At 71.3% G+C, this 56,464-nt stretch carries 53 protein-coding genes (1 of these 53 running past the window's edge); 25 read left to right on the forward strand and 28 right to left on the reverse strand.

Annotated elements, in window-relative coordinates:
• The 3 genes from OG975_RS37880 to OG975_RS37890 form a co-directional block, all read right to left on the reverse strand.
• Positions 1-419 carry the 5' portion of a S1 family peptidase gene (locus tag OG975_RS37880; RefSeq protein WP_406333990.1) on the reverse strand. 373 nt of this gene lie to the left of the window's left edge, so the window shows 419 of its 792 coding nt (coding positions 1-419); it begins with the start codon at positions 417-419; the stop codon falls past the left edge of the window.
• 233 nt (positions 420-652) lie between these two features.
• Complete coding sequence (locus tag OG975_RS37885) at positions 653-3,463, reverse strand: AAA family ATPase (protein WP_406333991.1); 2,811 nt, start codon at positions 3,461-3,463, stop codon at positions 653-655.
• Positions 3,464-3,614: 151 nt separating this feature from the next.
• Complete coding sequence (locus OG975_RS37890) at positions 3,615-4,454, reverse strand: response regulator transcription factor (RefSeq protein ID WP_406333992.1); 840 nt, start codon at positions 4,452-4,454, stop codon at positions 3,615-3,617.
• A 102-nt stretch (positions 4,455-4,556) separates the two neighbouring features.
• Between OG975_RS37890 and OG975_RS37895 the strand changes: the two genes are divergently transcribed.
• Entirely contained in the window at positions 4,557-6,236 is a 1,680-nt protein-coding gene (locus OG975_RS37895) for an AMP-binding protein (RefSeq protein WP_406333993.1), read from the forward strand.
• Entirely contained in the window at positions 6,233-7,840 is a 1,608-nt protein-coding gene (locus OG975_RS37900) for an AMP-binding protein (RefSeq protein ID WP_406333994.1), read from the forward strand. Before OG975_RS37895 ends, OG975_RS37900 begins: the two co-directional genes overlap by 4 nt.
• A 27-nt stretch (positions 7,841-7,867) precedes the next feature.
• On the opposite strand, the gene OG975_RS37905 is transcribed toward OG975_RS37900, so the two are convergent.
• Positions 7,868-8,767 (reverse strand): hypothetical protein, encoded by a 900-nt coding sequence (locus OG975_RS37905; RefSeq protein ID WP_406333995.1) that lies wholly within the window; start codon positions 8,765-8,767, stop codon positions 7,868-7,870.
• 283 nt (positions 8,768-9,050) lie between these two features.
• On the opposite strand from OG975_RS37905, the gene gcl reads away from it, so the two are divergent.
• Positions 9,051-10,826 carry a glyoxylate carboligase gene (gene gcl / locus OG975_RS37910; protein ID WP_406336653.1) on the forward strand — a complete coding sequence of 592 codons (1,776 nt, stop codon included), beginning with the start codon at positions 9,051-9,053 and terminating at the stop codon, positions 10,824-10,826.
• 198 nt (positions 10,827-11,024) lie between these two features.
• The gene (locus tag OG975_RS37915; RefSeq protein WP_406333996.1) at positions 11,025-11,894 is read left to right on the forward strand and encodes an alpha/beta fold hydrolase; all 870 of its coding nucleotides are present in this window, start codon (positions 11,025-11,027) and stop codon (positions 11,892-11,894) included.
• Between the two features lie 317 nt (positions 11,895-12,211).
• On the opposite strand, the gene OG975_RS37920 is transcribed toward OG975_RS37915, so the two are convergent.
• The 4 genes from OG975_RS37920 to OG975_RS37935 form a co-directional block, all read right to left on the reverse strand.
• Positions 12,212-12,442, reverse strand: a complete 231-nt coding sequence (locus OG975_RS37920; RefSeq protein ID WP_330308268.1) for a hypothetical protein — start codon at positions 12,440-12,442, stop codon at positions 12,212-12,214.
• Between the two features lie 440 nt (positions 12,443-12,882).
• Positions 12,883-14,340 carry a catalase gene (locus OG975_RS37925; RefSeq protein ID WP_406333997.1) on the reverse strand — a complete coding sequence of 486 codons (1,458 nt, stop codon included), beginning with the start codon at positions 14,338-14,340 and terminating at the stop codon, positions 12,883-12,885.
• A 221-nt stretch (positions 14,341-14,561) separates the two neighbouring features.
• Entirely contained in the window at positions 14,562-15,455 is an 894-nt protein-coding gene (locus OG975_RS37930; RefSeq protein WP_406333998.1) for a 2-hydroxy-3-oxopropionate reductase, read from the reverse strand.
• Between the two features lie 44 nt (positions 15,456-15,499).
• Positions 15,500-16,339 carry a TIM barrel protein gene (locus tag OG975_RS37935; RefSeq protein WP_406333999.1) on the reverse strand — a complete coding sequence of 280 codons (840 nt, stop codon included), beginning with the start codon at positions 16,337-16,339 and terminating at the stop codon, positions 15,500-15,502.
• A 136-nt stretch (positions 16,340-16,475) separates the two neighbouring features.
• Between OG975_RS37935 and OG975_RS37940 the strand changes: the two genes are divergently transcribed.
• The 7 genes from OG975_RS37940 (at position 16,476) to OG975_RS37970 (ending at position 22,323) form a co-directional block, all read left to right on the forward strand.
• Positions 16,476-16,736, forward strand: a complete 261-nt coding sequence (locus tag OG975_RS37940) for a hypothetical protein (protein ID WP_406334000.1) — start codon at positions 16,476-16,478, stop codon at positions 16,734-16,736.
• A complete protein-coding gene (locus OG975_RS37945; RefSeq protein WP_406334001.1) occupies positions 16,733-17,110 on the forward strand; it encodes a helix-turn-helix domain-containing protein in 378 nt (125 codons plus the stop codon). Before OG975_RS37940 ends, OG975_RS37945 begins: the two co-directional genes overlap by 4 nt.
• A gap of 157 nt (positions 17,111-17,267) precedes the next feature.
• Positions 17,268-17,783: a 2-oxo-4-hydroxy-4-carboxy-5-ureidoimidazoline decarboxylase gene (uraD, locus tag OG975_RS37950; protein WP_406334002.1), complete on the forward strand. Its 516-nt coding sequence runs from the start codon at positions 17,268-17,270 to the stop codon at positions 17,781-17,783.
• A complete protein-coding gene (gene uraH, locus OG975_RS37955; protein WP_406334003.1) occupies positions 17,780-18,169 on the forward strand; it encodes a hydroxyisourate hydrolase in 390 nt (129 codons plus the stop codon). Before uraD ends, uraH begins: the two co-directional genes overlap by 4 nt.
• Before the next feature lie 5 nt (positions 18,170-18,174).
• Positions 18,175-19,098, forward strand: a complete 924-nt coding sequence (pucL, locus tag OG975_RS37960) for a factor-independent urate hydroxylase (protein WP_406334005.1) — start codon at positions 18,175-18,177, stop codon at positions 19,096-19,098.
• Positions 19,099-19,259: 161 nt separating this feature from the next.
• Positions 19,260-20,636, forward strand: coding sequence for an 8-oxoguanine deaminase (locus OG975_RS37965; RefSeq protein WP_406334006.1), 1,377 nt, complete (start codon positions 19,260-19,262; stop codon positions 20,634-20,636).
• A gap of 355 nt (positions 20,637-20,991) precedes the next feature.
• Complete coding sequence (locus OG975_RS37970) at positions 20,992-22,323, forward strand: nucleobase:cation symporter-2 family protein (RefSeq protein ID WP_406334007.1); 1,332 nt, start codon at positions 20,992-20,994, stop codon at positions 22,321-22,323.
• Positions 22,324-22,397: 74 nt separating this feature from the next.
• Here the strand turns inward: OG975_RS37970 and OG975_RS37975 are convergent, their stop codons facing one another.
• Positions 22,398-23,213, reverse strand: a complete 816-nt coding sequence (locus OG975_RS37975; RefSeq protein WP_406334009.1) for a chitosanase — start codon at positions 23,211-23,213, stop codon at positions 22,398-22,400.
• Positions 23,214-23,415: 202 nt separating this feature from the next.
• Here OG975_RS37975 and OG975_RS37980 point away from each other — a divergent pair, with 202 nt between their 5' ends.
• On the forward strand, positions 23,416-24,054 hold the full coding sequence (locus tag OG975_RS37980; protein WP_327432843.1) for a TMEM175 family protein: 639 nt from the start codon (positions 23,416-23,418) through the stop codon (positions 24,052-24,054).
• Here the strand turns inward: OG975_RS37980 and OG975_RS37985 are convergent.
• Positions 23,990-24,832 (reverse strand): helix-turn-helix domain-containing protein, encoded by an 843-nt coding sequence (locus OG975_RS37985; protein ID WP_406334010.1) that lies wholly within the window; start codon positions 24,830-24,832, stop codon positions 23,990-23,992. The two genes, OG975_RS37980 and OG975_RS37985, sit on opposite strands and share 65 nt — an antisense overlap.
• Before the next feature lie 96 nt (positions 24,833-24,928).
• Here OG975_RS37985 and OG975_RS37990 point away from each other — a divergent pair, with 96 nt between their 5' ends.
• Complete coding sequence (locus OG975_RS37990; protein ID WP_406334011.1) at positions 24,929-25,783, forward strand: NAD(P)H-binding protein; 855 nt, start codon at positions 24,929-24,931, stop codon at positions 25,781-25,783.
• Here the strand turns inward: OG975_RS37990 and OG975_RS37995 are convergent.
• Positions 25,756-27,312 (reverse strand): MFS transporter, encoded by a 1,557-nt coding sequence (locus OG975_RS37995; RefSeq protein WP_406334012.1) that lies wholly within the window; start codon positions 27,310-27,312, stop codon positions 25,756-25,758. The genes OG975_RS37990 and OG975_RS37995 overlap by 28 nt on opposite strands.
• 66 nt (positions 27,313-27,378) lie before the next feature.
• Here OG975_RS37995 and OG975_RS38000 point away from each other — a divergent pair, with 66 nt between their 5' ends.
• Positions 27,379-27,780 (forward strand): helix-turn-helix domain-containing protein, encoded by a 402-nt coding sequence (locus OG975_RS38000; RefSeq protein ID WP_330308280.1) that lies wholly within the window; start codon positions 27,379-27,381, stop codon positions 27,778-27,780.
• Positions 27,781-27,795: 15 nt separating this feature from the next.
• On the opposite strand, the gene OG975_RS38005 is transcribed toward OG975_RS38000, so the two are convergent.
• From OG975_RS38005 to OG975_RS38020, 4 genes are read right to left on the reverse strand one after another with little or no spacing between them, the layout of a single operon-like run.
• Positions 27,796-29,001 (reverse strand): ABC transporter permease, encoded by a 1,206-nt coding sequence (locus OG975_RS38005; protein WP_406334013.1) that lies wholly within the window; start codon positions 28,999-29,001, stop codon positions 27,796-27,798.
• Positions 28,998-29,726, reverse strand: coding sequence for an ABC transporter ATP-binding protein (locus OG975_RS38010; protein WP_406334014.1), 729 nt, complete (start codon positions 29,724-29,726; stop codon positions 28,998-29,000). The genes OG975_RS38005 and OG975_RS38010 overlap by 4 nt, the downstream gene beginning before the upstream one ends.
• Positions 29,723-30,874: an efflux RND transporter periplasmic adaptor subunit gene (locus tag OG975_RS38015; protein ID WP_406334015.1), complete on the reverse strand. Its 1,152-nt coding sequence runs from the start codon at positions 30,872-30,874 to the stop codon at positions 29,723-29,725. Before OG975_RS38015 ends, OG975_RS38010 begins: the two co-directional genes overlap by 4 nt.
• Complete coding sequence (locus OG975_RS38020) at positions 30,867-31,382, reverse strand: hypothetical protein (protein ID WP_406334016.1); 516 nt, start codon at positions 31,380-31,382, stop codon at positions 30,867-30,869. The genes OG975_RS38015 and OG975_RS38020 overlap by 8 nt, the downstream gene beginning before the upstream one ends.
• Before the next feature lie 222 nt (positions 31,383-31,604).
• Between OG975_RS38020 and OG975_RS38025 the strand changes: the two genes are divergently transcribed.
• Both OG975_RS38025 and OG975_RS38030 read left to right on the forward strand, forming a co-directional pair.
• Entirely contained in the window at positions 31,605-32,261 is a 657-nt protein-coding gene (locus tag OG975_RS38025; protein WP_330310336.1) for a response regulator transcription factor, read from the forward strand.
• A 347-nt stretch (positions 32,262-32,608) separates the two neighbouring features.
• Positions 32,609-33,889 (forward strand): sensor histidine kinase, encoded by a 1,281-nt coding sequence (locus tag OG975_RS38030; RefSeq protein WP_406334017.1) that lies wholly within the window; start codon positions 32,609-32,611, stop codon positions 33,887-33,889.
• On the opposite strand, the gene OG975_RS38035 is transcribed toward OG975_RS38030, so the two are convergent.
• The 5 genes from OG975_RS38035 to OG975_RS38055 form a co-directional block, all read right to left on the reverse strand.
• Entirely contained in the window at positions 33,849-34,271 is a 423-nt protein-coding gene (locus tag OG975_RS38035; RefSeq protein WP_406334019.1) for an acyl-CoA thioesterase, read from the reverse strand. The two genes, OG975_RS38030 and OG975_RS38035, sit on opposite strands and share 41 nt — an antisense overlap.
• A gap of 125 nt (positions 34,272-34,396) precedes the next feature.
• A complete protein-coding gene (locus OG975_RS38040; protein WP_406334020.1) occupies positions 34,397-35,026 on the reverse strand; it encodes a hypothetical protein in 630 nt (209 codons plus the stop codon).
• A 42-nt stretch (positions 35,027-35,068) separates the two neighbouring features.
• Complete coding sequence (locus tag OG975_RS38045) at positions 35,069-35,731, reverse strand: histidine phosphatase family protein (protein ID WP_406334021.1); 663 nt, start codon at positions 35,729-35,731, stop codon at positions 35,069-35,071.
• A gap of 41 nt (positions 35,732-35,772) precedes the next feature.
• Positions 35,773-36,927, reverse strand: coding sequence for a serine hydrolase domain-containing protein (locus OG975_RS38050; RefSeq protein WP_406334022.1), 1,155 nt, complete (start codon positions 36,925-36,927; stop codon positions 35,773-35,775).
• 65 nt (positions 36,928-36,992) lie between these two features.
• A complete protein-coding gene (locus tag OG975_RS38055; protein ID WP_406334023.1) occupies positions 36,993-38,201 on the reverse strand; it encodes a pyridoxal phosphate-dependent aminotransferase in 1,209 nt (402 codons plus the stop codon).
• Positions 38,202-38,286: 85 nt separating this feature from the next.
• On the opposite strand from OG975_RS38055, the gene OG975_RS38060 reads away from it, so the two are divergent.
• Positions 38,287-38,925, forward strand: coding sequence for a winged helix-turn-helix transcriptional regulator (locus tag OG975_RS38060; protein ID WP_406334024.1), 639 nt, complete (start codon positions 38,287-38,289; stop codon positions 38,923-38,925).
• Positions 38,926-39,190: 265 nt separating this feature from the next.
• On the opposite strand, the gene OG975_RS38065 is transcribed toward OG975_RS38060, so the two are convergent.
• The 3 genes from OG975_RS38065 to OG975_RS38075 are packed head-to-tail and all read right to left on the reverse strand — an operon-like array spanning position 39,191 to position 42,851.
• Positions 39,191-39,997: a hypothetical protein gene (locus OG975_RS38065; RefSeq protein ID WP_406336655.1), complete on the reverse strand. Its 807-nt coding sequence runs from the start codon at positions 39,995-39,997 to the stop codon at positions 39,191-39,193.
• Positions 39,998-40,050: 53 nt separating this feature from the next.
• Positions 40,051-41,313 (reverse strand): VWA domain-containing protein, encoded by a 1,263-nt coding sequence (locus OG975_RS38070; protein ID WP_406334025.1) that lies wholly within the window; start codon positions 41,311-41,313, stop codon positions 40,051-40,053.
• A gap of 32 nt (positions 41,314-41,345) precedes the next feature.
• Entirely contained in the window at positions 41,346-42,851 is a 1,506-nt protein-coding gene (locus OG975_RS38075; protein ID WP_406334027.1) for an IucA/IucC family protein, read from the reverse strand.
• 125 nt (positions 42,852-42,976) lie between these two features.
• On the opposite strand from OG975_RS38075, the gene OG975_RS38080 reads away from it, so the two are divergent.
• The 3 genes from OG975_RS38080 (at position 42,977) to OG975_RS38090 (ending at position 45,835) form a co-directional block, all read left to right on the forward strand.
• Positions 42,977-44,494: an IucA/IucC family protein gene (locus tag OG975_RS38080; RefSeq protein WP_406334029.1), complete on the forward strand. Its 1,518-nt coding sequence runs from the start codon at positions 42,977-42,979 to the stop codon at positions 44,492-44,494.
• A gap of 106 nt (positions 44,495-44,600) precedes the next feature.
• Complete coding sequence (locus OG975_RS38085) at positions 44,601-45,515, forward strand: HipA family kinase (RefSeq protein ID WP_406334030.1); 915 nt, start codon at positions 44,601-44,603, stop codon at positions 45,513-45,515.
• A 38-nt stretch (positions 45,516-45,553) separates the two neighbouring features.
• Positions 45,554-45,835, forward strand: coding sequence for a SelT/SelW/SelH family protein (locus OG975_RS38090; RefSeq protein ID WP_327432879.1), 282 nt, complete (start codon positions 45,554-45,556; stop codon positions 45,833-45,835).
• 12 nt (positions 45,836-45,847) lie between these two features.
• On the opposite strand, the gene aceB is transcribed toward OG975_RS38090, so the two are convergent.
• Both aceB and OG975_RS38100 read right to left on the reverse strand, forming a co-directional pair.
• On the reverse strand, positions 45,848-47,482 hold the full coding sequence (gene aceB / locus OG975_RS38095; protein WP_406334031.1) for a malate synthase A: 1,635 nt from the start codon (positions 47,480-47,482) through the stop codon (positions 45,848-45,850).
• A gap of 196 nt (positions 47,483-47,678) precedes the next feature.
• On the reverse strand, positions 47,679-48,278 hold the full coding sequence (locus OG975_RS38100; RefSeq protein WP_369263473.1) for an NTP transferase domain-containing protein: 600 nt from the start codon (positions 48,276-48,278) through the stop codon (positions 47,679-47,681).
• A gap of 209 nt (positions 48,279-48,487) precedes the next feature.
• Between OG975_RS38100 and OG975_RS38105 the strand changes: the two genes are divergently transcribed.
• The gene (locus OG975_RS38105) at positions 48,488-48,802 is read left to right on the forward strand and encodes a DUF5955 family protein (protein WP_330308300.1); all 315 of its coding nucleotides are present in this window, start codon (positions 48,488-48,490) and stop codon (positions 48,800-48,802) included.
• A gap of 12 nt (positions 48,803-48,814) precedes the next feature.
• Here the strand turns inward: OG975_RS38105 and OG975_RS38110 are convergent, their stop codons facing one another.
• Both OG975_RS38110 and OG975_RS38115 read right to left on the reverse strand, forming a co-directional pair.
• A complete protein-coding gene (locus OG975_RS38110) occupies positions 48,815-49,447 on the reverse strand; it encodes a response regulator (protein WP_406334032.1) in 633 nt (210 codons plus the stop codon).
• On the reverse strand, positions 49,444-50,775 hold the full coding sequence (locus OG975_RS38115) for a sensor histidine kinase (protein WP_406334033.1): 1,332 nt from the start codon (positions 50,773-50,775) through the stop codon (positions 49,444-49,446). The genes OG975_RS38110 and OG975_RS38115 overlap by 4 nt, the downstream gene beginning before the upstream one ends.
• 222 nt (positions 50,776-50,997) lie before the next feature.
• Between OG975_RS38115 and OG975_RS38120 the strand changes: the two genes are divergently transcribed.
• Together OG975_RS38120 and OG975_RS38125 are read left to right on the forward strand one after the other, a co-directional pair.
• Positions 50,998-52,035, forward strand: a complete 1,038-nt coding sequence (locus OG975_RS38120) for an ABC transporter permease (protein ID WP_406334034.1) — start codon at positions 50,998-51,000, stop codon at positions 52,033-52,035.
• 8 nt (positions 52,036-52,043) lie between these two features.
• The gene (locus tag OG975_RS38125) at positions 52,044-52,712 is read left to right on the forward strand and encodes an ABC transporter ATP-binding protein (protein WP_406336657.1); all 669 of its coding nucleotides are present in this window, start codon (positions 52,044-52,046) and stop codon (positions 52,710-52,712) included.
• Here the strand turns inward: OG975_RS38125 and OG975_RS38130 are convergent, their stop codons facing one another.
• Positions 52,713-53,516 (reverse strand): IclR family transcriptional regulator, encoded by an 804-nt coding sequence (locus tag OG975_RS38130; RefSeq protein ID WP_406334035.1) that lies wholly within the window; start codon positions 53,514-53,516, stop codon positions 52,713-52,715.
• Between the two features lie 299 nt (positions 53,517-53,815).
• On the opposite strand from OG975_RS38130, the gene allB reads away from it, so the two are divergent.
• Both allB and alc read left to right on the forward strand, forming a co-directional pair.
• Positions 53,816-55,141 carry an allantoinase AllB gene (gene allB / locus OG975_RS38135; protein ID WP_406336659.1) on the forward strand — a complete coding sequence of 442 codons (1,326 nt, stop codon included), beginning with the start codon at positions 53,816-53,818 and terminating at the stop codon, positions 55,139-55,141.
• A gap of 71 nt (positions 55,142-55,212) precedes the next feature.
• Positions 55,213-56,328, forward strand: coding sequence for an allantoicase (gene alc, locus OG975_RS38140; RefSeq protein ID WP_406334036.1), 1,116 nt, complete (start codon positions 55,213-55,215; stop codon positions 56,326-56,328).
• The last annotated feature ends 136 nt before the right edge of the window (positions 56,329-56,464 follow it).

A 56,464-nucleotide genomic window follows, 5' to 3' on the forward strand; every position in this document is an offset into this window, starting at 1 on the left:
GCCGTGGTGTACGACATCGACGTCGACAGGGTCAGTACGGCCACGTCGTCACCGTTGGTGGCGTCCGTGTAGTCGGGGTTGATCCAGATCTTGCTGACCTTGCTGACGGTGCCGTTCGTGCCGTTCAGGTACGTTCTGCCGCCGACGACGCGGATGCTGCTGGTGGTCTCGCCGACCATACAGTGGGCGGCCGTGACCACCTTGTTGGCGGCGACCAGGGTGCCACCGCAGAACTGGTTCTGGGAGGCGTCCGTGATCTGCATCATGAACGGGTACGCGGTCGTCGTGGTCGTCGTGCCACCGACGATCGGCTGGGGCGCGGCTACGGCGGAGGGGGCGCCGAGCAGTGCGGTCGCGGCGGCGGCAGCGGTCGCCGCACAGACGGCGGCGGTCTTCTTGGCGCGGTTGAGCCCGAACATGGGTCTCCTTGGAGTTTGCCGGTGGGGGGACGCGCGGGTGTGGGGGGTGAGCACGGTGCCTGTGGGTGGCACCGTGTGCCCGAGCGAGCGGCACGGGGTTCACGCTAGAAGCGGTGAGCTCCGCTTCCAAGCAGGGAAGCCCCTAGGGGAGTTGGAGGAGGGAAAACCCTTGGCTGAGGGAGCCGGGGTTTAGCGTCCTGTGTCACCCGGTTGGTCCCGACCTGGGGTCCGGCTCAGCCGGTCCTCCGCCCCGCCGCCAGCCTGACTATGTCCACCCGCGAGCGGATCCCCAACTTCCGGTACACCCGTGTGAGGGTCGCCTCGACCGTCTTCACGCTGATGAACAGGCGCGCGGCGATCTCGCGGTTGGTGGCGCCCTCCATGACGAGGGCGGCGACCTGGCGTTCGGTCGCGGCGAGGGTGTCGAGCGCGGCGGAGGCCAGGGGCGGCGCGGCCGGATGGGTGGTGGACGCGGACTCGGCCTGGCGGAGCCAGGGCAGGGCGCGGCAGCGGCGGAAGAGGCGGGCCGCCTCGTCGTACGAGGTGGGTCCGGGCCGGTGGGTGCGCAGGCCCGCGAGGGCGTACGCGGCGCGGGCTTCCTCCAGGCCGTAGCCCAGCTTGGCGAGACGGTCCTGAGCGGAGGTCAGCTGGCGTTCGGCGGGGCCCTGTTCGCCGCGTGCGGCGCGTACGAGCGCCTCGGCGCGGTCGAGGACGGCGAGGACGCTCTCGCGTTCGAGCCGCAGGGCCCGCTGCCGGGTGACGTCGATGACGTCCTGCGCCTCGACCAGCTCCCCGATCCGTACGAGCGCCTCGGCGAGGTCGCCGTGCCAGCGGCCGCGCGCGGGGTCGATGACGCCGAGTCCCTCCTCCAGCTCCCGCACCCGCCGCAGGGACTGGACCGCCGCAGCGGCGTCCCCGGCGACCAGCTGGGCGTGCCCGAGGGCACCCAGGGCGCGCGAGAGGTAGATCAGGTCGCCGTCCTCCTCGGCGCGGTCCACGGCCTCCCGGGCGAGGGCGAGCGCACGGTCCACGTCGCCGCCCGCGGCCTCGGCGAGCGAGGTGAACATGGCGGTGGCCGCCTCCCCGATCCCCGTGTCGCGGGCGAGCCGCAGACTCTCGCGGGCCAGGTCGAGGGCCCGGCCGCAGTGCCCGGAGCGCAACTCGGTCTCGGCGAGCCCGCGCAGGAAGTGCACCTCGCTCTCGACCATGCCGCGCCGCTGGACCTCGCGCAGCAGTGCGGTGATGGTCGTACGGGCCTCGGCGAGCTGGTCGCCCATGATCAGCCAGCGGAAGCGGGCGGCACCGGCGCCGTTGTGGTCGCACGCCACCCGGGGGTCCTGCGGCTCGCGCATCGCGCGCTGGATGGTCGCCGGGGCGTCCGGGTGCCCCATCAGGGTCTCCATCTGCGCCTGGAAGCCCAGCGCGAGGAGTTCGGTGGGCCGGTCCCCGGCGCGGGCCGCGAGCCGCGCGGCACTGGCGGCCTCCTCGCGGGCCTTGGCCATCTCGCCTTCCATGAGCAGGGCCCGCCAGGCCAGTTGGTAGCGGACGAGGGCGAGCAGCCGCGGGTCGTCGCCCGCGTCCGCGAGCGCGTGCGGGAAGACGGCGTCGATCTCGGACATGGCGTGCCCCGCGGCGTCGATGACGACCATCCAGGCACGCACCCGGTCCGCCGGTCCGGTGGCGTGGGCCAGCACCTGGCGCGCGATGTCCCGGGCGAGGTCCGTCTCTCCGGCCGTCAGCGCGTCCTCGGCGGCCTGCAGCCGCCGTTCGTCCGGACCGGGCACGGTGTCGGCCGGAGTGTGCCGGGCCGCGAGCAGGCCCAGTCCCGCGGCGACCGAGGGCGCGCCGCGGTCCCGGGCGGCGGCCGCGGCCTCGCCGAGCCGGGCGGCGACCCCCGGGTCCGTCCCGGTGGTGGCCAGGGCGAGGTGCCGGGCCCGCTCGATGGGATCGGAGGCCGCCGTGGACAGCGCGGTGTGCGCGGCGCGCCGTTCCTGGGCGCTCGCCTCCGCGTACAGGGCGGCGGAGACGAGGGGGTGCGCGAACCGGATGCCGGGCGTCTCGCGTTCCGTCGCGAGCAGTCCGAGCGCCGCGGCCGAGGCCGTCTCCGCCTCGGCGTTCTCGCGGCCGGCGGCGTGCAGCAGCGCCAGCGTGGGGCGGGCCCCCGCGCTCGCCACGAGCAGGGTGCGCCGGGCCTCGGCGGACAGCATGTCCAGGCGGCTCAGCACGAGCGCGCGCAGCGAGGTCGGCACGGGGAGCGGTTCGCCCGGGCTCGGCGGGGTCGGGGACTCGGCGAGGGCGCGGCCCAGTTCCAGCGCGAACAGGGGGTTGCCGCCGCTGGTGCGGTGGATGTCCCGCACGGTGGAGCGGGGCAGGCCGGTGTAGCCGCGGTGACTGAGGAGTTCGGCCATATGGGCGCGGGAGAGCGGGTTGATCCGCACGGCCAGGGTCTCCGGCGGAGACGCGCGTAGATAGCGGTCGTGCTCTTGGCCCTGGGGCTCCGTGTCGGTGCGCACCGCGCACAGCATCCGTACGGGCATGCCGCCGAGGCGGCGGGCGGCGAAGCCGAGCAGCTCGGCACTGGCCGGGTCCAGCCACTGCAGGTCGTCGGCGACGATCAGCACCGGGCCCTGGGCGGCCAGCGCCCGCAGCACCGACAGCACCGCGAGTCGCAGCGCCAGACCGTCGCGCTGGAGGGTGGATTCGCCGCGCCCGGTGAGCGCCGACTCCAGGGCGGTGCGCTGCGGGGCGGGCAGCCGGTCGGAGACCTCGTCCACGACCAGGCCGAGGAGGTCGGCCAGCGCCAGGAAGGGGAGATGGGATTCGGACTCGGTCGCCGAGCAGCGCAACACGGTCCGTGCCGATTCGGCGCATTCCACGGCCAACGCCCGCAGGACGGTCGACTTTCCTATTCCCGCGGGGCCGTGCACCAGCACACTGCCTCCGCCGGAGAGCTGCTCACGCGCCCCTGCGAAGAGTTCCGCCCGGCCGATGACCAGGTCGGGGCGGGGTCTCGCAGGTTCCTTGAAGTCCCCTCGCACGGTCACCGCTCCCCTCGTGTGTCGTGTCCGGGCCAATATTAGGCAATGTCTCTTTGAATTTCGGACCGTCGGGGTGGTGAGGGAAATAACAGGGGGTCCGCATAAGTCATTTCAAGGCGCCAAGGATTGAATGGAAAGCGCCAGGAAGCGGCCCGCCCTACGGCAGCAGCCCGGCCCGTCGCGCGGCGACCACCGCCTCCCACCGGGTGTGGGCCCCGAGCTTCCGCATGGCCGAGCGCAGATACCCCTTCACGGTCTCCGCGCGCAGCCCGAGCCGCTGTGCGGCGGCCGCGTTGGTCGCCCCCGACGCGACACAGGCGAGGACGTCCACCTCGCGGGGGGCGAGGCCGACGTGCCGCGAGGCGGGAGACGGTGACGCCGCGTCGGCCAGGCGCCCGCACACGGCGAGGAGTTCGGCGCGCAACGCCGGGTCGACGATCCGCGGCGCCAGCGCCCGCAGCACCCCGTGCGCCTCGCGCACCTCCTCCCACGCGGCGCCTCCCGCCGCCGGTCCCGGCTCCCGCGTGGCCGCCAGCAGGTCCCGCGCCTCGTCCCGCACGACCAGCGCCTGCTCCACGTCCCGGGCCGCCGCGACGGCCGCGCCGAGCGTGCGGTCACCCAGCGGCTGGGCTGTGCGCAGGGCGCCGTACAACACGCCCCGCACCCGGCGGCGCACGACGACGGGGACCGCGAGAACGGAGCACAGGCCCTCGGTGGCGACCGCCATGTCGTACTCGTGGCTGATCTGCCGCGAGGCCGAGTAGTCCGTCACCGCGCACGGCCGGGCGAGGGCCACCGCCTTGCCGCCCAGGCCGTTGCCCGAGGACACCGCGAGCGCGCTGAGCGCGGCCGTCGCCGTACCGCTGAGTTCGGTGATGCGCATCTGCTGGCGCCCGGGCTCGACCAGGCCGCCGAAGGCGACCGGCAGCCCCGTGGCGCGCCGCAGCCGTACCAGCGCACCCCGCATCTCCACCGCCTCGGCTGCGTCTTGTGCCACCTGATCGCCCCTTCGTCGCGGCGCACCCCCCGTTCGGGGGTGGTGAGACCTGCATCACGGAATACACGATGGTAGGCGGCTGTCCGGCAACGAGGAGGACACATGACGGCGACGACGAGCGCGACCGACGAGTTTCGCGCCGCGCGGGACTTCCTGCTGGCGCACCGCGAGGACTACGCGACGGCCTACGAGGGGTTCGGCTGGCCCCGGCCGCAGTACTTCAACTGGGCACTCGACTGGTTCGACGTCATCGCGCGCGGCAACGACCGCACCGCCCTGCACATCGTCGAGGAGGACGGCGAGCGCACCGAGGTCTCCTTCGCCGGGATGTCCGAGCGCTCGAACCAGGTGGCCAACTGGCTGCGCGCGCAGGGCGTGGGCGCCGAGGACCGCATCCTCGTCATGCTGGGCAACCAGGCCGAACTGTGGGAGACGGCCCTCGCCGCGATGAAGCTGCGCGCCGTCGTCATCCCGGCCACCCCGCTGCTCGGCGCCGCCGACCTGCGCGACCGCGTCGAGCGCGGCCGGGTCCGGCATGTCGTCGTCCGCGCCGAGGACGCCGGGAAGTTCGACGAGGTGCCCGGCGGCTACACCCGGATCACCGTCGGCGGGTCCCGTCCCGGCTGGCAGTCGTACGAGGAGACGTACGCCGCCGACCCGGCCTTCGCGCCCGACGGGCCCACCCGGTCGGACGACCCGCTGATGCTCTACTTCACCTCGGGCACCACCGCCCGCCCCAAACTCGTCGAGCACACGCATGTCTCGTACCCCATCGGCCATCTGGCGACCATGTACTGGGTCGGGCTCAAGCCCGGAGACGTGCACCTGAACATCTCCTCGCCCGGCTGGGCCAAGCACGCCTGGTCCAACCTCTTCGCGCCCTGGAACGCGGAGGCGACCGTCTTCATCCACAACTACACACGCTTCGACGCGGGCCGGCTGATGGCGGAGATGGACCGGGCGGGCGTGACGACGTTCTGCGCCCCGCCCACCGTCTGGCGCATGCTCATCCAGGCCGACCTGACGCAGCTGCGCACGCCGCCGCGCGAGGCCGTCGCCGCGGGCGAGCCGCTCAACCCCGAGGTCATCGAGCAGGTGCGGCGTGCCTGGGGCGTCACCATCCGGGACGGCTTCGGGCAGACCGAGACGGCCGTCCAGGTTTCCAACAGCCCGGGGCAGCAGCTCAAGACGGGCTCGATGGGACGGCCCAGCCCTGGCTTCCGCGTCGAGCTGCTCGACCCGGTGTCGGGTGCGCCCGGGGCACCGGAGGGGGAGATCGCGCTCGATCTGTCGGCGCGGCCCGTGGGTCTGATGACCGGCTACCACGGCGACGCCGACCGCACCGCCGAGGCCATGGCGGGCGGCTACTACCGCACCGGCGACATCGGCGCGCGCGACGCCGACGGCTACATCACCTACGTGGGCCGGGCGGACGACGTCTTCAAAGCCAGTGATTACAAGATCTCTCCCTTCGAGCTGGAGAGCGCGCTGCTGGAGCACGAGGCGGTCGCGGAGGCGGCCGTCGTACCGGCCCCCGACGAACTGCGGCTCGCCGTGCCGAAGGCGTACATCGTCCTCGCGGCGGGTTACGAGCCGGGCCCCGACACCGCCAAGGTGCTCTTCGAGCACTCGCGTACGGTCCTCGCACCGTACAAGCGCATCCGCCGCCTGGAGTTCGGCGCCCTCCCCAAGACCGTGTCCGGCAAGATCCGCCGGATCGAGCTCCGCGAGGCCACGGCCGCGGGCTCGGACGCCGAGTACCGCGAGGAGGACTTCCGGTGACCGAACCGTCGTACACGCACGGGACGAGCGGAACGTCCCTGCTCGGGGACACGATCGGGGCCAACCTGGACCGGGCGGTCGAGGCCTGGCCGAACCGGGAGGCGCTCGTCGACGTGCCGTCCGGGCGGCGCTGGACGTACGCCGAATTCGCCGCCGCCGTCGACCAGTTGGCGTACGCGCTGCTCGCCAGTGGAGTCGCCAAGGGCGACCGGGTGGGCATCTGGGCGGTCAACTGCCCCGAGTGGGTGCTCGTCCAGTACGCCACCGCCCGCATCGGCGCGATCATGGTGAACATCAACCCGGCCTACCGCACCCACGAGGTCGAGTACGTTCTCAACCAGGCCGGGATCTCGCTGCTCTTCGCCTCGCTCAGCCACAAGACGAGCGACTACCGGGCGATGGTCGAGCAAGTGCGGGGCAAGTGCCCGCAGTTGCGCGAGACCGTGTACATCGGCGACCCGGGCTGGGACGCGCTGATCAGGCGCGGAACCCCCGACCTGTACGAGGACTTCTGGACGCGCAGGAGCGAGCTGTCCTGCGACGACCCGATCAACATCCAGTACACCTCGGGGACGACGGGCTTCCCCAAAGGGGCCACCCTCTCCCACCACAACATTCTCAACAACGGTTATTTCGTGGGCGAGATGATCGCCTACACGGAGCAGGACCGGATCTGTATCCCCGTGCCGTTCTACCACTGCTTCGGCATGGTGATGGGCAATCTCGCCGCGACCTCGCACGGCGCGTGCATGGTCATTCCCGCGCCGTCCTTCGACCCGGCGGCGACGCTCCAGGCGGTCCAGGACGAACGCTGCACCTCGCTGTACGGCGTCCCGACCATGTTCATCGCGGAGTTGAACCTCCCCGGCTTCGCGACGTACGACCTCTCGTCGCTGCGTACCGGCATCATGGCGGGCTCGCCCTGCCCGGTCGAGGTGATGAAACGGGTGGTCGCCGAGATGCACATGGAAGAGGTGTCCATCTGCTACGGCATGACCGAGACCTCGCCGGTGTCCCTGCAGACGCGGCGGGACGACGACCTGGAGCACCGCACGGGCACCGTCGGCCGGGTCCTCCCGCACATCGAGGTGAAGGTCGTCGACCCGGTGGACGGCGTGACCCAGCCGCGCGGCACCGCCGGCGAGCTGTGCACCCGCGGCTACAGCGTGATGCTCGGCTACTGGAACGAGCCCGAGAAGACCGCCGAGGCCATCGACGCCGGCCGCTGGATGCACACCGGGGACCTGGCCGTGATGCGCGAGGACGGCTACGTCGAGATCGTCGGGCGCATCAAGGACATGATCATCAGGGGCGGCGAGAACATCTACCCGCGCGAGATCGAGGAGTTCCTCTACGCCCACCCGAAGATCGCCGACGTCCAGGTGGTCGGCGTACCTCATGAGCGGTACGGCGAGGAGGTGCTCGCCTGCGTCATCCCGCGCGACCCGGCCGACCCGCTCACCCTGGAGGAGCTGCGGTCCTTCTGCGAGGGGCGGCTGGCGCACTACAAGATCCCCAGCCGGCTGCGGATCCTGGTGGCCTTCCCGATGACGGTCTCGGGGAAGGTGCGGAAGATCGAGCTGCGGGAGATGTACGCCGACTAGGCCGACAGTGCCTGGCGCGCGTCGGGGTCAGCCCGTGGTGGCGATGAGTTCGTCGGCCGGGCTGTTCACCGGCTGCGGGGTTCCCGTGAGGTCCAGCACGAAGAGGGGGACGCCGAGGGTGTCGGCGCGGGCGCGGGCGTCGTCGGCGTAGCCCGCGAGGGAGAAGTACACACAGCCCGCCGACTCCGTCATGGCCGTCAGCCACAGGCACTCCACGTCGCGCAGTGAGGCCGGGCGCACGGTGGGGTCGACCTGGGCCAGGATGCCGCGGGCGGCGAGCCCGATGCCGGACGGCGGCCGCTGGTCCGCCCGCCGGATGTCGCGGTAGCCGAGCCAGCGCAGGTACCGCGCGGCCGCGGTGACGGCGTCCCGGGCGGTACGGATGGTGACCGGCTGGAAGGCCGGGCGGGGTGCGGACGAGGGGGCGTGCGGCCGGCGCCCGGTGTCGTGCGGTGACCCGGTTCTGTCCTGCGGGGTTCTCGCCACGCCGTCCCGAGAGTCGTCCCGCGCGCTGTCGGCCGTGTGCGGGCGGGCGTCCGCGGCGGTCCGTGCGCGGGATTCCCCTTTTCCGTCGGGGTGCGTGTCGGTGACGGTGCCCGGCGCGAGCTTCGCGCGCTGGGGTCGCCGTACCGCTCGTACCGGAATCCGCAGTGTCGTCCCGCAGGAGCAGCCCAGCTCGGGGTGGGGCCACTGGTCGGCGCGGCCGCAGGCCATGCAGCGGACCGTGACCCAGTCGTCGTCCCAGACGCGGTGTGCGACGGGCGACGGATCCGCGAGGCGGTCGAGCGGAGGTGTCACGGACGCGCCGCACACACACGGATACGACGTCGCCGCGTAGAGATGCTCGCGGCGGCAGGCCGGACACCGTACCGGCACGCTCTCGGCCATGGCCCACTCCAGGACGTCACGTCGGGACAGCGGCTCCATCGTCCTCCAGGGAGGGGGCCTGCGGCAGGGAAACGGTTCGACAACCTCCGCCGGATACCGGTAGGGGGCATCGCACCACACCTTTGGCGGATCCCGCCCCTGCCCACTCTTGACGCTCCTCACCGCTCCGCTTACATTGCTTCCAGATAGTAGAAGTTAGTTTCCGCAATACGGAATCCGGACAGGGGGCCGCTGCGGAACCGCAACGGAATCGCCAGCTCTCCGCGGGGCGCGACGAGAGCGCGAATCCGACAGCCGAAGCAGGAGTACTCCCATGGCTCGTATGACCGCTGCCCGCGCGGCAGTCGAGATCCTCAAGCGCGAGGGCGTCAGCAACGCGTTCGGCGTCCCGGGCGCGGCGATCAACCCCTTCTACGCGGCCCTCAAGGCGTCCGGCGGGATCGGCCACACCCTCGCCCGGCACGTCGAGGGCGCCTCCCACATGGCGGAGGGCTACACCCGGACCCACCCGGGCAACATCGGCGTCTGCATCGGCACCTCGGGTCCCGCCGGCACCGACATGATCACCGGGCTCTACTCCGCCATCGGCGACTCGATCCCGATCCTGTGCATCACGGGCCAGGCTCCGACCGCCGTGATCCACAAAGAGGACTTCCAGGCCGTCGACATCGCCTCGATCGCCAAACCGGTGACGAAGATGGCGGTCACCGTGCTGGAGCCCGCGCAGGTCCCCGGCGTCTTCCAGCAGGCCTTCCACCTCATGCGCTCAGGCCGTCCGGGCCCGGTCCTCATCGACCTGCCCATCGACGTCCAGCTCGCCGAGATCGAGTTCGACCCGGAGACGTACGAGCCGCTCCAGGCCTACAAGCCCGCCGCCACCCGCGCCCAGGTCGAGAAGGCGATCACCCTCCTCAACGAGTCCGAGCGCCCCCTCATCGTCGCCGGCGGCGGTGTCATCAACGCCGACGCCGCCGAACTCCTCGTCGAGTTCGCCGAGTTGACGGGCACTCCGGTCATCCCGACCCTCATGGGCTGGGGCATCCTCCCGGACGACCACGAGCTGAACGCCGGCATGGTCGGCCTCCAGACCTCGCACCGCTACGGCAACGCGACCTTCCTGGAGTCGGACTTCGTCCTCGGCATCGGCAACCGCTGGGCCAACCGCCACACCGGCAAGCTGGACGTCTACACGGCCGGACGGAAGTTCGTCCACGTCGACATCGAGCCCACCCAGATCGGCAAGATCTTCGCGCCCGACTACGGCATCGCCTCCGACGCCAAGGCCGCGCTGGAGCTCTTCGTCGAGGTGGCACGGGAGTTGAAGGCCGCGGGCAGGCTCCCCGACCGGTCGGAGTGGGCCGCGGACGCGCAGGAGCGGAAGGCGGCGCTCCAGCGGCGTACGCACTTCGACAACATCCCGATCAAGCCGCAGCGCGTCTACGAGGAGATGAACAAGGCCTTCGGCCCGGAGACCCGCTACGTCACCACCATCGGCCTCTCGCAGATCGCCGGCGCCCAGCTGCTGCACGTCTACCGGCCGCGCCACTGGATCAACTGCGGCCAGGCGGGCCCGCTCGGCTGGACGATCCCGGCCGCGCTCGGCGTCGCCAAGGCAGACCCGGACGCGCAGGTCGTCGCGCTCTCCGGCGACTACGACTTCCAGTTCATGCTGGAGGAACTGGCCGTCGGCGCCCAGCACAAGATCCCGTACGTCCATGTCCTGGTGAACAACGCCTACCTGGGCCTGATCCGGCAGGCGCAGATCGGCCTGGACATCAACTTCCAGGTCAACCTGGAGTTCGAGAACATCAACTCCCCGGAGCTGGGCGTCTACGGCGTCGACCACGTCAAGGTCGTCGAGGGCCTCGGCTGCAAGGCGATCCGGGTCACCGACCCGAGCGAGCTCGGCGCCGCCTTCGAGCAGGCCAAGAAGCTCGCCGCCGAGTTCCAGGTCCCGGTCGTCGTCGAGGCGATCCTGGAGCGCGTCACCAACATCGCCATGAGCAAGACGAACGACATCAGCAACGTCGTCGAGTTCGAGGAGATCGCGACCGAGCCGGGCCACGCGCCCACCTCGATCAAGACGCTGAAGGTCTGACACGACGCTGAGGGTCTGACACGAGGCTGAAGGTCTGACGCGACGCCGAGGGTCTGACGCGAGGCTGAAGGTCTGACGCGACGCCGAAGGTCTGTTGCGCGCTGCTCGACAGGGGCGGCTCATCCGGGGGGTGAGCCGCCCTTTCGCCGTGTCCGGGGCGGTCTTCACACGCCCCCGCCGACCCGGCATCCTCGCCCCATGCGAATGACCGTCCCCACGCCCCTGGGCGACATAGCCGTACGGTGCCACGGCGCGCCCGGCGCCCCCGCGCTGCTGCTTCTGCACGCCAACCCCGGGGACGGCCGCGACTACGACGCCGTCCTGCCCGCCCTCGCGGACCGCCACCGTACGTTCGTCGTCGACTGGCCCGGCTACGGGAAGTCCACGGCGCCCGACCCCCAACTGGTCACCCCTGAACGGCTGGTGGAGGCCGCGGAGCGGGTCCTCGACGCGCTCGCCGAGGAGCAGGGCGTCCGCGAGATCGCCGTGCTCGGCAACAGCGTCGGAGGTTACGTCGCCTGCCGTCTCGCCGAGGGGCGCCACGCGGGGTCGGTGACGGCGCTCGTCCTGGTCGACCCGGCGGGCTTCACCCGGCACACCGCCCTCACCCGCTGGTTCTGCCGCGAGGTGATGGGCCGCCCGGCCCGTGCCCGCCGGCTGGTCGTCCCGCTTGCCCGCGCGTACCTGGGCCGACTCGGCACGCCGAGCTCTCGGGCGACGTACGTGCGCGCCCGTCAACTACCGCGAGACGCCCGGCGGTTGGCGGTGCACTGCGCCATCTGGCGGGGCCTCGCGGATCCGGACTGCGCAGTGGCGGACCCGGCCGTCCTGGACGTGCCGATCCTGCTCCTGTGGGGGAGACGCGACCCGGTCGTCCCCGCGCTCCTGGACGGCCGCCGTGCCGTGCGGGCGCTCCCTGCGCACACAGTGCGTGTCCTGCTGCCGACCGCCCACGAGCCGTACAACGAACGTCCGGACCTCTTCCTGCGCCACACCCTGCCGTTCCTGAAGGATCCGCCGGCGGCCGGTCCGGGCCGCCTTCGTCCCAGCCGGCCCCGTCGTCGCTGAAGCCGATACGGGGCCCACCACGCAGCAGCGCGACGGTCCGAGGCTCAAGCCCGACCGCCGCGCTCCTGACCATGGTGCTCCCCCGTACCCCCGTACCCCCGTACCCCCGTACCCCCGTACCCCCGTTACGGGGCCCGCCGCCCCCGTGTCGGCGGGCCCCGTGTGCCGAGAATGTGCCCTCATCCGGGGTGAGTTGAAGCCCCTGGGGCAGTGTTCAGAGCTTGATTTGAGGGTTCCGTAGGACATCTACGCCCTCTTGCGTATGTCTGGAGTCTGTTTGTGCACGTTCGGGCCGGGCGGCAGCGGTCCCGCGGTCCTCACCCGGCCGGGTGCTCCGACAGGCCCGGCCAGTCGTCGGGGCCGCCGCCCTGCCAGTCGATGATGTCGCTCTCGTCGACCTCGATCTCGTCCAGGTCGACATCGGCCAGGCGCAGGATCTCGACGACGTCGTCGAGGTGATACGCGATGCCGAGCGTCTTGTCCCCCGCGGTGACCCTCCGGGACCCGTCCAGACCCGGGGTGTGCACGATGATGCTGGGATAGTCCATGCCTTCAGGCTGCTGCGCGGCGGCGGAATCCGCACCCTGAACGCGCCCGCGCACCCGGCCCGGAGCGCGGGCACACAGCAGAGCGCCGGGTACGGGACCGTCCGCACCCGGCGCTCTGGGCCGGTGAAGCTGTGAGGTTGTTGCCGTCCGACGGCGCGAGGCTGGGCGCGACAGGACGTTCGCGCCGCCGGACGGAGTCGGTGATCGTGCAGTGAGGCTGGGACCGCGGCGGATGCGACGGAACCGGGACTGTCCTTCCCTCAGGTCGAGAAGGGGGTCTCGGGACCTTCACCACCGCACTGGCTCGCACACCGCCGCGGTCCTTGCTTCGCCCGCCGTACCGAGGACCACCCCTCATCCGGGTCGCTCGGTCCTCGCGGGCTGCGCGTACGGCCCTGACCTCCCGTCAGGGACCGTACACGGGCTGGTGGCCGCCGGACTCAGTCCTCGCGCAGGGCGCGGACCGCCTCCTCCACACGCTTGCCGTACTCCGGGTCGGCGGCGTGGAAGTGGGCGAGGTTCTTCTCGATCACGTCGTCGCGGGAGACCTGCGAGAGGCCGCCGGCGATGTTCGCGACCAGCCGGGACCGCTCCTCGGCCGACATCAGGCGGTACAGCTCACCCGCCTGGAAGAAGTGGTCGTCCTTGGTGTGCAGCGGGGCCTCGTGGGTGCCCGTGTGGCCGTTCACCGCGAGCGGGGCCGACAGCGGGCGGCCGGTCTCGGCGGGGCCGTCGTACGAGTTGGGCTCGTAGTTCTTGGCGGCGCGGCCCTGCGCGTTGGACGCCATGAGGCCGTCGCGGCCGTAGTTGTCCGCCGTCGTCGCCTTCGGGGCGTTCACGGCCAGCTGGGTGTGGTTGACGCCCAGGCGGTAGCGGTGCGCGTCCGCGTAGGCGAACAGGCGGCCCTGGAGCATCTTGTCGGGGGAGGGGCCGATGCCCGGAACGAAGTTGTTCGGGGAGAACGCGGCCTGCTCGACCTCGGCGAAGACGTTGTCGGGGTTGCGGTCCAGGACCAGGCGGCCCACCCGCTGCAGCGGGTAGTCCTTGTGCGGCCACACCTTGGTGAGGTCGAAGGGGTTGAAGCGGTAGTCCGCCACTTCCGCCGCCGGCATGATCTGGACGTACAGCGTCCAGGACGGGTTCACGCCCCGCTCGATGGCCTGGAGCAGGTCCGTCTGGTGCGAGTTCGGGTCCTTGCCCGCGATCTCGGCGCCCTGCTCGCTCGACAGGCTGCGGATGCCCTGGTTCGTCTTGAAGTGGTACTTGACGAAGAAGGCCTCGCCCTCGGCGTTCGTCCACTGATAGGTGTGCGAGCCGTAGCCGTTCATGTGGCGGTACGAGGCCGGGATGCCGCGGTCGCCCATCAGCCAGGTGATCTGGTGCGTGGCCTCGGGGGCCTGCGCCCAGAAGTCCCAGACGTTGTCCGGCTCCTGCTTGCCCGTGAACGGGTCGCGCTTCTGGGAGTGGATGAAGTCGGGGAACTTGATCGGGTCCTTGATGAAGAAGACCGGCGTGTTGTTCCCGACGAGGTCGTAGTTGCCGTCCTCGGTGTAGAACTTCAGCGCGAAGCCGCGCGGGTCGCGGACCGCGTCCGCGCCACCGAGGTTGTCGGCCACGGTCGAGAAGCGCAGGAAGACCTCGGTGCGCTTGCCGACGGTGCTCAGGAAGTCGGCGTAGGTGAAGCCCGTGACGTCGTCGGTCACCTCGAAGTAGCCGTACGCACCGGATCCGCGGGCGTGCACCACGCGCTCCGGGATGCGCTCGCGGTTGAACCGGGCGAGCTTCTCCAGGAGGTGCTGGTCCTGGAGGAGGAGCGGGCCACCGACGCCGGCGGTGGCGGAGTTCTGGTTGTCGGCGACCGGGGCGCCGGACTCGGTCGTGAGCACGCGCTTCGACATCAGGGACCTTCCGTACGAGGGGGCAGCGGCGTCTGCGGAAATCTTCTTCCGCTTTATGGACCTTCCGCTTTGTGGAGCCTAGGTTCGGGGTGATCTGAACGTCAACAGTTTGTTGAAGGTCGGTTGTGGTGCAGATGAAGCAGATGAATCCGGGCCGCGGCGGCGCTTGGGCGCGACAGGACAGGTGTCAGCGCCGCCGCGGCCCGGAAGTCGGGGAGGGCTCAGATCTGCGCGCCGGAGAGGCGCTCGACCGCGCGCAGCAGCGCGGAGTGGTCCAGGCCGCCGTCGCCCTGCGCACGCAGCGAGGCGACGAGCTGGGCGACCACGGCACCGACCGGCAGCGCGGCACCGACATTGCGGGCGGCGTCCGTGACGATGCCCATGTCCTTGTGGTGCAGGTCGATGCGGAAGCCCGGCTTGAAGTCGCGGTTCAGGAAGTTGTCCTTCTTGCGCGTCAGCACGGTGGAGCCCGCCAGGCCGCCGTTGAGGACGTCGAGCGCGGCCTTCAGGTCCACGCCGGACTTCTCCAGGAAGACCACGGCCTCGGCGCACGCCTGGATGTTCACGGCGACGATCAGCTGGTTGGCCGCCTTCACGGTCTGACCCGAGCCGTGCGGACCGCACAGCACGATGGTCTTGCCGAGCGCCTCGAAGATCGGCTCGGCCTCGTCGAAGTCGGCCTGCTCGCCACCGATCATGATCGACAGCACGGCCTCGACGGCACCGGCCTCGCCGCCGGACACCGGGGCGTCCAGGACGCGGATGCCCTTGTCCTTCGCCGCCTTCGCGAGGTCCACGGAGGTCTGCGGCGTGATCGACGACATGTCGATCAGCAGCGCGCCGGACCTCGCGTTCTCCAGGATGCCGTCAGGACCGTACGAGATGGCCTCGACGTGCGGGGAGGCGGGCACCATCGTGATCACGACGTCGGCGTCACGCACGGCCTCGGCGATCGAACCGGCCGCCTTGCCGCCGGCGGCCGTCAGGCGCTCCAGCTTGTCCTGCTCCAGCGTGAAGCCGGTGACGTCGTACCCGGCCTTGATCAGGTTCTCCGACATGGGGGAGCCCATGATGCCGAGACCGATCCATGCCACGTTGGGAAGAGTGCTGCTCATGAGGGTGCCTCTCTAACTGCTGTGATACGTCGATGAGTTGCCGCTCAGCGGGCGGCTCGGGCCTCGGCGGGCAGCCAGTCGAAGGCCTCCGCGCTCGGGCGGTCGCCCGGCTTGTACTCCAGGCCGACCCAGCCCTCGTAACCGGCCTTGCCCAGCTGGTCGAGGAGGTCTTCCAGGGGGAGGGTGCCGGTGCCGGGGGCGCCGCGGCCGGGGTTGTCGGCGATCTGTACGTGGCCGGTCTTCGAGGCGTACTGCTCGATCACCGACGGCAGGTCCTCGCCGTTCATGGACAGGTGGTACAGGTCCATGAGGAACTTGGCGTTGCCGAGCCCGGTCGCCTCGTTGACCTTGTCGACGACGTCGACGCCGGCCGGGGCGGTCACCAGCGGGTAGTTGGGCGACTCGGGCTTGTTCAGGGTCTCGATCAGGAGGATCGCGCCGATCCGGTTCGCGGCCCGGGCCGCGAGCACCAGGTTCTCCAGTGCGAGCGCGTCCTGCTCGGCCGGGTCCACGCCCTCGACACGGTTGCCGTACAGGGCGTTGAGGGCCTTGCAGCCCAGCGACTGGGCGAAGTCCGCGGCCACGTCGATGTTGGCGCGGAACTTCTCGGACTCCGCGCCGGGGATCGACAGGGCGCCCCGGTCCGGGCCCGGCAGCTGCCCGGCGTAGAAGTTCAGGCCCGTCAGCTGGACGCCCGCGTCCTCGATCGCCTTCTTGAGGGCGTCGAGCTCGGACTGCTCGGGGGTGGCGGAGTCGACCCAGGGCCACCACAGCTCGACCGCGCCGAAGCCCGCCGCGGCGGCGGCCGCGGGGCGCTCCAGGAGCGGGAGTTCCGTGAAGAGGATCGACAGGTTGACGTTGAAGCGCTGGTCTGCGAATCCCATGGGGTCGGCGCTCCCTTCCGTTAGTGATTCCGTATTGCGGAAGTTCGTTTCTGCTTAATGGAAGATTGCCGTCGTGTGTCGCGGCTTGTCAAGAGGGGGCTGCCGGGAAATCCACGCCGCGCAGTAGGTTGAGCCCGTGCGATTGAGAGTGGAGTTCACGACCGAGCCCTTCGACCTCGACGAGGCGCCCCGGCATGCGCTGGTCGCCCGCGAGGTCATCGAGGCGGCCGAACTGGACGCCGTGGATGTCGGCCCGTTCGGCAACACCGCGGAGGGCGGCGCGGACGCGGTGCTCACCGCGGTCGACGCGCTGCTGCGCAAGGCCCTGGAGGCGGGCGCCACCAGGGTCTCGCTCCAGGTGAACGTCGTAGGCGCTGTCGGGGAGGGCGATAAGTGACCGGTATCGGGGACGACCCCTTCGTGACGGCGGTCAAGCCGCTGGTCGACGCCATGGGCGGCGAGATGCTGCCGCCCGACCAGGCCGGCGCCGACGACGTCGTGCTGTCCTGGGAGGGCGTGGACGTCGTCGCCGTACGCCTGCCCCAGCTGGCCGACTCCCTCGACCACATCCTGGCCGCCCTGGAGCGCAAGCAGGGCAAGCCCCTGGCCGACCTCGACCGCAAGGCCAAGCAGGAGGTCGTGCGCATACTGGAAGCGCGCGGAGCCTTCTCCGTGCGGCACGGCGTGGAGACCGTGGCGGGCGCGCTCGGAGTGAGCCGCTTCACCGTCTATAACTACCTGAACAGGGAAAACGCCGCGAAGGGTCAGTGACTCGCGCCTCGTGCGCGCGCCTGTGCGACCCGCCGCCGTCCGGACTTCCCGGGCGGCGGTTTTTGTTACCCCAAGTTTTCAACAAAGTGTTGACGTGGTGTTTCCGAGGGCGTTAGCTATCCGCAGCCCGTCCAGCACAAGGCCACGGAGGCTTCCCGTGACTTCGAGTACGACACCTGGCGGTCTCGCCGGATTCAACGCCCTGGAGGAGCGCGCGGCCCTCGCCGCCCTCCACGAGGCGTGCGCCTCATCGGCCTGGGGGAGCGCCCTGCTCGCCCACCGCCCCTACGCCACCGCCGACGACCTCTTCGCCGCGAGCGACGCCGCCATGGCCGAGCTGACCACCGCGGACCTGGAGGAGGCGATGGCCGGGCACCCGCCGATCGGGCGGCCGAAGCCCGGTGACCCGACCTCCTCCCGGGAGCAGCGCGGCATGGCCGGCGCCTCCGAGGAGCTCAAGGCTCAGATGCTCGAACTGAACCTGGCCTACCAGGAGAAGTTCGGCCACGTCTTCCTCATCTGCGCCACCGGCCGGACCGGCGAGCAGATGCGCGACGCGGTCAAGGAGCGGATCGGCAACTCGCCCGAGCAGGAGCGCGAGATCGTCCGCTCCGAGCTGGGCAAGATCAACCGCATCCGTCTGACCAATCTCGTACAGGAAGATGAGGCATGAGCACCGACACCACGGCCTCCGTGTCCACGCACATCCTGGACACCAGCGTCGGCAGGCCCGCCGAGGGCGTCGCCATCCAGCTCGCGGCCCGCTCCGGGCGTGGCGCGCACTGGCAGGCGCTCGGCGGGTCCGCGACCGACGCGGACGGCCGGTGCAAGGATCTTCCGGCGCTGCCGGAGGGGACGACCCATGTACGGCTCGACTTCGAGGTCGAGGCGTACTTCGAGAAAAAGCAAGCCGATGCGCAGCAGGACGCCCCCGCGAATCGGGACAGCGGCGCGTTTTTCCCCGAGGTGGCGATTACCTTCGCCGTCAATCCGGGCGAGCACTACCACGTACCGCTGCTGCTCAACCCGTTCGGCTACTCCGTTTACCGAGGGAGCTAGCAGACATGCCCACGATTCTGGGACAGAACCAGTACGGCAAGGCCGAGAACCGCGTCGTCAAGATCACCCGTGACGGCGACACGCACCACATCAAGGACCTGAACGTGTCGGTCGCGCTGAGCGGCGACATGCAGGAGGTCCACCTCTCGGGCTCCAACGCGAACGTCCTGCCGACGGACACCACCAAGAACACGGTGTACGCCTTCGCCAAGGAGTACGGCATCGAGTCCGCCGAGCAGTTCGGCATCCACCTGGCCCGGCACTTCGTGACGAGCCAGGAGCCGATCAAGACGGCGCGCATCCGTATCGAGGAGTACTCCTGGGAGCGTATCGAGACCTCGGACGCCAACTCGAAGTTCATCGGCGCCGACGAGGTCAAGCACTCCTTCGTACGCAAGGGTCAGGAGACCCGGGTCACCCAGATCACCTTCGACGGTGAGAAGTGGGAGGTCATCTCCGGCCTGAAGGACCTCGTCGTGATGAACTCGACGAACTCCGAGTTCTGGGGCTACGTCAAGGACAAGTACACGACGCTCCAGGAGGCGTACGACCGCATCCTGGCCACCCAGGTCTCCGCCCGCTGGCGCTTCAACTGGAGCGGCGACGAGCAGAAGATGCCCAACTGGGAGAAGTCCTACGACCAGGTCAGGAAGCACATGCTCCAGGCCTTCGCGGAGACGTACTCGCTGTCGCTCCAGCAGACCCTCTACCAAATGGGTTCGCGGATCATCAACAACCGCAGTGAGATCGACGAGGTCCGCTTCTCCCTCCCGAACAAGCACCACTTCCTGGTCGACCTCAAGCCGTTCGGGCTCGAGAACGACAACGAGGTCTACTTCGCGGCCGACCGTCCGTACGGCCTCATCGAGGCCACCATTCTGCGCGACGGCTGCGAGCCGCACATCCCGGTGGACCTCACCAACCTGTAGTACTGCGGCCAGCAGTATTGCTGCTCCACCCCCGACGCGTGCGCCGGCGTCAAGTCCCAGGGGAGAGCGGGGGCATCTGCGCAACAACAGCACCACGGACCCGGTCGTCACCCCGCTCGACCCCCGGGTCCGTCCGCCAATGGGAAGAACGAGGAACCACCGTGGCAGCTTCGCGCATCGTGATCGAGAACTGTTCCATCGCGACCGTGGACGCGGGTGACACCGAGTACACCTCGGGCCACATCGTCGTCGCCGACAACAAGATCGAGTCGGTGGGCGCGGGCAAGGCCCCCGAGAACCTGGAGAACGTGGTCCGCCGCATCGACGGCACCGGGCACCTGGCCACCCCCGGCCTGGTCAACACCCACCACCACTTCTACCAGTGGATCACCCGCGGCCTGGCCACGGACCACAACCTCTTCAACTGGCTCGTCGCGCTCTACCCGACCTGGGCGCGCATCGACGAGCAGATGGCGTACTCCGCCGCGCAGGGTTCCCTCGCCATGATGGCCCGCGGCGGCGTCACCACCGCCATGGACCACCACTACGTCTTCCCGAAGGGCTCCGGCGACCTGTCCGGCGCCATCATCCGGGCCGCCCGCGAGACGGGCGTCCGCTTCACCCTCGCCCGCGGCTCCATGGACCGCAGTGAGAAGGACGGCGGGCTGCCGCCGGACTTCGCCGTCGAGACCCTCGAAGGCGCCCTCGCCGCCACCGAGGCGACCGTAGACGAGCACCACGACGCGTCCTTCGACGCCATGACGCAGATCGCCGTCGCGCCCTGCTCGCCCTTCTCCGTCTCCACCGAACTCATGAAGCAGGGCGCCGAGCTGGCCCGCCGCAAGGGCGTACGGCTGCACACGCACGGCTCGGAGACCGTCGAGGAGGAGCAGTTCTGCAAGGAACTGTTCGGCATGGGCCCGACCGAGTACTTCGAGTCGACCGGCTGGCTCGGCGAGGACGTGTGGATGGCGCACTGCGTCCACATGAACGACTCCGACATCGCCGCCTTCGCCCGTACGAAGACCGGTGTGGCGCACTGCCCCTCCTCCAACGCCCGCCTGGCGGCCGGCATCGCCCGCGTCCCCGACATGCTGGCGGCCGGCGTCCCGGTCGGCCTCGGCGTCGACGGCACCGCCTCCAACGAGTCGGGCGAACTGCACACCGAGCTGCGCAACGCCCTCCTGATCAACCGCCTTGGCGCCCACCGTGAGGCCGCCCTGAACGCCCGTCAGGCGCTGCGCCTCGGGACGTACGGCGGCGCCCAGGTCCTGGGCCGCGCCTCGCAGATCGGCTCCCTGGAGCCGGGCAAGCTCGCCGACATCGTGCTGTGGAAGCTGGACACCCTGGCCCACGCCTCGATCGCCGACCCGGTGACCGCGCTGGTCTTCGGCGCGGCGGCCCCGGTCACCCTCTCGCTCGTCAACGGCAAGCCGGTCGTCGAGGACAGCCGCCTGCTGAACGTCGACGAGGACGCCATCGCCCGCTCCACGCGGGCCGAGGCGCAGCGCCTGGCGCAGATCACCGCGCAGGCCTGAACAGTTGAAGATCTCCGGCTGAGGGGGACGGCCCTCAGCCGGTAGCCGTGGACCCGAGCGGGGTCCATGGCGGCCGTCTCCGGGGAGCGTGCGTGGACGCGCCTGCTCCCCGGAACGGTCTCCGTGACAAAGATCCCTTTTGTCGCGGTCATCGTCCCGGTCCCGCACGACCGCGCATCACCTCCCTGAAACCCGCGTCAACGCCGACGTGCAACCGACCGGAGGAGCCGCCGTGGCCGACCAGCCCGAGCCAAGCACCGATGCAGAACCAGCAGAACCAACCGAAGCAGCTGGACCAACTGGATCAACTGTCCAGTCCAAGCACCCGGTTGACGAGAAACTGCCCGCCCTCAAGATGGCGACCAGCGGCCTCCAGCACGTGGCCGCCATGTACGCGGGAGTCGTCGCCCCGCCCCTGATCGTCGGCGCCGCCGTCGGTCTGTCCGCCACCGAACTGACCTTCCTCACCGGCGCCTGCCTGTTCACCGCGGGCCTCGCCACCTTCCTCCAGACCCTCGGCTTCTGGAAGATCGGTGCCAGGCTGCCGTTCGTCAACGGCGTCACCTTCGCCGGTGTCGCCCCCATGACCGCGGTCGTCGCCTCCACCAAGGACAAGAGCGATGCGCTGCCGATCATCTTCGGCGCGGTCATCGTCGCCGGCGTCCTCGGTTTCATAGCCGCCCCGTTCTTCAGCAAGGCGGTCCGCTTCTTCCCGCCCGTCGTCACCGGCAGCGTGATCACGCTCATCGGTGTCTCGCTGCTGCCGGTCGCCTTCGGATGGGCGCAGGGCCCCAACCCCGCGGCGGACGACTACGGTTCGACGACCTATCTGGGCCTGGCGGCGGCGACGCTCGTCATCGTGCTGCTGCTGCGCCGCTTCACCCGCGGCTTCGTCAAGCAGATCGCCGTGCTGCTCGGCCTCGTCATCGGCACGCTCGTCGCGATCCCCTTCGGTGTCACGGACTTCGGCCCGGTGGCCGACGCGGACGTCGTCGGCTTCCCGACGCCGTTCCACTTCGGCGCCCCGCAGTTCCAGGTCGCCGCGATCGTCTCGATGATCGTGGTCATGGTGGTCTCGATGACCGAATCGACCGCGGACATGCTGGCGTTGGGCGAGATCGTCGAGCGCCCCGCCGACGAGAAGACCATCGCGGCGGGCCTGCGCGCCGACACCCTCGGCTCGGCGCTCAGCCCGCTGTTCAACGGCTTCATGTGCAGCGCCTTCGCGCAGAACATCGGCCTGGTCGCGATGACGCGGATCCGCAGCCGGTACGTCGTCGCCACCGGCGGCGGTTTCCTGGTGCTGATGGGCCTGTGCCCGATGGCCGCCTCGCTCATCGCCGTCGTACCGCGTCCCGTCCTCGGCGGCGCCGGCGTCGTCCTCTTCGGCTCGGTCGCGGCGAGCGGCATCCAGACCCTCGTCAGGGCGGGCCTGGAGAAGGACAACAACGTCCTGATCGTCGCCGTGTCCCTCGCCGTGGGCATCATCCCGATCACCGCGCCGGAGTTCTACCACGCGTTCCCCGAGACGGCGAAGATCGTCCTGGACTCGGGCATCTCGACGGGCTGCATCGCGGCCGTGGCTCTCAACCTTGTCTTCAACCACCTCGGCAAGGGGCAGGACGCGGACGAGGTGACGCATCCCATGGAGGCGGGTGAGGACCTCAGGGCGGTCCCGGCCCACTGACATCCAGCGGCGAGCGGAGGGCGCGGCACCCCTGGGTGCCGCGCCCTCCGCCGTCCGTCCTCGGGGTCCCTCCGTCAGCCGATGTGGTAACTGTCGCCGTACACCTTCCAGTCCAGCGGCGGATCGAGGTTCAGGTTCCGCTTCCGCAGGAACACCCGCTGGGCGGTGTCCACCCGGCTGGTGTCCGAGTGGGCCTCCTCCTGCTTCATCGCCCACACACGGGCGTCGAGGAAGGCGTTCAGATACGTCACCTCGTCGCCGCCCTGGGCGGGCGGCTTGGCCTTGGCCAGCGCCCGCCTGCGGATGCTGCTGAAGCTGGTGCTGTCACCGCCGTCGCCGTGCATCACGATGGCGTCGTAGTACGTGAACTGGCCGAGTACGCCGAGGCCGTCGGTCTTGCCCTGCTTGACGGCCGGGTTGAAGTAGACGCGGTCCCGCTCGTCGTTCTGGGCCTGCTGGAACGCCGAGTCCTGGGCCGCCCTGCGCCAGTCGCCCTGGAAGCCGGGGTCCAGGCCCTCGTGGGAGTCGCTGCCGTTCACCTCGCGCAGCGCGGGCAGGTACTTGGCCAGGACGTTGCCGGGCTTGCGCCGCGTGTAGAGCTCGACGAGGTCGAGCATGTCGCCGGTGCCGGAACAGAAGCCGATGATCCCGGCGGTGTAGCCGCGCCCGTCGCCGATGTCCTCGATGTACTTGTACTGCGCCTTCCAGTCCAGCGAGGAGTTCTCCGCGCTGGAGACCAGCTTCATGGCGATCTCCTTCTTCGCCGGGTCGTCCAGACCGGCCGCCGCGGCGGTCGCGGACTGGGTCGCGATGACCGGGCCTGCCACCAGGGAAGCTCCGATCAGGGCGAGCAGGGTGCGACGCGAAGTGCGTATGTGGGGGGTGTGCACGGTACCTCCGATGAGGGGAGTGTGTCGTTGGGGCGTACTGTTAGGAAAGTTTCCTACCAGAGATTGGAGGTGGCGTACACCCGTCAGGGAAGGGCGAGTTGGCGATCCCGTGCCGACTGCCGGGCGGTGCTGGGCTACGGTCTGAGCGCACAGACGGCACATGAGTGATGCACAGACACGGTCACAACGGGGAGAGTCGGTCATGAACGAGTCAGGCCGTGTGGAGGCCTTCAGCGACGGCGTCTTCGCCATCGCCATCACGCTGCTGATCCTGGAGATCAAGGTCCCGGAGGTCGGTGAACACGGCGGACTGTGGCACGCACTCGGCGCGCAATGGCCCTCGTACGCCGCCTACGTCGTCAGCTTCCTGGTCATCGGCATCATGTGGATCAACCACCACCAGGTCTTCAGTTACGTCGCCCGGATCGACCGCACGCTGATGTTCCTGAACCTGCTCGTCCTGATGGTCGTGGCCGCCGTGCCCTGGCCGACGGCGATGCTCGCGGAGTATCTGCGCGAGGACAAGGCGTCCCATGTCGCGGCCGCCGTCTACAGCATGGTCATGGTCGCGATGGCCCTGTCCTTCCAGGCCCTGTGGTGGCACCTCACGCGCACGGGCCACCTCTTCGACAGCCGCGTCGACATCGAGGCCGCCCGCCGCACCCGCGTCCGCTTCGCCCTCGGCTCCCTCGCCTATCCCGCCACGGTCGCCCTTGCCTACGTCTCCGCCCCGCTGACCCTGGCCGCGCACGGCCTGATCGCGGTCTACTACGGCTTCAACCAGGTGCCGGTGCCGACCCGAACGCCTGACACGGCCGCGCCGCCGGAAGCCGCCCGGTGAAGAAGGACGTCGGCGGGACGCCCATCAGCGTGCGGAAGTCGGCGGTCATGTGCGACTGGTCGTAGTAGCCCGTGGCGGCGGCCAGTTGGGCCCAGGGAATGCCCGGGGACCGGCCGGCGTGCGTGAGGATGTGGCGTACGCGGGCGATGCGGGCGTAGTGCTTGGGGGAGACGCCGACACCGTCCGCGAAGAGGTTGCGCAGCTGCCGCTCGCTGACGGCGAGACGGTCGGCCAACGCCCTTACCCCTACAGGTACATGGCCTTCCTCCGTCGACATGGCCTCGACCGCGGCCCGCAGCAGCCCAGTACGCGAGGGGTCGGCAGGGGCGAGCCGCTCGGGCAGGGTCTCCGCCAGGTGGGGGACCACCTGCTCGTGATCCAACGGGAGCAGTTCCTCCGCCAGTTGGCGGGCAGGGGTGCCGGGAAAGTCGCCGAGCGGCGCGACCCGTCCCACGAGATCGACCGCCGGTACACCGAGCAACGGGCGTGCCGCGCCCGGGCCGAGACGCAGCTGGACGCAGGAGGCCAGCCGCTTGCTCGCGTGGTACGAGGCCCGGGTGCGCGGTCCCACCACCAGCACATCGCGACGGCCGTTCTCCTCGACCCGCACCACCATCTTCGTTGCCGCGTCCGGGACATGGGCGAAAGGCTCGCGCAGATCGCCGTCGACGGACGTGAACCCGGCGTCGACGAACCAGGGGAGCAGCTCCTCGGGCAGCGTCAGGCGCGCCTCGACGAGACCGTTCGCGCCGGGCTTCGTCTCCTGCGTGGTGGTCACCTCTCCACCGTAGACGTGCCCCGGCTTCGGCCGGGCCCGTGAACCGTGCCGGAATTTCCTAGAGCAGGGCGGCATCGGCTCGGCACGGTGAGAGACATGATCCTAGTGACCGGTGCCACGGGCACCATCGGCAGTGAACTCTTGCGACAGCTCGCCGCGCGCGGCGAGAAGGCCCGCGCGCTGACCCGGGACCCCGCCCGTGCGCGGGTGCCCGCCGGGGTCGAGGTGGTGCGCGGCGACTATCACGAGCCCGCTTCCGTCGAGGCCGCGATGTCCGGGGCGTCCGCCCTGTTCGCGGTGGGCGTCCTCGGGCCCGGCGACGCGGACGCCGACGCCGCGCTGGTCGCGGCGGCGCGTGCGGCAGGCGTACGCCGGGTGGTGAAACTCTCAGCCATCGGCACCGGCGACCCGGCCCTCGGCCCGGTGAGCAACTGGCACCTCGGGGGTGAACAGGCCGTCCAGGCAAGCGGGTTGGAGTGGACGGTCCTGCGCCCCTCGTCGTTCGCCTCCAACACCCTGAGCTGGGCGGCGGCGATCCACTCCGGCGACCCGGTGCCCAACATGACCGGGACCGGCACGCAGGGCGTCATCGACCCGCGCGATGTCTCCGAGGTCGCCGCCGAGGCGCTGCTCGCGCCGGGGCACACGGGCCGCCTCTACACCCTGACAGGACCCGAACTCCTCACCACCGCCGACCAGGCCGCCACCCTCGCCGAGATCCTCGGCCGCCCGGTCACCACTGTGGACGTACCCCCGGACGCCCTCCGCGCGCAGTTCCTCGAAGCCGGCATGTCCGAGACCTACGCCGAGGGCGTCCTGGCGGGCACGGCGTACGTCCGTCGGGGCGGCAACGCGGTGGTGACGGAGGACGTACGCCAGGTGCTGGGCCGGGCGCCGCGTACGTATGCCCAGTGGGCGCACCATCACGCGGAGGCGTTCGCGCGGGACTGACGGACGGCCTCGGCCCCGCGTGTCCCGGCCACCGCGACGGGTGCCTCCTCGGCGGCTGCGGGAGTCTCCTCCACCACGGGGGCGGAGGAGACACGTCCCGGGCGCAGGAGTACGGCCGCCAGTGCCAGAGCCGCCGTCGCGATGCCCGTGGCCACGGTGAACGCCAGCCGGTAGCCGTCCGCCGTCGCCGCCACGACCTGCTCGCCCCCGCCGATCAGGCTCTCCGTGCGGCTCGCCGCCAGCGTCGTGAGCACCGCGAGACCAAGTGAACCGCCCACCACCTGCGTGGTGTTGAAGAGGCCGGAAGCCAGTCCCGCGTCCTCCTCGCGGGCGCCCGACATGGCGAGCCCGGTCACCGCGGGCATCGCGGCCGCGAAACCGGCGGCGAGCAGAAGCAGCGGAGGCAGCACGTCGGCGACGTAGGTGCCGTCTGCCGGAGCCCGGCCGAGCAGGGCCAGGCCCGCGGTGATGAGGACGAGCCCGGCGAGCAGCACGCGGTACGGGCCGAAGCGGGCGATCGTGCGCGCCGACAGACCGAGCATCAGCGCCCCGATCGCGATCGGCGCGGGCAGGAACGCCGTGCCGGTGAGCAACTCGCTGTAGCCCAGGACGCGTTGGAGGTAGAGCGCGCCGATGTACTGGAAGCCGTACATCCCGGCGATCATCAGGATCTGGACGCCGTTCGCACTAGTCAGGGCACGGGAGCGGAAGAGCCGCAGCCGGAGCAGGGGCCGGGCGGTGCGCGCCTGGCGGAGGGTGAACGCCACGAAGAGGGCGAGTGAGACGGCCGCCAGGGTCAGGTTGCCGCCGAGCCCCCGGTCCCCGGCGCCCACGATCGCGTACACCGTCAGCATCAGCGCACTTGTGACCAGGGCCGCACCCGGGTAGTCGGCGCCCTTGCCGAGACCGACTCCCTGGTCCGGGGCGAGAATCCGCAGCGCGGCGACCCAGGCCACCACCCCGATCGGCAGGTTGATCAGGAAGATCCAGTGCCAGTTGAGGGCCTGCGTCAGCGCTCCGCCGAGGAACGTGCCGAGCGCCCCGCCCGCCGCGCCGACCGCGCTGAACACCGCGATGGCACGCGCCTGTTCGCGCGGCTCCGGGAAGAGCGCGACGAGCATGCCGAGGACCACGGCCGAGGTCATCGCCCCGCCGACCCCTTGCAGTGCGCGGGCCGCGACGAGCATGCCCTGACTGGTGGCGACCCCGCACAGCACGGACGCCGCGGTGAACACGGCGAGCCCGGCGGCGAACATCCGCTTGCGGCCCACCAGATCGCCGAGCCGCCCCACCAGGAGCAGCAGCCCGCCGAAGGGGATCAGATACGCGTTCACGACCCAGGCGAGTCCCGGGGCCGAGAAGCCGAGATCGCCCTGGATCGCGGGCATCGCGACCGTGACGATATTGCCGTCCAGGATCGTCATCAGCGTTCCGGCGCACAGGACGACGAGCGAGGCCCAGCGGGAGTACGTTCGTGGTGTCGGTGACTCGCTCCGCGACAGCATGGCGATGGCCTCTGCTTTCTCCATAGGTGCACGACTTGTAACGGGGTTCATCGTGGGTGACCATGGAGTCCGCCATAAGGAGGCACTTCGATGTCCCAGGGGAACACCGGTGTTACCTCGCAGGCAGTGCTCGCGCAGGCGTGCCCGGTCCGCGAAGTTCTTGACAGGGTCGCCGGAAAATGGAGCGTGCTGATCATCGTGGCCGCCGCGCACGGCCCGATCCGCTTCACCGAGCTGGAGCGGAGCGTGGAGGGCATCAGCCGCCGCATGCTGACCCTCACCCTGCGCAATCTGGAGCGCGACGGACTCCTCACCCGGACCGTGTATCCGACGGTCCCGCCGAAGGTCGAGTACGAACTCACCCCGGTGGCCCGCGAGTTGCACGCGACCCTGCTCTCCCTGACCGACTGGGCCGAGCGGCACCGCGTCACGATCGCCGAGTCGCGCGCGGCCTACGACGTCGAGCACCAGCCGGAGCTGGTCGACTCGTAGGCCGCGCACGGGACTTCAGGGCGTGGCGAGCGCCTCCGTCGGCGACAGCCGTGCCGCGCGGATCGCCGGGTACAGCCCCGCCAGGCCGCCGATCACCAAGGTGGCCGCGATGCCCCCGGCCGGCGCCCACGGCGGTACGACGGCCGGCCAGCCCTGGTAGAGGGCGTACCCGGTGGTGACGGCCAGGCCCAGCAGGGCGCCGGCCGCGCCGCCGAGGGCGGACAGGAGCAGTGACTCGGCGAGGAACTGCGTACGGATCTGTCCTCGCGTCGCGCCCAGCGAGCGGCGCAGCCCGATCTCGGCCCGGCGCTCAAGGACCGAGATGACCATCGTGTTGGCCACGCCCACACCGCCGACGAGCAGAGCCACCGCGCCCAGGCCGAGCAGCAGCCCGGTGAACGCCTCGCCCGCGGCCTGCTGGGCGGCGAGCGCGTCCGAGGGGCGGGAGACCTGGACCTCGCTCGGCGCCTCGGGGTTGGCGGTCGCGCCCAGCACGGAGCGGACCGAGGTGACGGCCGCGTCGGCGGAGCGCGTGTAGACCTTGGTGGCATGACCGTCGAAGCCCAGCTCCGACTCGGCCACGGGCCAGCCGACCAGCGTCGCCGTGTCCAACTCCGGTGTCAGCGGCACTGGTTGGAGGATGCCGACGACCGTGAACCAGCTGCCGCCGACCAGTACCTCGGTGTCCGGGCCCGCATGGCCGATCCCCAGCCGTGCGGCGGCCGTCGCACCGAGCACGGTCGCCGGGTAGCGGCCCGTGGCGCCGTTCAGCCAGGTGCCGCTCGCCAACTCGGCGCCGACCGTGGCCCGTAGCGAGGTACGGGCCGCGTACACCGCGATTCCGTTGGTCTGCGCCTCGGGGATCCGGTCGGTGCGATAGACCTTCGCGTCCGCCGTCCTGCCGACCGCCGACACCGACTGCACACCTTCGATGCGGGACACCATCTTCTCGGCGGTGGAGGGAAGTTGGGACTGGCCGCCGGTCAAGCTGCTCCCCGGTGACACCGTGAGCAGATTGGTGCCGAGGGCCGCGAGCGCGCGGTCCAGATCGGCGCGGGACGAGGACGAGATACCGACGACGGCGACCATCGCCGCGATGCCGATCGCGATGCCCAGCGCCGAGAGGAAGGCCCGCAGCGGCCGGGTGCGCAGACCGACGGCGCCGACTCTGACGACGTCGGCGGGGCCGAGCCGGGCGGGGCGCAGTACCTCCGTGGTCATCGGACCGCCTCCCGTGAACCCGCGGCCGAGGGGCCCGCTTCTCCTGCGGCCCCCACCGCCTCGCCGGCCGAGTCCTCGACCACCCGGCCGTCCCGCATCCGCACCCGCCGCGGCAGCGACGCCGCGATCTCCCGGTCGTGGGTGATGATCACGACCGTGGTCCCGGTGGCGTGCAGATCGCGCAGCAGCCTCATCACACCCAGGCCCGACGCGGAGTCCAGCGCGCCCGTCGGCTCGTCGGCCAGCAGCAGCGGAGGGTCCCCGGCCACCGCACGTGCCACGGCGACGCGCTGCCGCTCGCCGCCGGACAGCTCGTGCGGCTCGTGGTGCATACGGTGGTCCAGGCCCACCCGGCGCAGCGCCGCGGCCGCACGACGACGGCGCTCGGCCGGCCGCAGCCCCGAGTACAGCAGACCGTCGGCCACGTTCTCCAACGCCGTTGTCCCGCCCGCCAGATGGAACCGCTGGAAGACGAAGCCGATGCGCCGCGCCCTGAGCGCCGAGAGCCGGGCGTCCGACAGCGCGCCCGCGTCGAACCCCTCGACCCGGACACTGCCCGAGGTGGGCCGGTCGAGGGTGCCGAGCATATGGAGCATGGTCGACTTGCCGGAGCCCGACGGGCCCACGATCGCGACGAGTTCACCGCGCGCGACGGTCAGCGTCACCCCGGCCAGCGCGGTGACCTCGCCCGGGTAGACCTTGGTGACATCGGTCAGCGAGATCATGCGGGTGTCCCCACCTTCGTGCCCTCGGCGATCCCCTCGCCGGTGATCTCCACCCGCCCGTTCGCGAACAGCCCCGTCTCGACAGGGACGTACGCCGTGGTCGACCCCCGTACGACCTCGACGCCGAAACCGCCTTCCGGAAGCGCGACGAGCGCGGCGATCGGAACGGTGAGCACGCTCTTGCGCTCGCCCGCCGTGAAGAAGACATGCACCGCGGCCAGCACATAGGACGCGGCCGTCCGCTGCGCCTTGGCGCCGTCGAGCGCGACCGTCACCTTCACCTTGGTCGTCGCCTCCTCGTCTCCGCCGTCGCCGGGATCGACCACGGTGGAGACGTCCTGGACGCGCCCCTCCACGCGGGTGCCGTCCGGCAGCTCGACGGCGACCTTCGTGCCCTTCTTCGCCAACCGCTGGTCCGCGGTGTCGAGTTCGAGGCTGACGACCTGGGCGGTGCCGGTGTACGAGAGCACCTTCTGGCCGGGCCCCGTCGCCGCGCCCTCCTGGGCGTCCAGGGAGTCCACGCGGACGGCTCCCGGAGCGAACACCACGCGGCCGAGCTCCACGATGCCGGTCTCGTCCAGCCCGTGGTCCTCCTGCCACTGCCGTATCGCGTCGGCGGTGGCGTCGGTGTACTCGTCGTCGACCGTGAAGCCGGAGTAGCCCAGCGCCTTGAGATTCCGTTCCAACTGCCGGACGTCCGCCCCTTCGACGCCGGGCTTCAGGTCGCGGTACGCGGGAGTCGCGCCGTACATCAGGGTGACGGGCTTGTCGTCCACCTCGTACAGCGCCTCGCCCCGGCTGATCCTCTCGCCGGTGTCCGGGAGGCGGGTGAGGGTGCCGGGGACGCGGCCGGCCGCGGCGCTCGCCGTGCCGTAGCCGAGCTCGCCGTCCTCGGACTGGCTGTCCTTGAGGGTCTGGCGGGTCACGTCGGCGGTGGCCGGGGGGAGCCCGGCGGCGGAGCCGCCACCGGAGCCGTCGCGTCCGGCGAACCCGAGCCCCGCCGCGGCCGCCCCGCCGACCGCGGCGAGCACGCCCACCGCGATGACTGCCTTACGTCCGCGACGCCGGTGGCGACGGGGGCGGTCCGGCTCGGACGGGGGGAGAAGTTCTGCTGACGTGTCCTCGGGCACGACCGTCGCCTCACTCATCGCCGGCCTGGTCGTTGGAGGGGCCGCTGCCCGAAGGGGCGTACTTGTCGCACTTCTTCTGGGCCTTCGCGAAGTCGGGGTCGTCGGCGATGTCCTTCGTGATCTGGATGCCGCCGTTCTCGGGGTCGGGGAAGTCCTCGACGCCGTTGTCGCGCATGCACTGGGAGAACTTGCGTGCCTTCTGCTCCATCTCGGGGTCGGCACTGGCGTCCCCGTTCTGGATGGGGTCGTACTTGCGGCAGTCCTCCATGGCCTTGTCGATCTGGCTCTTTGGCAGATGGCCGGTGATCCGGATGCCCTTTCCGGGCTCCGGGTCCTCCACGTCCACGCCGTGTTCACGCAGGCACTGCGCGAACTTGACGCCCTGGTCCTCGCGTGAGCTCTTGCTCGCCGTCGCCGCCGCACCGGTCTTCACGGTGTCGTCGCCGGAGCCGCAACCCGAAAGCGCCAGCGCCAGGGCCAGCGCGGCGGGGAGGGCGGCCAGTGTGCCGCGGGTCAGCGTCCGCATCGCGTCGTCTCCTCGTGTCGGGGCCGGAGGAGCTCTCCGGCCGCACGCCAGGAGGCAACAGCAACGGGTGTTTCCCCAGCGTTTCCACGGCACTTGAGTGCTCGTACGGGGACTGTCGGCGAGCACTGGACGAGCACTGGACGATCACTAACGGAAAAGAAACACGGCTCCCGGCACTCTGGGCCCTGCTGAGCGCTCTCCCCGGAGAAAGGCGTGACCCGAATGCGGGTACTGGTGGTCGAGGACGAACCGATGCTCGCCGACGCGATCACGGAATGGCTGCGCGGTCACGCCCATGCGGTCGACACGGCGTACGACGGCGCGGCGGCACTGGAACGTGCGACGGTCGTCGACTACGACGTGGTCGTCCTCGACCGGGACCTGCCACGCGTGCACGGCGACGACGTGTGCCGCGAGCTGGTCGCCTCCGAATCGACCGCGCGGGTGCTGATGCTCACCGCGGCGGCCGAGGTCACCGACCGGGTCATCGGCCTCGGTCTCGGCGCCGACGACTACCTCGTCAAACCCTTCGCCTTCGCCGAACTCACCGCCCGTGTCCTGGCGTTGGGGAGGCGGTCGCGGCCGGCCGCACCTCCCGTGCTGCGCCGGGCGGGGCTCACCCTCGATCCAGCCAGGGGCGAGGTGTTCCGGGGCAGCCGATACGTCCCCCTGTCGAAGAAGGAGTTCGCCGTGCTGGCCGAGCTGCTGCGCGCAGAGGGGGCCCCGGTCTCCGCCGAGCAACTCCTGGAGAAGGCGTGGGACGAACACGCCGATCCCTTCACCGGCGCCGTCCGGCTCGCGGTGCTCAAGCTGCGCCGCAAGCTCGGAGACCCGCCCGTCGTGGAGACCGTGACGGGCGTCGGATACCGGATCCCGTGAGCGGGACCGAGCCACGCGCCGTGGCAGTTGTCCGACTGCGGCGGTCCCCGGAGGGATCCGGTCCGCCGCGGTCGGCGGAGCGGTGCGGGGTGTCGCCTGCGGCGGAGCGAGCAGGAAGGGCGTCTGTGGCGGAGGGGGCGGGGGTGTCGCGTGCGAGGAAATGGTTCGGAGGGTCGTCTGCGACGAAGCCACCCGAAGTGTCGCCTGCGGAGGAGCCGTCCGCATGTTCGCCTGCGGAGGGGCGATCCGGGCTGCCTCCCGCCGCGAAGCGACCGGAGTCGTCGCCCGCCTCGGCGCGGACCCGGCCGTCGCGCGGGCGCCGTCGGCTCCTTCCGCGCCGGACCACCTTGCGTGCCCGTCTCACCCTGGTCTACGGCGGCCTCTTCTTCGCGGGCGGCGTCGTGCTGCTCGGTGTCACCTACGCGCTGCTCACCCAGCAGCTCGACCACTCCGGGCAGAAGGTCATCTCCCAGACGCACGCGACGGGGAGCCCACAGTCCACCGCGCCGGCCGGCGCCGGGCAGGATTCACCCGCGCCGACCACCGAACCCCATGACGAGCGGACCCTCGTCTCCGCCGACGGCAGAACCCCTCCGCCCGGCGTCACCGACCTCGAGAAGTGGATGGACGCCGAGCGCGACAGGCTCCGGGAGGCCGCCACTTCCTCGCTGCTCACCCAGGGCGGCCTCGCGCTGCTCGTCGTCGGCGGCGCCGCGGCCGGGTTCGGCTGGCTGATCGCGGGCCGCGTCCTCGCCCCACTGCACCGGGTCACGGACACCGCGCACCGGATCGCCAGTGCCCCCGCAGCCGACCGCGGCCTGCACGAGCGCATCGCGCTGCGCGGCCCCGACGACGAGGTCAAGGATCTCGCCGACACCTTCGACACCATGGTCGAGCGGCTCCACCGCTCCTTCGACGGCCAGCGCCGCTTCGTCGCCAACGCCTCCCACGAACTGCGCACCCCGCTGACGCTGGGCCGCGCCCTGGTCGAGGTCGCCATGCACCGTGCGACGGCCTCCGAGGACGTCAGACAGCTCGGCGAGAACCTGCTGGAGATCAACACGCGGCACGAGCGCCTCATCACCGGCCTGCTGCTGCTCGCCCGCTCGGAGAACGAGATCGCCGAACGGCTGCCCGTGGACCTCGCCGACGTGGTGACCCATGTGACCGGCCAGATCCAGGGGGAGGCGGAGCGCGCCGGAGTCACCCTCCAGGAGAAGGCCGAGGAGGCGCCCACGCTCGGCGACGCACTGCTCCTCGAACGCCTCGTCCACAACCTGGTCGAGAACGGCATCCGACACAACACCGGGGACGGGGGATGGGTCGAGGTGGTCAGCCGTACGGGCGACGAGGGCCGGGTGGAGGTGGAGGTCACCAACTCCGGTCCCGCTGTGCCGCCGTACGAACTGCCAGCCCTCTTCGAACCCTTCCGCCGCCTCGGCGCCGACCGTGTGGTCACCTCGAAGGGCGCGGGCCTCGGCCTGTCCATCGTCCGCTCCATCGCCCGCGCCCACGGGGGTGAGGTCGTCGCGCACCCGCGCGAGGGTGGCGGGCTGACGGTGACGGTGTCGCTTCCGGCGGAGGAGCTCAGAGCCCGAACGCCACCGGATCGGAGGCCAGCGACTTGAAGACCGCCCGGGGGTCGGCGACAAGCCTGCGCTTCTCCAGGTTCAGCAGCCCGCCGACCGCCGTCACCTCGGCGGCCACCGTGCCGTCCGTCTTCCGTATCGTCTGCTCGATCCGGAACGACTTGCCCTCACCCCAGACGAACGCGCACGTCACCTCGACCTCTTCGCCGGCGCGCAGCTCCCGTATGTAGCGGATGGTGGTCTCCAGGGCCACTGGGCCCACGCCGCTGCCTATCAGCTCGGTCTGGCTGATCCCGGCCGCGTGCAGTAACGACCAGCGGGCGTGCTCCGCGTACTGCAAATAGACGCTCTGGTTCAGGTGCCCCTGCACATCGGTCTCGTACCCACGGACGGTCACTGCGACGGAAAACGGCTCTGCCACGACTTCCCCTTTTCCCCTTTGACGACGCTTCACATAACTCTTCGCATGAGTCTTCGTATGACGCTTCGACGGCGGTCAGGACTTGATCGATCCAACTCCCTTGTACCGCACGGCATTCCGGCGCCTCACACTCGCCGCGGGGAAGCCAGCACATACCGCGCCCCGGTGCGCGGCTCGGTGTGCTCGCCGACCTGCCAGCCGGCCTTCTCCAGCGTGGCCGCGCAGGCGCGCAGCGCCCCGGGGTCCGGCTCGCGCACGGCGACGGCCTCCGGCTGCGGCGTCGCCCGCACCCGGTAGCCGCCGCCCTCCGCCCCCGCGGGCCGGTGCCCCGCGGACTCCAGCGCGAGCGCGGCGGCCTGCACCAGATGCGTACGCTCCCATCCGCACGGACGGTCGACGGCACCGTCCTGGTTGGTCATCCGGCGCAGCTCCAGGAGCCCCTGCCAGGCGCTGTGCACCTCCCGGATGCGCGCCGGGCCGGGGTCGGCCGTCTCCTCGCCGCCGATCCGCGCGGCGAACACACCGGCCTCGGCCGCGACGGGGGCGGCCTCCACGGCGGCGACCGGCTCCGGCGTCTCCCGTATGCGATGTCCGGCGGGCGTCAGGAAGTGGTCGCGCGGCGGCCGGGGATGCCGGAAGGCGAGCCCGCGCTGCACCAGCGCGGCGAGCTGGGCCTCCGTGCCCTTCAGCCGCCCGGTGACGGGATCGGCGGCTTCGATGACGCGCCGCTGTGCCGCGGTCGGCGGTCGTGTCACGGCGCGCTCCCTCCCGCCGCCGGTCGTGTCGCGGCGGCTCCCTCAGCCGCCCGTCAGTTGCTCCCCGGGAGTCTGTCCCGCCGAGGGGAGCGGCTCATGGGAACAGTACGTGTCGGGTCTGACATTCCAGCCGGCCACCACATGCCGCCGGTGCTCCGTGCTCAGTCGGCTCATCGTCCCGGTGCCCAGCTGGAACAGGGCGCCGGCCCCGGCGGGCAGCCCCAGCCGCCGCGCGGTCAGCACCCGCAGGAAGTGCCCGTGCGACACGACCACCACACTGCCCTCCGCCTCCGCGAGCGCCGCGTCGATCTTGGCCAGCATCCGCTCCGCGCGCGCCCCGACCTCGTCCGGGCTCTCCCCGGGGTGCTCGGGCGGGCCTGCCGCGACGCCGTCCGTGAACAGGAACCAGTCGGGCCTGCTCCGGTGGATCTCGACGGTCGTGATCCCCTCGTACCCGCCGTAGTCCCACTCGGACAGGTCCGCGTCCACGCGCGCCCCGGCGACCCCGGCCAGCCGTGCCGTCTCCTGGGCCCGCTGCATCGGGCTGACGAACGCCGCCGCGATGTGGTGCCGGGCGATCAGCGGAGCCAGCCTGCGCGCCTGATCCCGGCCGTTCCCGGTCAGCGGGACGTCGGTCGACCCCGTGTGCCGTCCGGACATCGACCACTCGGTCTCACCGTGCCGTACGAGGAGCAGGTCGCCCATCGCCGTCCCCTTCCTGTTCCTGTCGTTCCCTTCGTACGGTGTCACCGACTCCCGGCGGCCCGCAGGACCGACTCCGCCAGACGGCCGTTCTCCGGGGACGCGCCGTCACCCGAGGGGAACGCGAAACGGCGCCGTGTGTAGGCGTACGCGATACCGCTCGCCGGGTCCGCGAAGCCGAGGGACCCGGCCGCACCGCTGTGCCCGAACGCGTCCCGCCCGAGGAACGGATACCGGTCGGCCAGGAACTCGAAGCCCAGCCCGAAGTGGTCCAGCGCGCCGGTGACCAGGTCGGGGCCCGCCGCGTGGACCCGGCTGAACTCCGCCACGGTCTGGGGGGTCAGCAGCGCGGCCCTGCCGTCCAGCGCGCCGATCGCCGCCGCGTACATCCCGGCGACCCCGCGCGCATTGCCCACACCGCCCGACGACGCGGGCCCCAGCGCGCGGACGGCGCGGGTGTTGCCGAAGGCCACCACGTTGGTCGCGGGAGTGGCGTTCTGGTTGAAGGCGACGGCGCCGACACTGCCGGGCACGAAGGCGTTCGCCTTCAGCAGCGCGATCTGCTCGGGTGTCGGCACCAACGGCTGGACCTCGGCCCAACGCGGTTCCAGCGTCTCGGGCAGGCCCAGGTGGAAGTCGAGGCCGTACGGCGACCGGATCCGCTCCTCGTAGAGTTCCTGGATCGACTTCCCGGTGACCCGGCGCACCACCTCGCCGGTGAGTGCGCCGATCACGAAGGCGTGGTAGCCGTACGCCGTTCCCGGCTCCCAGAACGGCTTCTGCCCCGCCAGACGAGCCGCGAGCAGCCGGTCGTCGGCCAACTCCTCGATCGAGAAGCCGCCTTCGACCCCGACCAGACCGGCCTGGTGCGCCAGCAGCTCGCGCAGCGTCAGCCGGTCCTTGCCCTCGGCGGCGAACTCCGGCCAGTAGCGGGCGACTTCACGGTCGAGGTCGAGTACGCCCTCCTGCACCAGCAGCGCGACCACGAGGTGCGCCGCGCCCTTGGCGATCGAGAAGAGGCTCGTCAGCGAATCGCCGGTCGTGCCGTCGCCCGCCCAGAGGTCCACCACCCGGCGCCCGTCGAGATACACGGTGAGCTGGGCGCCCGGCTCGTGCTCCTCCCCGGCCAGGAAGTCCGCGAGCTCCTCCCGTACGCCCTCGAAGCCCGCTTCCACGGTGCCCCGCACCTCGTGCGACATCGTCGGTCCTCCCCGTTGGTGATCACGTACGTGGTCGCCAACAGGCCGGGGAGCATGGGCATTCCCTACTGCCGGTAGCCGCTCAGGAAGCGTCCGATCCGGCTGATCGCCGCGTCCAGGTCGTCGGCGTGCGGAAGGGTGAGGATGCGGAAGTGGTCGGGGCGCGGCCAGTTGAAGCCGGTGCCCTGGACGACCTGGATCTTCTCGCGCAGCAGCAGGTCCAGGACGAACTTCTCGTCGTCGTGGATCTTGTGGACGTTGGGGTCGAGGCGCGGGAACGCGTACAGCGAGCCCTTCGGTTTCACGCAGGACACGCCGGGAATCTCGTTGAGCTTCTCCCAGGCCACGGTGCGCTGTTCGTACAGACGGCCGCCGGGCGCGGTGAGTTCGTTGATGGACTGGCGGCCGCCGAGCGCGGCCTGGATCGCGTACTGCGCGGGCGCGTTGGCGCACAGCCGCATGGAGGCCAGCATGGTCAGGCCCTCCACATAGCTCTTGGCGTGCTGCTTCGGACCGGTGATCACCAGCCAGCCCGAACGGAAGCCGGCCACCCGGTAGGTCTTCGACAGACCGCAGAAGGTCAGGACGACCAGGTCGGGGGCGAGCGCGGCGACCGAGTGGTGCACGGCGTCGTCGTACAGGATCTGGTCGTAGATCTCGTCGGCGAAGACCATCAGGCCGTGCCGGCGGGCGAGGTCGAGGATGCCCTCGATGATCTCCTTCGGGTAGACGGCGCCGGTGGGGTTGTTGGGGTTGATGATGACCACGGCCTTGGTGCGGTCCGTGATCTTCGCGGCCATGTCGTCCAGGTCCGGGTACCAGTCGGCCTGTTCGTCGCAGAGGTAGTGGACCGCCTTGCCGCCCGCGAGCGTCGTCACGGCCGTCCACAGTGGGAAGTCCGGGGCCGGGATGAGGATTTCGTCGCCGTCCTCGACCAGCGCCTGCACGGCCATCGAGATCAGCTCGGAGATGCCGTTGCCGAGGAAGACATCGTCGACGCCGACCTCCAGACCCAGGGTCTGGTAGCGCTGGGCGACCGCGCGGCGGGCGGAGAGGATGCCGCGCGAGTCGGTGTAGCCGTGTGCCTGCGGGAGCATCCGGATCATGTCCTGGAGGATCTCCTCCGGCGCCTCGAAGCCGAAGAGTGCCGGGTTGCCGGTGTTGAGGCGCAGCACGCTGTGGCCCGCCGCCTCCAGTGCGTCGGCGTGCTCGATCACCGGGCCGCGGATCTCGTAACAGACCTCGCTGAGCTTGCTGGACTGCCGGAACTCCATGCGCTGCGCCCTCCGGTTCGATGTGTTGCTTGGTTTTACCAAGTAGCTGCTTGGAAAGTCCAACAAGATAGCTAGACTGCGTCGCATGTCACCTCGCCGAAGCTACGACCAGTACTGTTCCGCCGCCCGGGCCCTCGACGCCGTCGGTGACCGGTGGACCCTCCTGATCGTCCGCGAGCTGCTCGGCGGACCGCGCCGCTACACCGATCTGCACGCCGACCTGCCCGGCGTGAGCACCGACGTCCTCGCCTCCCGGCTCAAGGACATGGAGCGCGACGGGCTGACCACGCGGCGGCGTCTTCCGCCGCCGGGTGCGGCGTACGTGTACGAACTCACCGGGCGTGGGCGGGAGTTGCTTCCTGTGCTCCAGGCGCTGGGGGAGTGGGGTGCGCCCGCGCTGGGGGAGCGGCGGCCCACCGATGCCGTGCGGGCGCACTGGTTCGCGTTGCCACTGCTGCGGGGGCTGCGGGGGGCAGGGGCGGGGGAGGGGCTCGTCGAAGTCCGGCTGGACGAGGGGACGTTCCATGTGTGGCTCGGGGGCGGGGAGGGGCCGGTCTGTGGGGACGGGCCCGCTCCGGAGGAGCCGGATGCCCGGCTGGCGCTTGATACGGAGACGTGTGAGGCCGTGAGTCGGGGGGTGTTGGGGCTGCTGGAGGCTGTGCGTGCGGGGCGGGTTGAGGTGACGGGGGAGGGGGCCGTGGCCAAGGTGTTGCGGGAGGGGTGACGTAGGGGGTTTTCGCCCCCGCCGCCCCTACCCGTCCCATCCCCAGGGGCTCTGCCCCTTCGACCCCGTTCGGTTGTGTGTCGGGTGCGGGTGGGTGGGGGCTGGGCGCGCAGTTCCCCGCGCCCCTTCCGGGGGCTGCGCCCCCAGACCCCCGCGTCCCTTCCGGGGGCTGCGCGCGCCCCCAGAACCCCCTTCGGCCTGAACGGCCTCGTCCTCGAACGCCGGACGGGCTGAAAGATCAGGCCGTCCGGCGTTCGCTGAAGAGTCAGGCGCCCGGTGGCATGCGCGAAGGTCGTCCTGAACCCCGTGTCAGTGCGTAGCCGCCGATGCCCGCGAGGGCCGCGAGGATGCCGCCGATCGCGGTCCATACCCAGCGGTCGGACCACCAGCCGGAGGACCAGCCGTCGTCGGGTTCGATCGAGGACAGTGCGGCCGTCGTCGAGTCGGAGTCCGAGTCGGACTGCTCGGCGCTTGTCGCGATGCCCGGGACGAGCGGCTTGGCGAGCGAGCCGTCGACCGCCGCCGCGCCGCCGATGTCCTTGGAGTCGACCTTCACCTCGGTGCTCACCGGCAGACCCAGGTCGGAGGAGCCAAGGCCCGTGGCGGTCAGCCGGATGTAGTACGTGCCCGGCAGCGGGTCGTTGGCCCAGGTGTCCGACCAGGCGCGGACGGTGCGCAGGGTGCAGGACAGGTCCACGGAGGCCGCGTCGCTCGCCGCCGTCCGCGTCTGCGCCCCGTACTGGCACGCCTGGCGGCGCCGCAGGCCGTCGTACACGTCGATCTGCCAGGTCTCGGCGGCCTTGCGCGTCGAGGCCTCGGGCAGCTTCACCGTCGCCTTCACGGTGGGCCGCTGGCCGGCGTCCGCGGGGAACGACCAGTACAGGTAGTCACCCGTGGACCCGCTCGCGGTGGCCTGCTGGCCCTGCTCGATCTCGGTCGCCGTACGGAACGACGTACCGGCCTCGGTGGGCGCGCCGCCGTCGTCCGACGGGCTCGCCGAGGGCGAGGAGTCGGCGACGGCGGGGGAAGCGGACACCCCGAGCAGTGCGGGGGTCGCGGCGACGCCCAGCATGAGCAGTGTCTTCGCCGTCATCGTCGTCTTGGTCAACATACGTCGGACTCGCATCAGTTGGTCCTCCAGACCGCGACCCGCCAGCGCGAGATCCAGCCCCACAGCACACCCGCGAGGAAGCCGGTGAGCACAAGGGCGCCGAGCAGCCACCAGCCGCGCCCGAGGCCGAACGAGGCCACGTCGCCCGCCTGGTCGGGCCCGTCGACGACGTCGACCGTCAGCTCCAGCGGCATACCGGGCGTGGTCTTCACACCGCTCGCCGCCGAGAAGGAGTTGGACACCTGCAGACACACGGTCTCGGCCGCGGCGTTCTCGTCGTCGCTCTCGGCCTTCGGGTAGCGCAGACCGGTCGAGATCACATCGGTACGGCCGTTGCCCGCCGCCTCGCCACGCACGATCTCGCGACCGTGCACGGTGACCGCCCGCACCAACACCCCGTGGTCCTGGTTGACCTGACGGTCGGCGGCGATGCTCACCGAGGCGCGCAGCTCCTGGCCCGGCTTGACGTCCACCCGGTAGTAGCGGTGCTGCCCGAACTCCTCGCGGTCCGTGTACAGCCCGGACTTCAGCGCCGGGGCACTCGTGCAGGATCCGGCACCGTCCACGGCGACCGGCGTCACCACCGGATCGGCGGCCCGTTCCACCAACTGGCCCACTCGGTCGGAGAGTTCCTCCTTGTGCTGCACCGAGGTGTAGGTGCCGCCGGTCGCCTCCGCGATGCAGCTGAGCTGGTCGCGGGTCTTGGCGTCCGGCACCAGACCGAGGGTGTCGATGGTCAGGCCGATGCCCTTGGCCGCGATCTCGCGGGCCACCTCGCACGGGTCGAGCGGCTGGCAGGTGTCCTCACCGTCGCTGATCAGCACGATGCGGCGGGTGCCGTCACCGCCGTCGAGGTCGTCGGCCGCCTTCAGCAGCGCAGGACCGATGGGCGTCCAGCCGGTGGGCGTGAGGGTCGCGACGGCGGTCTTCGCCTCCGTGCGGTCCAGGGTCCCCACCGGGTACAGCTGTGCGGTGTCCTTGCAGCCCGTCTTCCGGTCGTTGCCGGGGTAGTTGGCGCCGAGGGTGCGGATGCCGAGCTGCACCTCCTCGGGTGTCGCGTCGAGCACCTCGTTGAACGCCTGCTTGGCCGCGGCCATCCGCGACCCGCCGTCGATGTCCTTGGCCCGCATCGAACCGCTGACGTCCAGTACGAGTTCGACCTTGGGGGCGGCCGCCGTCGTTTCGTCGGCGACCGCTCCGGCCGGGAAGGCGATCCCGGCCGTCAGGGCGGCGAGCAGGGCGCAGACTCCTGCTGCCAGCCGTTGTCTTGTGATCATCGGCGGATCCTATTGATCAAACGTGCCGTGCTTCAAAACGAGCGGGTGACGAGCGGGTTGGGAAGCCGCGTCCAGATGTCGCCGGAGGTGTCCGGAGACAGCCGCATCAAGGTCAGCGCCTTGGTCGGAAGCGGTTCGTGAAGGAGGGCGCCGAGGTCCGCGGTGCGGGGCAGATCGGGTACGACGGACTCCAGGGCCTCGCGCAGCACGTCGGACGATCCCGCGGTCGCGCCCAGCGTGCCGCCCACCAGGGAACCGAACAGCTTGCGCCGCAGGGCGGTTTCATCGTCCGTGACCGTGCGCCCGGCCAGGGGCGGGACCGGAACGCCGCGACGGGTCAGGCGGGCCGGGCTGACCCGGATGTCGGCGAGGTCGCGGTAGACGAGCCGGAGAGGGGCGCCCGTGGGGGAGAGGACGACGAGGAGGTTCTGGCCGTGCGCTTCCAGGGCCACGCCCAGGTCGAGCAGGCGGAGGCAGACGGTGACGGCGAGGCGGGTGAAGTCCGCCAGCCAGGAAGGCGACCGGGGGAGTTCCGTGGTCGCCAGGGCGGCCACCGGGAGCACCCGCTCGCCCGTACGCGCGTACACGTCCGGGGACTCGCGCAGCACCGCCGCCAGATTGGGGGAGCCGGACGTGGCGGCACCCAGGGTGTGGGTGACGTGCAGCAGGCCGTCGGTCCGGGCGGCCATGTCCTGCGCGAACGCCGAGACCGTCGCCGACGTCTCGATCGAGTAGACCGAGATGTCCCGGACCGAGGACGTCAGCCGGGCGCTCAGAGCCGTCTTGACGTGCGGGCCGTCGGGGAGGGCGAGAGTGCGCAGCGACATCAGCGGATGCGCGGCGACACTTCCCTGGGACGGGGCGCCGATCAGGACATGGGCCGCCTGCCAGGGGTGGACCGGGATCAGGACGCGCTCCTCGTCCCGGAGCCACTTGGGCCACTCGCCCTTGACGACACAGTCCTCCACGGGCACCAGACCCAGCTCCACCACCGGCCGGTGCTCCGGCCCGTACGCGAGCTGTTCCGCCACCGAGAACCCGGGCCGGGAACGGCAGTTGGGGTGGAACGGATGCCCGTCGACCACCCGCTGCTCCCACTCCCAGCCGCTCTCCGGCTCCCGGCCGGACGCCGGCTGACCCGCCCGGGACAGCGCCAAGGAGGCCACACTGTGGTCGAGTTCGGCCGCGAAGGCCAGGCCGTGCGGCACCGCGAGGGCGTCGACCAGCCGGGCCGGACGGTCGTACGACCGCTCGTCGAGCCGCACTTCGGTGACGTACGCGGCGGTGGCGTACGGGTCGGCGTGCGGGCCGTGCAGCCGTCGGCCGTCGGTCAGATGGAGCGTGAGACCGTCGCGCCCCGGCTCGCGGCGCGCGATCCACGGCAGCGGCTCATGCGCCAGCGCCCGCCACAGCCGGGTCAGCACGGCCGCCCGGGCGCCGGGCAGCGCCCGCGCGTACGGCGCCGACAGGGCGGGGCGTACGACGCTCAGTTCGTCGGCGAGCGCGGCCTCCGCCTCGGGCGGGGAGGGACGGTGCACGGTCGGGCTCCTTGGGTACGGGGACTGCGTCGCGGTCGTCCGCGACGGCAGACATACTGATCACCAGTGCGCAGACATACTGATCACCAGTGCACCGTATGGAACGAATGGATCGCGTGGACTCCATGCCCCCCAAGCTCCCCCCGCTCGACAGGGGCACGATCGAAGAGACCGCCGACGCGTACGCCGCCGCGCCGCTGCTCAATTGTCTCCTGCGGGAGGTGGCGGAGCGCGCGCAGGAGCCCGGTGTGTACCGGCTCCCGTCCGGCGGCCGGCTGCTGCGGGTGCGGGGCGTCCGGCGACCCATGGAACCCGAGGTGTACGCCGACGGTGCCTGGCACCGGCTCACCCACACCGAGCTGGTCAAACTCACCGCCGAGGAGCTGCGCCGCTGCACCGGCCTGTCCAGCTCCGAACTGCCCACCGAGATGACCGACAGCCGCGACGCGGTGGCCGCGCTGCTCACCGCACGTGCCCGCACCACCCCGCCCGACGACCTGTATCTGCGCTCGGAACAGTCCCTGATCACCGGGCACCCGTACCACCCCGCCCCCAAGGCCCGCGGCGGCGGCCCGGTCACCGGCTGGCTGCCGTACGCGCCCGAGGCGTACGCCCGCTTCCCGCTGGAACTGCTCGCCGTACGCGAGGACGCGGTCGTCGAGGAGGGCGACACGACGGCGCTCGACGTCTTCGGGGAGGCCCCGCCCGGGTACCGGCTGCTCCCCGCCCATCCCTGGCAGCTCGACCTGGTGGGCGCGCGCCCGGAGATCCTGGACGCCTTCGCGGACGGCCGGCTCGTACGGCTGGGGCGCACCGCACGACCCCTGTGGCCGACGGCCGCCATCCGCACGCTGTACGCCCCCGACGACGACCTGTTCGTGAAGTTCAGCCTCGATGTGCGCATCACCAACGACATTCGCCGGCTGTGGCGGCACGATCTGCTGAAGATGCGCCGCACCGACGAGGTGACCGCCTCGGCGTTCGCCGCGTCGCGAGGTCCCGCCGCCTGGCTGAGCGACCGCGGCTACCGCACCGCCGGCTTCGCCTTCGAGGAGCTCGCCGTCCTCGTCCGCGACGGACTGCGCGACCACCTGGTGCCCGGCGCGACCCCGCTCCTCGCGGCCGCCCTCGTGGAGGGCTTCGACGGCAGCCCCCTCGACGGTCTCACCGACCCGTCCGCCTGGTGGGCGGCGTATCTGCGCCAGGTCGTGCCTCCGGTGCTGGAGGCGTTCGACCGCCACGGAGTCGTCATCGAGGCACATGTGCAGAACACGCTGGTGGCGGTCGACGCCGACGGCATGCCCGTACAGGCCCTGTTCCGGGACGCGGAAGGCGTGAAGGTGCTGCCGGGGGTGACGCGCGCGGCCGGCTGGGAACGCCTCGTGTACTGCCTGATCGTCAACCACCTCGTCGAACTCGCCGCGCTCCTCGCCGAACTCCACCCGGGCGTGGACCTGTGGCCCGCCGTACGCCGGGAGTTGATCCGTTACGACGCGGACCACGGCCTCCCCGAGATCGCCGGCCTGCTCGCCTCGCCCACCCTCCCCGGCAAGACGAACCTGCTGCTGCGGTGGACGGGCGCGGACGGCGCGGACGCGCGCTATGTGCCCCTGCCCAATCCGCTCCGGGAGACGGCGAGCTGATCGTCTGCCTCGAAGCGGCGCCGTGTCCGGTGGTCGCCCGTCCTGCCCCCCGCCGCCGTCGGCTCCCGCTCAGGCATTCGCCGCCCGCTGCTTTACGCTGGCCAGTGTGCTGCGCGACGTGACTGCTGTTCGATACGTGAACCCGCTGAGGGCGGGCGGCTCCGTGCCCGGAATCGTCGAGGCCGACGACCTGGGGACGTACGTCGTGAAGTTCACGGGCTCCGCGCAGGGCCGCAAGGCGCTGGTCGCCGAGATCATCGTCGGTGAGCTGGCGCGCGCTCTCGGGCTGCGGTTCCCCGAGCTGGTCCTCGTGCACTTCGACCCGGCGGTCGGCGAGCACGAGCCCCACCAGGAGGTGCAGGACCTCCTTCGGGCCAGCGCCGGACTCAACCTCGGCATGGACTATCTGTCGGGCGCGAAGGACTTCACCCCGGAGATCGCCAAGACGTTCGCCGTCGACCCGCTGGAGGCGGGCAAGGTGATCTGGCTGGACGCCCTCACGGTCAACGTGGACCGCACGGTGCACAGCTCGAACCTGATGATCTGGCCCACCTTCGGCATCGCGCCCCCGCGACTGTGGCTCATCGACCACGGCGCGGCCCTCGTCTTCCATCACCGCTGGGACGCCTCGTCGCCGGAGAAGGCGTACGACTTCCGGCGCCACGCGCTGGGCGGCTACACCCCGGACACACGGGCCGCGGACGCCGTACTCGCCCCGCTGGTGACCGAGGAGCTCCTGCGCGCGGTGCTGGCCGAGGTCCCCGACGCGTGGCTCACGGAAGAGCCCGGTTTCGGGACCCCCGACGAGGTCCGCGAGGCCTACGTCGGTTATCTGCACGCCCGGGTGCGGGCGTCCGCGGCCTGGCTCCCCACGGACTTCCCCAGCCGGGAGGAGCTCGCCGCCGAAGACGCCCACCGCGCGGCGAAAACCCAGGAAGGCCGGCCGGACTGGCTGAAGCGGGTCCCGGACCTGCACGGCAAACCGGCGGCGGAACAGGATTGGTCGGTGCACCTCGGATGACCACGGAGAACACTCGCTCGACGACGGAGAACACGCGCTTGAGCACGGAGAACAGCCACCGCGTCCAGATCGAGTACTGCACCCAGTGCCGCTGGCTGCCCCGCGCCGCCTGGCTCGCCCAGGAACTCCTCACCACGTTCGAGACCGAGCTGACCGAGCTTTCCCTGAAGCCCGGCACTGGTGGTGTCTTTGTCGTACGGGTCGGCGACGAGGTCGTCTGGGACCGCCGTGAACAGGGCTTCCCCGAGCCCACGGCGGTGAAGAGGCTCGTACGCGACCGAGTGGCCCCGGAAAAGTCCCTGGGCCACTCGGAGAAGTGAGACGGGCTCGGCTCAGCCGGCCAGCTGCTCGTACGCGGGCAGGGTGAGGAAGTCCGCGTAGTCCTCGTCCAGCGCCACCGTGAGCAGCAGGTCGTGCGCCTGCTGCCAGTTGCCCGCCGCGAAGGCCTCCTCGCCGATCTCGGCGCGGATGTTCGCCAGCTCCTCGGCGGCGACCTCGCGGGCCAGCTCCGGGGTGGCCGCCACGGTCTTTCCGTCGTGCTCGAAGACGACACCCGCGTTGATCCACTGCCAGATCTGCGAGCGGGAGATCTCGGCGGTCGCCGCGTCCTCCATCAGGTTGAAGATGGCGACCGCGCCGAGGCCGCGCAGCCAGGCCTCGATGTAGCGGATACCGACCTGGACGGCGTTGACCAGACCGTCGTACGTGGGCCTGGCGTCGAGCGAGTCGACGGCGATCAGGTCACCGGCGGCGACCGACACGTCCTCGCGCAGCCGGTCCTTCTGGTTCGGCTTGTCGCCGAGGACGGCGTCGAAGGAGGCCATCGCGATCGGGACCAGGTCCGGGTGCGCGACCCAGGAGCCGTCGAAGCCGTCGCCCGCCTCGCGGTCCTTGTCGGCCTTGACCTTCTCGAAGGCGACCTTGTTGACCTCTTCGTCGCGCCGCGAGGGGATGAACGCCGCCATGCCGCCGATCGCGTGCGCGCCGCGCTTGTGGCAGGTGCGGACGAGGAGTTCGGTGTACGCGCGCATGAACGGGGCCGTCATCGTCACCGCGTTGCGGTCCGGCAGCACGAACTTCTGTCCGCCGTCACGGAAGTTCTTGACGATGGAGAAGAGGTAGTCCCAGCGGCCCGCGTTCAGGCCGGCGGCGTGGTCGCGGAGTTCGTAGAGGATCTCCTCCATCTCGTACGCGGCCGTGATCGTCTCGATCAGGACGGTCGCGCGGACGGTGCCCTGCGGGATGCCGACGTAGTCCTGCGCGAAGACGAAGACGTCGTTCCAGAGGCGGGCCTCCAGGTGCGACTCCGTCTTCGGGAGGTAGAAGTACGGGCCCTTGCCGAGGTCGAGCAGACGCTGCGCGTTGTGGAAGAAGTACAGGCCGAAGTCGACGAGCGCGCCCGGGACGGCCTTGCCGTCCGCGTCGACGAGGTGTCGCTCGCCCAGGTGCCAGCCGCGCGGGCGCATCACGACGGTCGCGAGCTGGTCGTTCGCCTTCAGGGCGTACGACTTGCCGGACTTCGGGTCGGTGAAGTCGATGTTCCGCGTGTACGCGTCGATCAGGTTGAGCTGGCCGGTGACCACGTTCTCCCACGTGGGCGCCGAGGCGTCCTCGAAGTCCGCGAGCCAGACCTTGGCGCCCGAGTTGAGGGCGTTGATGGTCATCTTGCGGTCGGTGGGGCCGGTGATCTCGACACGGCGGTCGTTCAGGGCGGCCGGAGCGGGGGCCACCTTCCAGGAGTCGTCCGCGCGGATCGCGGCGGTCTCCGGGAGGAAGTCGAGCGTGGAGGTGCGGGCGATCTCGGCGCGGCGCTCCGCGCGGCGGGCGAGGAGCTCGTCACGCCGGGGCGTGAACAGCCGGTGCAGCTCGGCCACGAAGGCGAGGGCCGCGTCGGTGAGGACCTCTTCCTGCCGGGGCAGGGGCTCGGCGTCGACGATGGCCAGCGAGGACGGCGCTGGTGCGGACATGAGCTGTCACTTCCTTCAGCGAGCTGCGTACATACGGCACTGGGTGCCACGGGCACCTGAAGCGGCTGACCGAGCCTGCGAGGCGGTCCAGCCCTTCTGAGCAGTGGATACTAGTTTCCTCATGGTGGAAGTTCAATGGTTTGTTGATGTCGAGATTCTCCGGGTCGAGGCAAAGTGGCGCTCGGTGCCACCATGCTTACTCAAGGTGGATCAGATCGCCCTCCGTGTCGATGTCGTACGCCTGCGCCACATCCCCGCACTCGACGAGCGTGATCGCGTCCTCGTGGGCCTTCAGATAGGCGCGTGCCCCCCGGTCGCCCGTCGCGGTTGCCGCGATTCCGGCCCAGTGGCCGGCGCCGAAGAGCACCGGATGGCCGCGTTCCCCGTCGTACGCCGCCGCCACGAGCGACAGCGGGGACTCGTACGCGGCGAGAACCCGGGCCACCGCCTCCCGCCCGATCCCGGGCTGATCGACCAGCGACACCAGCGCGGCCGGCGCCCCCGTGCCCGCCAGCGAGTCGAGCCCCGCCCGCAGCGAGGAACCCATCCCCTCCTCCCACTCGGGGTTGTCCACGAGGACACACCCGGGCAGCGAGGCCCGCTGTCGTACGGCATCGGACTGGGCGCCCAGGACCACGTGCACGCGGGTGCAGCCGCCCGCGCGCAGGACCGCGACCGCGTGTTCGACAAGGGGCCGCCCCCGGTGGGACAGGAGTGCCTTGGGGCGGCCCCCGAGGCGCCGCCCGCCGCCGGCCGCCAGCAACAGCCCGGCCACCTGGTCTTTGTTCTCCGTCATGTCCCCTGCATACCCGACCCGGCCCGGGCGCGCCCCGGAACCCGGGCAGGCCCTGTGGTGTCCATGGGCTGAATTTCGGTCCGCGGAGTGGCGCCCGGCGCGCAGGTAGGCGTTTACTGGCCCGCGTCCCCCGGCGTCCGACCACCGCCATGGGGAGCTGGGGCGGACGCGAACGATGGGCGCACAACGGCGTGCGAGGGGGGAGAGCTGTGTTGCGGAGCTTGGGGCAGAGGCCAGTGACCGGCAGCGACGAGGACCCGAGGGTGGCGGAACTGCGTACCGCCGTCTCCCGGCTGCGCCGTGAACTCGCCGCGCATCCCGCCGAGTTCCCCGACCGGGGCATCGCCGAGGACGAACTCGCGGCGCTGGCCGCCATGGCCGTCAGCGGTATCCCCGAGATCCCCCGGCTGCGCCGCTCCCTGCTCCTGATCGCGGGCGCGATCGGCTCGGTCAGTGCCCTGGCGACGAGCCTCGGCCACGTCCGCAGCGCGGTGGAACTGTTCGGGGAACCGCCGCGCCGGTGACCGCCCGGGTCGCTAGCCTCTGCGCCGGATGACGCCCCGTTCGGTGGCAGCCGCCACCGCCGCCGTGCGCGAGTCCACGCCCAACTTGGCGTAGATGTGCACCAGATGGGACTTCACCGTCGCCTGGCTCAGAAACAGACGCTTGCTGATCTGCTGGTTGGACAGGCCGTCCTTGACGAGTTCGAGGACTTCCAGTTCGCGGCGGCTCAGGGCGGCGGCCGGGGTGCGCATGCGGTCCATCAGGCGGTCGGCGACCGTGGGGGCGAGGGCCGAGTGGCCCGAGGCGGCGGTGCGCACCGCCGCGGAGAGCTCCTCGGGCGGGGCGTCCTTGAGGAGGTAGCCCGCCGCGCCCGCCTCGACCGCGGCCAGGATGTCCGCGTCGGTGTCGTACGTGGTCAGTACCAGGACGCGGGGCGCGCCGGCACGAGCCGTGATCGCCGCCGTGGCCTCCGCGCCGTGCATACCGGGACCGAACTGCAGGTCCATGAGGACGACGTCGACGCCACCCGCCCCGGCGCGTTCGACCGCGGCCTCCGCCGTCGGTGCCTCCGCGACGATCTCGAAGTCCGGCTCGGCCGACAGGACGGCGCGCAGTCCGGCGCGTACGACGGGATGGTCGTCCGCGAGCAGCAGGCGGATGGTCATGCCCGGCTCCCGGCGGCACGCGCGGGCGGGAGCCGGTCCGTGTCGGCGGACCGGGGAATCCGGTCCGCGCCGGCAGGCTGAGCGATCCGGTCCGTGTCGGCCGGCTGCCGGGCAAGCCGCTTGGTGTCGGCCGGCCGAGGAACCCGCTCCCCGGCGACGGGCAGCGGGAGCGTGACCGCCACCGCCGTGCCCTGCCCCGGCGCCGACTCGACGGCGAACGTCCCGCCCAGCGACTCCGCGCGCGTGCGCATCGCGGGCAGACCGAAACCGCCGTCCTCCCGGTCCCCCTGCGGCCGTACGGCATCGGGGGCGAAGCCGACCCCGTCGTCCACGACGTCCAGGGCGACCGCCGTGTCCATGAAGCTGAGCGTGATCTCGGCGCGGCCGGCGCGCGCGTGCCGCAGTGTGTTGCCGAGCGCCGACTGGGCGATCCGCAGGAGAGCCACCTCGTACGGGGTCGGGAGTTCGGCCGGGGGGCCGCTCACCGAGAAGCGGATCGTCGGGGCGTCGACGGCGCGCGACCGGCACAGCCGCTCCAGGGCTCCGGCGAGCGAGCCGTGTTCCAGGTCGGGCGGGGTCAGGGCGCGGACGAAACGGCGGGCCTCGGCGAGGTTGTCCTGGGCGGTCGAGCGGGCCTGTTCGATGTGCGGGGCCGCCGGGGAGTCCGCCGGCAGCAGGCGCTGGGCGGCGCGCAGCAGGAGCTGGATGCTGGACAGGCCCTGCGCGAGGGTGTCGTGGATCTCGTGGGCGAGCCGCTCCCGCTCGGCGAGCGTGCCCGCGGTGCGCTCGGCGTCGGCCAGCTCGGCACGGGTGGCGATGAGCTCCTCGATGAGCTCACGGCGGCGCTCGCTCTCGCGGTACAGCGCCTCGTATCCGAGCACCGTGGCGACCGCTACCGCCGCCCCGAGGAGCGGGCCGATGAACGCGCCCGGCGTGAGGTGCGAGCCGTGCGCCAGGAAGCTCGCGATGGCCGCCGCGGCCGTCAGGGCGACCGCGGGCAGGCGCCCGCGCACGGGCAGCAGGTGCAACTGCAGGAAGTAGAGGGGGAACGCCGCCCACAGGCCGTCCGGCGAGAGGGTGAGGAGCACCAGCCAGCTCGCGCTCAGGGCGGCCAGCCACACCGCCGCCGCACCCCGTGAGCGGTGCACCGCCGGGGTGCACACGCCCGCCGCGAACACCGTGCCCATCCCGAGGGCCGACAGGACCACGGCCAGGGGGTGCGGGCTGTCCCCGGCACGGACCGCGGCCAGCACCAGAAGCCCCGCGAGCAGTGCGTACAGGCACAGGCGCAGGGTGGCGACGACGGGGGAGCGGCGGAGGACGTCCATGGTCGTTCCAGGGTAGGCGGACGCGAGCGGGCCCCGGTCAACCGAAAGTTTGAAAGAGGGCCCCGTACTTCGGCGGCGCGGGGTCCGCCCATCGGTGTCGTCGGCTCACTCCTGCGACGACACGGCCTCCGTCCTTCGGCGGCACGGCCTCCCTCCTTCGATTCGGGTGAACCATGCCGTGGCGCGATGCCCCGGACACCGCCCGGGCCGCAGGGTGGGGGCATGTTCGTCGCATGGAGAGACCTCCGGTTCGCCAAGGGGCGGTTCACCCTCATGGGGGCCGTGGTCGTGTTGATCACCCTGCTCGTGGGGCTGCTGTCCGGGCTGACCGCCGGGCTCGCCAAGGAGAACACCTCGGCGATCACCGGCCTGCCCGCCGACCATCTCGCCTTCGCCGCGCCGCCGGACGGCCAGTCGGTGTCCTTCACCAACTCGGCGGTCCCCACGCGTGTGTGGCGGACGTGGGACCGGCGGCCGGGCGTCACCTCGGCGGAGCCGATCGGCATCCGCACGCTGAACGCGGCCGCCGGGGACCGTACGGCCGCGGTGTCGACGTTCGCCGTGCGGCCGGACTCCGGGATCGCCCCGCACGGTGTCGGCCCCGGCCGGATCGTGCTCTCCGAGAAGGCCGCCGCCGAGCTCCGCGTCGGAGCCGGAGACCGGGTACGGCTAGGCGGCTCCGAGCGGACCGTCGCGGCGGTCTCCGGCGACGCCTCGTACAGCCATACGCCGGTGGTGTGGACCGCCCTGTCCGGCGAAGCCACCGTGGTCGCCCTGCGCACCGACGGCGCCGACCTCGCGGCGGGCGACCGGGCCGCGGGCACCAGGACCCTCACCAAGGACGACGCCCGCACCGCCATCGGCTCCTACCGTGCGGAGAACGGCTCGCTCCAGCTGATGCGCGGCTTCCTCTTCGTCATCTCTGCGCTCGTCATAGGGGCGTTCTTCACGGTGTGGACGATCCAGCGGTCCGGTGACATCGCCGTACTGAAGGCGCTGGGCGCCTCCACGCCGTATCTGCTGCGCGACGCGCTCGGCCAGGCGGTGCTGATGCTCACCGCCGGGACGCTCCTCGGCACCGGACTCGCCACCGCGATCGGCGGGCTGGTGCGGGGCGGCGACGTGCCGTTCGTCCTCGACGCGCCGACCGTCCTCGGGCCCGCCGCCGTGATGATCGCCCTCGGGGCGCTCGGCGCGGGCCTGTCCATCCGGCGGATCACCGCCGTCGACCCGCTGACCGCACTGGGGAGTGCCCGATGAGCCTGTCCTTGTGTCTGTCCCTGGCCGACGTCACCCTCACCTATCCGGACGGCGACGGCCGGCTGACCGCCCTCGACCGGGTCGGCCTCGACGTCCCGGCCGGGACCATGACGGCGATCGTCGGCCCGTCCGGCTCCGGCAAGTCCAGTCTGCTCGCGGTCGCCGCGACCCTGGTCGCGCCGGACCGCGGACGCGTCCTCGTGGGCGGTACGGAGACGGGGACGCTGAGCCCCGCCGAACGGGCCGTGCTGCGGCGGCGTGAGATCGGCATCGTCTTCCAGCAGCCGAACCTGCTGCCCTCGCTGACGGCGCTGGAGCAGCTCCAGGTGATGGGCCACCTGGACGGACGGCGCCATGTGGCGGACCGGGCGAGGGAGTTGCTGGCGGCGGTGGGGCTCGCCGACCTGGCGCACCGGCGTCCGCACCAGCTCTCCGGCGGTCAACGGCAGCGCGTGAACATCGCTCGCGCGCTGGTCAACGAGCCGTCCGTGCTCCTCGTCGACGAACCGACCAGCGCGCTCGACCACGAGCGGGGCGCGGCCGTCCTCGACCTGCTGGTCCGGCTCACCCGCGAGCGCGCCACGGCCACCGTCCTCGTGACGCACGACCGCGCCCACCTCGGGGAGGCGGACGCGGTACGGGAGATGGCGGACGGGCGGCTTCGGGTACTCGTCTGATCAGGCCCCGGGACCCGAGCTGGCCAGTGCCACCGACAGTTCTTCCGCGACCTGCTGCAGCACGGGCACGATCTTCTCGGTGGCCGCCTCGGTGACCCGGCCGGCGGGCCCGGAGATCGAGATGGCGGCGGCGGTGGGGGAGTCGGGCACGGAGACGGCCAGGCAGCGGACGCCGATCTCCTGCTCGTTGTCGTCGACCGCGTAGCCGAGCCGGCGTACCTCGTCGAGTGCGGCGAGGAAGCCGTCCGGCGTGGTGATCGTCTTCTCCGTGGCGGCGGGCATGCCGGTACGGCCCAGCAGCGCGCGCACCTCGGCGTCCGGGGTGTGGGCGAGCAGCGCCTTGCCCACACCGGTGGAGTGCGGCAGCACGCGGCGGCCCACCTCGGTGAACATGCGCATGGAGTGCTTGGACGGCACCTGTGCGACGTAGACGACCTCGTCCCCGTCGAGCAGAGCCATGTTCGCGGTCTCGCCGGTCTCCTCGACGAGGCGTGCGAGGTAGGGGCGGGCCCAGGTGCCGAGCAGCCGGGAGGAGGATTCGCCGAGCCGGATCAGACGGGGACCGAGCGCGTACCGCCGGTTGGGCTGCTGACGTACATAACCGCAGGCCACCAGCGTGCGCATGAGCCGGTGGATGGTGGGCAGCGGCAGCCCGCTGCTCGCGGAGAGCTCGCTCAGGCCGACCTCGCCCCCGGCGTCCGCCATGCGCTCGAGCAGGTCGAAGGCGCGCTCGAGGGACTGGACGCCGCCACTTGGGGCGGGGGTCTTGGCGGCGTCTGTGGTGCTGGCGCTGGACGGCGGCACGAGGCGGTCCTTTCACGACTGACAGGCAGTGATGCAGCCTACCTGTGACTCGGTTGACTCCTGGGTGGTGCGTAGCTACGTTCTGCTTGCTGGAATTCTACTTCCGCTTTGTGGAAACATCCAGAGGGGGCGCGTTCGGGGCAGAGTGGAGAGGTGAGCCCTTGACGGCGCGGGGGCCGGAGTGAAGACTCCTTCAACAGAACGTTGAATTCCGTTACGTGGAAGTAAACCCGCGGTATCGGGAGTCAACAGCGGCAGAGAGAGGGGTCCGGGTGTCTGACGTCGGATTGGTCGAACTGATGCTGCGCTCGACGCGCGTCATCACTCCCGAAGGGACGCGCGCCGCATCGGTCGCGGTCGCCGCGGGGAAGATCACGGCCGTGCTCGCGCACGACGCCGAGGTACCGGCCGGTGCCCGTCTGGAGGACTTCGGCGACGACGTCCTGCTGCCCGGCCTCGTCGACACCCACGTGCATGTGAACGACCCGGGCCGCACGGAGTGGGAGGGCTTCTGGACGGCGACGCGCGCCGCGGCGGCAGGGGGCATCACCACTCTCGTGGACATGCCGCTCAACTCCCTCCCGCCGACGACGACGGTCGACAACCTCCGTACCAAGAAGGACGTCGCCCGCTCCAAGGCGCACATCGACGTCGGCTTCTGGGGCGGCGCGCTGCCCGACAACGTCAAGGACCTGCGGCCACTGCACGACGCGGGCGTCTTCGGCTTCAAGGCGTTCCTGTCCCCGTCGGGCGTGGACGAGTTCCCGGAGCTCGACCAGGAGCAGCTCGCCCAGTCCCTCGCCGAGATCGCCGGCTTCGGCGGCCTGCTGATCGTGCACGCCGAGGACCCGCACCACCTCGCCGCCGCCCCGCAGAAGGGCGGCCAGAAGTATGCCGACTTCCTCGCCTCGCGCCCCCGCGACGCCGAGGACACCGCCATCGAGAACCTCATCGCCCAGGCCCGGCGGCTCAACGCGCGCGTGCACGTGCTGCACCTGTCGTCCAGCGACGCGCTGCCGCTGATCGCCGCCGCGAAGGCCGAGGGCGTACGGCTCACGGTGGAGACCTGCCCGCACTACCTCACGCTCACCGCGGAGGAAGTCCCGGACGGCGCCAGCGAGTTCAAGTGCTGCCCGCCCATCCGGGAGTCCGCCAACCAGGACCTGCTGTGGCAGGCGCTCGCCGACGGCACCATCGACTGCGTCGTCACCGACCACTCGCCGTCCACGGCCGACCTGAAGACCGACGACTTCGCGACCGCTTGGGGCGGCATCTCCGGCCTCCAGCTCAGCCTGTCCGCCGTCTGGACCGAGGCCCGCAAGCGTGGATACGGCCTTGAGGACGTCGTCCGCTGGATGTCCTCCCGCACGGCGCGGCTGGTCGGCCTCGACGATCGCAAGGGAGCCATCGAGGCGGGCCGCGACGCCGACTTCGCGGTCCTCGCGCCCGACGAGACCTTCACCGTGGACCCCGCCGCGCTCCAGCACCGCAACCGGGTCACGGCGTACGCGGGCAAGACCCTCAGCGGCGTCGTCAAGTCCACCTGGCTGCGCGGCGAACGCATCGTGGCTGAGGGCGAGTTCGGTGAGCCGACCGGTCAACTCCTGTCCCGCCGCCACCCATAGTCCCTGCCCCCCGTAGCCCCTGAACGCCCCGCACCCGCAGCGGCCGACCCTCGAAAGGCAGATCGATCATCGTGACGGCGATACCTCACTTCACCGGCGACGCGAACCCCTACGGAGGAGGCGACCCGTACGCGGACTACCGCACCGCCGACTTCCCCTTCACCCAGTACGCCAACCTCGCCGACCGGCAGCTCGGCGCCGGTGTCATCGCCGCCAACGACGAGTTCTTCGCCCAGCGCGAGAACCTTCTGCTGCCCGGGGCCGCCGAGTTCGACCCCGAGCACTTCGGCCACAAGGGCAAGATCATGGACGGCTGGGAGACGCGGCGGCGCCGTGGCGTCTCGGCCGAGCACCCGTGGCCGACGGCCGAGGACCACGACTGGGCGCTGGTCCGGCTGGGCGCGCCCGGTGTGATCCGCGGGATCGTGGTCGACACGGCCCACTTCCGTGGCAACTATCCGCAGGCGGTGTCGGTCGAGGGTGTCTCGGTCGCGGGCTCCCCCTCGCCGGAGGAGCTGCTCGCGGACGACGTGAAGTGGACGACGCTCGTGCCGCGCACGGCGGTCGGCGGGCACGCGGCGAACGGTTTCGCCGTCTCCGTCGAGCAGCGCTTCACGCATCTGCGCGTCAACCAGCACCCCGACGGGGGTGTCGCGCGTCTTCGCGTATACGGCGAGGTCGTGCCCGACCCGAAGTGGCTGTCCGTCCTCGGCACCTTCGACGTCGTCGCCCTGGAGAACGGTGGCCAGGTGGAGGACGCCTCCAACCTCTTCTACTCACCGGCCACGAACACCATTCAGCCGGGGCGCTCCCGAAAGATGGACGACGGCTGGGAGACGCGTCGGCGTCGGGACCAGGGGAACGACTGGATTCGGTACCAGCTCGTGGCGCAGTCCGAGATCCGTGCGATCGAGATCGACACGGCGTATCTGAAGGGCAACTCGGCGGGCTGGGCGTCGGTGTCCGTCAAGAACGGCGACGACGGCGACTGGACCGAGATACTCCCCCGGACCCGCCTCCAGCCCGACACCAACCACCGCTTCACCCTCGCCGCGCCCGCCACCGCCACCCACGCGCGCGTCGACATCTTCCCGGACGGCGGCATCTCCCGACTCCACCTGTTCGGCTCCCTGACCCCGGAGGGCACGTCCCACCTGTCCTCCCGCCACCAGGAACTCGACGGCTGACAAGCGTTCTTCGCCCCCGCCGCCCCTACCCGTCCCATCCCGTTCCTGGGGCTCCGCCCCAGACCCCGTGGGGTTGTGTGTCGGCTGCGGGTGGGTGGGGGTTGCTCGCGCAGTTCCCCGCGCCCCTAACGGCGCG

Source organism: Streptomyces sp. NBC_00203 (genome assembly GCF_045206325.1).
Lineage (GTDB): Bacteria > Actinomycetota > Actinomycetes > Streptomycetales > Streptomycetaceae > Streptomyces > Streptomyces lutosisoli.

What these genes read in the sequence shown, in the direction of transcription:
- OG975_RS37895 (WP_406333993.1), top strand. Translation starts at nt 4,557, where the DNA reads ATGACGGCGACGACGAGCGCGACCGACGAGTTTCGCGCCGCGCGGGAC.
- OG975_RS37905 (WP_406333995.1), bottom strand. Translation starts at nt 8,767, where the DNA reads ATGGAGCCGCTGTCCCGACGTGACGTCCTGGAGTGGGCCATGGCCGAG.
- gcl (WP_406336653.1), top strand. Translation starts at nt 9,051, where the DNA reads ATGACCGCTGCCCGCGCGGCAGTCGAGATCCTCAAGCGCGAGGGCGTC.
- OG975_RS37915 (WP_406333996.1), top strand. Translation starts at nt 11,025, where the DNA reads ATGCGAATGACCGTCCCCACGCCCCTGGGCGACATAGCCGTACGGTGC.
- OG975_RS37920 (WP_330308268.1), bottom strand. Translation starts at nt 12,442, where the DNA reads ATGGACTATCCCAGCATCATCGTGCACACCCCGGGTCTGGACGGGTCC.
- OG975_RS37925 (WP_406333997.1), bottom strand. Translation starts at nt 14,340, where the DNA reads ATGTCGAAGCGCGTGCTCACGACCGAGTCCGGCGCCCCGGTCGCCGAC.
- OG975_RS37930 (WP_406333998.1), bottom strand. Translation starts at nt 15,455, where the DNA reads ATGAGCAGCACTCTTCCCAACGTGGCATGGATCGGTCTCGGCATCATG.
- OG975_RS37935 (WP_406333999.1), bottom strand. Translation starts at nt 16,339, where the DNA reads ATGGGATTCGCAGACCAGCGCTTCAACGTCAACCTGTCGATCCTCTTC.
- uraH (WP_406334003.1), top strand. Translation starts at nt 17,780, where the DNA reads ATGAGCACCGACACCACGGCCTCCGTGTCCACGCACATCCTGGACACC.
- pucL (WP_406334005.1), top strand. Translation starts at nt 18,175, where the DNA reads ATGCCCACGATTCTGGGACAGAACCAGTACGGCAAGGCCGAGAACCGC.
- OG975_RS37970 (WP_406334007.1), top strand. Translation starts at nt 20,992, where the DNA reads ATGGCGACCAGCGGCCTCCAGCACGTGGCCGCCATGTACGCGGGAGTC.
- OG975_RS37980 (WP_327432843.1), top strand. Translation starts at nt 23,416, where the DNA reads ATGAACGAGTCAGGCCGTGTGGAGGCCTTCAGCGACGGCGTCTTCGCC.
- OG975_RS37990 (WP_406334011.1), top strand. Translation starts at nt 24,929, where the DNA reads ATGATCCTAGTGACCGGTGCCACGGGCACCATCGGCAGTGAACTCTTG.
- OG975_RS37995 (WP_406334012.1), bottom strand. Translation starts at nt 27,312, where the DNA reads ATGGAGAAAGCAGAGGCCATCGCCATGCTGTCGCGGAGCGAGTCACCG.
- OG975_RS38000 (WP_330308280.1), top strand. Translation starts at nt 27,379, where the DNA reads ATGTCCCAGGGGAACACCGGTGTTACCTCGCAGGCAGTGCTCGCGCAG.
- OG975_RS38005 (WP_406334013.1), bottom strand. Translation starts at nt 29,001, where the DNA reads ATGACCACGGAGGTACTGCGCCCCGCCCGGCTCGGCCCCGCCGACGTC.
- OG975_RS38010 (WP_406334014.1), bottom strand. Translation starts at nt 29,726, where the DNA reads ATGATCTCGCTGACCGATGTCACCAAGGTCTACCCGGGCGAGGTCACC.
- OG975_RS38015 (WP_406334015.1), bottom strand. Translation starts at nt 30,874, where the DNA reads ATGAGTGAGGCGACGGTCGTGCCCGAGGACACGTCAGCAGAACTTCTC.
- OG975_RS38020 (WP_406334016.1), bottom strand. Translation starts at nt 31,382, where the DNA reads ATGCGGACGCTGACCCGCGGCACACTGGCCGCCCTCCCCGCCGCGCTG.
- OG975_RS38025 (WP_330310336.1), top strand. Translation starts at nt 31,605, where the DNA reads ATGCGGGTACTGGTGGTCGAGGACGAACCGATGCTCGCCGACGCGATC.
- OG975_RS38045 (WP_406334021.1), bottom strand. Translation starts at nt 35,731, where the DNA reads ATGGGCGACCTGCTCCTCGTACGGCACGGTGAGACCGAGTGGTCGATG.
- OG975_RS38050 (WP_406334022.1), bottom strand. Translation starts at nt 36,927, where the DNA reads ATGTCGCACGAGGTGCGGGGCACCGTGGAAGCGGGCTTCGAGGGCGTA.
- OG975_RS38055 (WP_406334023.1), bottom strand. Translation starts at nt 38,201, where the DNA reads ATGGAGTTCCGGCAGTCCAGCAAGCTCAGCGAGGTCTGTTACGAGATC.
- OG975_RS38060 (WP_406334024.1), top strand. Translation starts at nt 38,287, where the DNA reads ATGTCACCTCGCCGAAGCTACGACCAGTACTGTTCCGCCGCCCGGGCC.
- OG975_RS38065 (WP_406336655.1), bottom strand. Translation starts at nt 39,997, where the DNA reads ATGCTGGGCGTCGCCGCGACCCCCGCACTGCTCGGGGTGTCCGCTTCC.
- OG975_RS38070 (WP_406334025.1), bottom strand. Translation starts at nt 41,313, where the DNA reads ATGATCACAAGACAACGGCTGGCAGCAGGAGTCTGCGCCCTGCTCGCC.
- OG975_RS38080 (WP_406334029.1), top strand. Translation starts at nt 42,977, where the DNA reads ATGCCCCCCAAGCTCCCCCCGCTCGACAGGGGCACGATCGAAGAGACC.
- aceB (WP_406334031.1), bottom strand. Translation starts at nt 47,482, where the DNA reads ATGTCCGCACCAGCGCCGTCCTCGCTGGCCATCGTCGACGCCGAGCCC.
- OG975_RS38100 (WP_369263473.1), bottom strand. Translation starts at nt 48,278, where the DNA reads ATGACGGAGAACAAAGACCAGGTGGCCGGGCTGTTGCTGGCGGCCGGC.
- OG975_RS38110 (WP_406334032.1), bottom strand. Translation starts at nt 49,447, where the DNA reads ATGACCATCCGCCTGCTGCTCGCGGACGACCATCCCGTCGTACGCGCC.
- OG975_RS38115 (WP_406334033.1), bottom strand. Translation starts at nt 50,775, where the DNA reads ATGGACGTCCTCCGCCGCTCCCCCGTCGTCGCCACCCTGCGCCTGTGC.
- OG975_RS38120 (WP_406334034.1), top strand. Translation starts at nt 50,998, where the DNA reads ATGTTCGTCGCATGGAGAGACCTCCGGTTCGCCAAGGGGCGGTTCACC.
- allB (WP_406336659.1), top strand. Translation starts at nt 53,816, where the DNA reads ATGCTGCGCTCGACGCGCGTCATCACTCCCGAAGGGACGCGCGCCGCA.